The organism is Salmonella sp. SAL04202 (assembly GCF_046550775.1).
In the GTDB taxonomy this organism is placed as follows: Bacteria; Pseudomonadota; Gammaproteobacteria; order Enterobacterales; family Enterobacteriaceae; genus Salmonella; species Salmonella enterica.
The window spans coordinates 111312-168982 of sequence record NZ_JBGDXK010000007.1 but is presented as its reverse complement, the minus strand read 5'-3'; the positions used below and the strand labels follow the sequence as shown (position 1 = coordinate 168982).

The window sequence follows — 57671 nt, the reverse complement described above, 5'->3', positions numbered from 1 at the left end:
TTACGGAGGTCGATTGCCAGCGTTCAATATCCTGACGCGTCACGATGGTAACGGGCGCCAGAACCGCGCTGCGCGGCTGCTGAAAACGGTTGGCGGTGACAACCAGGGTATCCGGGCTAGTGTCCTGCGCCCAAGCGGAAAAGGCCGTGACGGAGAACGCCGTCAGCAGCGTAGCTTTTTTAATCATTGTAAAGCATCCACAATATAAGAAGGATGCCGCAGGCTTCATCGATAGTACGCGATGATGAAAAACCAGATGCGACGTTAGCCGGCAGGTCTTCGGGCTTGGAGGGTTATCCGTTGACTGGATAGCAGAAATGATGACTTCCCGCCGGAGGCAGTGTCTGCTTACGCTCTCATCTCACCTTTCCTTACCGCTGCGCGTCAGCTCCAGATTTTCACTGGATTCCCTATTAACTCACAGGACCGGCCCACGGATGCTACCGTCTGTCACAACACCCTGTCCAGACCGCGCATCACAAATCAGAAATCATCAATAGCTGGACATCCACTGAGCAATCCCTACAATCCCCGCGTACTTTTATTATTCAGGATGCGATATGACCCCCGAACATCTTCCGACAGAACAGTATGAGGCGCAGCTAGCCGAAAAAGTGGCGCGCTTGCAGAGTATGATGGCGCCGTTTTCTGACCTGGTTCCGGAAGTATTTCGCTCGCCGGTCAGTCACTATCGTATGCGTGCGGAATTTCGCCTGTGGCATGACGGCGATGACCTGTACCACATTATGTTTGATCAGCAGACCAAAAGCCGGATTCGCGTTGACACCTTCCCGGCGGCCAGCCAACTGATTAATACCTTAATGAAGGCGATGATTGCCGGCGTGCGCGATAATCATGCACTGCGGCATAAGCTGTTCCAGATCGATTATCTCACGACCTTGAGCAACCAGGCGGTAGTGTCGTTGCTGTACCATAAGAAGCTGGACGAAGAGTGGCGTGAAGCCGCCACTGCGTTACGCGATGCTTTACGCGCGCAAGGTCTGAACGTACACCTGATTGGCCGGGCCACTAAAACTAAAATCGAATTGGATCAGGATTATATTGATGAGCGTCTGCCTGTGGCAGGTAAAGAGATGATCTACCGCCAGGTCGAAAACAGCTTTACGCAGCCAAACGCCGCCATGAATATTCAGATGTTAGAGTGGGCGCTGGAGGTGACGAAAGACTCAAAAGGCGATCTGCTTGAGTTGTATTGCGGCAACGGCAATTTTTCTTTAGCGCTGGCGCGCAATTTTAACCGCGTGCTGGCAACCGAAATCGCCAAACCGTCCGTCGCTGCCGCACAGTACAATATTGCCGCTAATCATATTGATAATGTGCAAATTATTCGCATGGCGGCGGAAGAGTTTACCCAGGCGATGAATGGCGTTCGTGAGTTTAACCGCCTGCAGGGGATCGACCTGAAGGGCTATCAGTGCGAAACCATTTTTGTCGATCCGCCGCGCAGCGGTCTGGACAGCGAAACGGAAAAAATGGTGCAGGCTTATCCACGTATTCTGTACATTTCCTGCAATCCGGAAACGTTGTGCAAAAACCTGGAAACGTTAAGCCAGACGCACACGGTGTCTCGCCTGGCGCTATTCGATCAGTTCCCGTATACGCATCATATGGAATGCGGAGTATTACTCACCGCAAGGTAAAATGTACGTCGGATGGCCGGTTATACCGCCATCCGGCATTCGCACACTATTCCGCGGTGTCCTGCTTGCGGTTACGCAGTTTAAAGCCAATCCAGAATACCAGAATCACCGACAGCACCGCCGGGAAGAAATTAGAGCCAATATCCGGATATTCTGCACGCACGACGGTGCTATACAGTAAAACGCCAAGAATGAAACAGGCGGCGGCCAACCCCGGCAAACCTACCGGCATAGTACGATTTTGGTAGCGCTGATGCAGGCAATATACCGTCAGCACCAGCGAGATAACCGGGAATACGGAGAACGGCACAATAGCGCTAAACAGCGCCGCGAATGTGCCGTTAATCGATAAGCCAGCGATGAGCGCCAGCAACAGCGTACCTTTATCTTGACCTGACTGTTTCATTACTCGTCCTTCACGTTATTCGGAATGATGTGCTATTTTCTCTTGCTCACGGCGATACCAGTAATACGCCCCTTTCGCAATCATGCGCAGTTGCAATACCAGCCGCTCTTCTAATTGCCGACGCTGTTCAGCGCCGATGTCCAACGCCTCTGCGCCCGCGCTAAAGACAATAGTCACCATCGCTTCGGCCTGGGCTTCAGTAAACGCGCGCGGCATATGGTTTTCGAGTTCCAGATAGTCGGCAAGTTCCGCAATAAAATGCTGAATCTCCCGCGCGACGGCGGCACGAAACGCCGCTGAAGTGCCGGAACGTTCGCGCAACAACAGACGGAAGGCGTTGGGATTGTTGCCGATAAACTCCATAAATGTGGAGACCGACGTGCGAATGACGCTGCCGCCTTTCGCGATACGCTGTCGCGCCTGACGCATCAACTGACGCAGCATCAGACCGCTTTCATCCACCATCGTCAGACCGAGTTCATCGACATCGCGAAAATGACGGTAAAACGACGTTGGCGCAATGCCCGCTTCACGCGCCACCTCACGCAAACTCAGGCTGGCAAAACTCCGCTCAGCGCTCAGTTGGCTGAATGCGGCTTCCACCAGCGAACGCCGGGTTTTTTCTTTTTGTTGCGCTCTAACACCCATCACAATGTCTGAATCCTTCCATATGCCTTATTCGGCACTATACCAGAGAATAAAAGTAACGGGTTCACACTGGATTGTGAATGATTGTTTACAGACAGTTTGTGCTCCGGCCTCGCAAAAAAGCACAACGATAATTGGGTTAAAGCTGGGCAAATGTTATCATCGTGTTTATTTTATGTATAAAAACAGGTGAGTAATACCATGCCACATTCCTGGGATTATGATGCAGTCGTCATAGGGTCAGGCCCCGGCGGTGAAGGCGCTGCAATGGGTCTGGTTAAGCAAGGAGCGCGCGTCGCGGTGATTGAGCGTTATCATAACGTTGGCGGCGGATGTACCCACTGGGGCACCATCCCATCCAAAGCCCTTCGCCACGCCGTCAGCCGCATTATTGAATTTAATCAAAACCCGCTCTATAGCGACCACTCCCGTCTCCTTCGTTCTTCTTTCGCCGATATCCTTAATCATGCCGATAACGTGATTAATCAACAAACGCGTATGCGTCAGGGGTTTTATGAGCGTAACCACTGTGAAATCTTGCAGGGCAACGCCCATTTTATTGACGAACATACCCTGGCGCTGGAATGCCATGACGGCACGGTTGAAACCCTGACGGCAGAAAAATTTGTTATTGCCTGTGGTTCGCGTCCTTACCATCCCAGTGATGTGGATTTCTCGCATCCGCGCATTTATGACAGCGACTCAATCCTGAGTCTCCACCATGAACCGCGCCACGTTATTATTTACGGCGCTGGCGTTATCGGCTGCGAATATGCGTCCATCTTCCGCGGTATGGATGTGAAAGTGGATCTGATCAACACCCGCGATCGCCTGCTGGCCTTTCTCGATCAGGAGATGTCCGACTCTCTCTCTTACCATTTCTGGAATAGCGGCGTGGTTATTCGCCACAATGAAGAGTATGAGAAAATCGAAGGCTGCGATGATGGCGTCATCATGCACCTGAAATCCGGCAAAAAACTGAAGGCTGACTGCCTGCTCTATGCTAATGGCCGTACCGGTAACACCGATTCGCTGGCGCTGGAGAATATTGGTCTGGAAACAGATAGCCGTGGACAGCTCAAAGTCAACAGTATGTACCAGACCGCCCTGCCGCACGTCTATGCGGTGGGCGACGTGATTGGCTATCCCAGTCTGGCCTCCGCCGCCTACGATCAGGGGCGTATTGCAGCGCAGGCGCTGGTGAAAGGCGAAGCGACCGCGCATCTTATCGAAGATATCCCCACCGGGATTTATACCATTCCGGAAATCAGTTCTGTCGGCAAAACCGAGCAACAGTTAACGGCAATGAAAGTGCCTTACGAAGTGGGCCGCGCGCAGTTTAAGCATCTGGCGCGAGCGCAAATCGTCGGCATGAACGTCGGCACGCTAAAAATTCTCTTCCACCGCGAAACCAAAGAAATTCTGGGGATTCACTGCTTTGGCGAACGCGCCGCCGAAATTATTCATATCGGCCAGGCGATCATGGAGCAGAAAGGTGGCGGTAACACTATCGAATACTTCGTTAACACCACCTTTAACTACCCAACCATGGCGGAAGCTTATCGGGTTGCGGCGTTGAACGGCTTAAACCGCCTGTTTTAACGCCTTATCGAAATGGCCATCCATTGCGCCACGGATGGCCTCAGCCAGTTGCTCATAACGGCTACGCAGCGGCGATCCCGGGCGATAAACCAGCCCCACGGTACGACGCGGCTCCGGCTTAATGCATGGCAGATAAACCACGCCGTCGCGCTTACGCTCCTGCGGTACGGCCAGCGCGGGAAGTAGTGTAATACCACTGCCCGCCGCCACCATGTTGCGCAGCGTTTCCAGACTGGTCGCCCGGAAATGGGTATCTTCATCCGCTCCCGCTTCAAAACAGAACCCCATCGCCTGATCGCGCAGACAGTGGCCATCTTCCAGCATTAGCAATTTCTCGCCCGCCAGATCGGACATTGGCACGCGATCGCGATTCGCCCACGGATGATCCTCATAAATAGCCAGCATCATGGGCTCATCAAACAGCGGCACTTCGATAAACGCCTCGCTCTCTTTCACCAGCGCCAGAATAGCGCAGTCAAGCTTGCCGCTATCGAGTTGCGCTAACAGCTGGTGCGTTTGCGCCTCATGCAGATACATTTCCAGCTTCGGGAAAGTCTGGTGCAACATTGGAATGATAAGCGGCAGCAAATAGGGACCAATTGTTGGGATTAAACCAATATGCAGCGGGCCGGACATCGTCTCGCCTTGTTGGCTTGCCATCTCCTTGAGCACCTTGACCTCACGCAGTACGGTACGCGCCTGATCCACCAGCAGTAAGCCCGCCTGGGTAAACAGCACCTTACGGCTCGTACGCTCCAGCAGCATAACGCCCAGCTCATCTTCCAGCTTACGTATTTGCCCGCTAAGGGTTGGCTGGCTGACGTGACAGGAGTCCGCCGCTCGCCGGAAATGGCGATGTTCGGCTAACGCCACCAGATATTCAAGATCACGAATATTCATTATTCATCCTCCGTCGCCACGATAGTTCATGGCGATAGGTAGCATAGCAACGAACGATTATCCCTATCAACCTTTCTGATTAATAATACATCACAGAACGGAGCGGTTTCTCGTTTAACCCTTGAAGACACCGCCCGTTTAGAGGGTATCTCTCGAACCCGAAATAACTAAAGCCAACGTGAACTTTTGCGGACCTCTGGTCCGCTTTTTTTTTGCGTAAAAAAGCCCGGCGTCGCTGATGCTCGGCCGGGCAGTATTACCTGATGGCGCTACGCTTATAAGGCCTACAACGCGAGGCGCGCCTTCGCATCGTCGATGGCCTGCGCCACCTGCTGTGGAGAAACGCCGCCTTTTGCCGCCCGTTTATCCAGACACGACTGCAAAGACAATATCGGATACACATCGTCGCCAATCACGCGGCTGAATTTCTGTAAATCGGCCAGCGGCAACGCTTCCAGCGGCTTACCCTGGCGAATAGCTTCTACCACCGCTTCGCCGACAATATGGTGCGCTTCGCGGAACGGCACGCCTTTCGCGACCAGGTAATCCGCCAGCTCCGTGGCGTTGGCATACCCCTGTTGCGCCGCGTCCTGACAACGTGGGCGTTTCACCTGAATACCGTCCAGCACCAACGCCGCCATATGCAGGCAGTCAAGCCAGGTATCGAGCGCATCGAACAGCCCTTCTTTGTCTTCCTGCATATCTTTGTTGTACGCCAGCGGCAGACCTTTTAAAGTCATCATCATGCCGGTTAGCGCCCCTTGTACGCGACCGCACTTACCGCGAATCAGCTCCAGCGCGTCCGGGTTTTTCTTCTGCGGCATTAACGATGAACCGGAAGTCACGCGGTCAGAAAGCTCTACAAAACCCGCTTCACCAGAATTAAAGAAAATCAGATCTTCCGCGAAGCGTGACAGATGCACCATGCCGATAGCCGCATCAGAAAGCAGTTCCAGTACGTGGTCACGATCGGACACGCTGTCCAGGCTGTTGCGGGTCGCAGACGCAAAGCCCAGCCAGCCTGCCAATTGTTCACGGTCAATTTCATAGGCCGTTCCCGCCAACGCGCCGCAACCTAGCGGACTCACGTCCAGACGTTTAAGCGTGTCCTGCAGGCGGCTTTCATCGCGCGCCAGCATTTCGACATACGCGAGACACCAGTGGGCGAAAGTCACTGGCTGCGCGCGTTGCAGATGGGTATATCCCGGCATTACCGCGTCCTGGTTCGCCTGCGCGGTTTCCACCAGCGCGCTCTGTAGCTGGCGGTTAGCGGTAAGCAGTTCCCTCACCGTCTCTTTGCACCACAGTTTCAGGTCCGTCGCCACCTGATCGTTACGGCTGCGTCCGGTGTGCAGCTTTTTACCCAACTGACCCACTTTGTCGATGAGCTTACCTTCCACCCAGCTATGGATATCTTCCGCATCGCTTTGCAGGATTTGCTGCGGATTCGCGCGAACCTCTTCCAGCAGCACGTTCAGCGCTTCTTCCAACTGTCGTTGCTCATCGGCAGTCAGTACGCCTACCGTGACCAATGCTTTGGACCAGGCCACAGAACCGACAATATCCTGCTCCGCCAGACGGTAATCGAAGCGCAACGAATCATTGAATTGTTTAAACCGCTGGTCTGCCGCCTGTGTAAAACGCCCACCCCAAAGTGCCATAATAGACTTCCTTAAATTCTTCGAATTTCACTGCCGGATGGCGCTACGCTTATCCGGCCTATAATTTCTGTTCACGTAGGCCCGATAAGGCGCAGCCGCCATCGGGCGAACAAATAGTTAAGCCAGAATACGCGTGCCAATCGGCGTGCCGTTAAACAGCGCCGGCAGTTGCTCCGCATGACGCCAGGAAGCGATATCCACCGGGCGACCCAGCGCCCGCGCAGCATCGAGAGCCGCATTCACTTTCACAATCATCCCGTCGGTAATAATGCCCTGGTCGATAAGCTGCTCGGCTTTGGACGCCGTCATTTCGGCGATACGCTGGCCTTTGCCGTCCAGAATACCGCTCACGTCAGAAAGCAGGATCAGATCGGCCCCCAGCGTCGCCGCCAGCGCGGTTGCCGCCTGATCGGCGTTGACGTTCATCAGCTGGCCGTCCTCTGTTACGCCAATGGAGCTGACCACCGGCAGAAAGCCGTTTTCCAGCAGCATGTTAATCAGCTTCGGCGACCCCGGCTGCGCCAGCCCGACGTGGCCTAACGCTTCATCGAGTTGGGTCACGTTTACGCTGTCGCCATCGCCCAGAAACAGACCAACAGAGGCGATATGGTGTTTCTTCGCCCAGGCCAGCAGAGTCTTGTTAGCGGTTCCCGCCAGCGCGCCGGTAATGATGCCAATCTGATCGGCAGGCGTCACGCGCAGGCCGTCTTTCTTTTTCACTGGCAAATTCAGCCCTTTCATCAGCTCATCCACCACGCAACCGCCGCCGTGAACAATCACCAGCGGACGCTGATGGGACTCACGATAGTTGACCAGCGCGGTAAAAAGACGTTCCAGAGCCTCTTCGCTATCCAGTAATACGCCACCCAGCTTGATAATTAATGGATTCATCATTTCACCCTTAAATAAGAGACTGCGTTTCAGCGAAGCCAAAACGAATATTAGCGCACTGCACCGCCTGCGCCGCTGCGCCTTTCAACAAGTTGTCTTCGGTTGCCACCACAATCAGATGTTCGCCCTGGACGGCAAAACCAATATCGCAGAACGGCAGCCCGACGACGTTCTTTAACGCCGGAACGCCTTTGTCATACAGGCGCACCAGCGGTTTGTCGCCATAGGCTTTTTGCAACACGTCGGCGACCTGCGCATGGGTTACTCCCGCTTTCAGGCGGCAGGTAATGGTTTCCAGAATCCCGCGCGGGAAATTCCCCAGATGCGGGGTGAAGATGACCTCCGCGCCCAGATGGGCAGCGATTTCCGGCTGATGACGATGCGTAAACACGCCATACGGTTGCAAACTCACTTCACAGAAACTGTTCGATATTGCCGCTTTGCGCCCCGCGCCGCTCACCCCGCTGGTGGCATTAATTACCGGCCACTGCGTCAGATCCAGAAGCCCGCCGTCAATCAGCGGTTTTAGCGACAACTGCGCTGCGGTTGGATAGCAACCAGGAACCGCAATCAGATTCGCCGTGTTCAGTTTATCGGCATTCCACTCCGCCAGACCGTACACCGCCTGCTCCAGCAGCTCAGGATACTGATGAGTAAATCCGTAGTACTTTTCATAGAAGGCGCGATCGTTTACCCGAAACGCGCCGGAAAGATCGAATACGACGCATCCGGCCTGTAAAAACTGCGGCGCCAGATCGTGGCTCACTTCATGCGCTGTCGCCAGGAACACCACATCAACATCTGCGCTAAAGTCACGTACATCCGACATCGGTTGCAATGGCAGGTCGACAATCCCTTTTAACTGCGGATGTAAATCAGAAATTAACTTTCCTGCATCATTGCTTTGCGCTGAGACGGTCAAAGCGGTTATGGTCATATGTGGGTGGCGATTTACGTAGCTTACAAGCTCTGCGCCCGCATAACCGCTAGCGCCTACAATCAGCGTATTCAACATCGGGTTCCTTTATGCTCAACGTTAATGTATTTTTATTCATAATTAATGCATGAATATTGATACTATCATGACCTGAGGTGTGTCAACAATGAAAAACGTTTTACCGCCATTTATCGAGATTTACCGCGCTCTGATTGCCACACCGTCGATAAGCGCAACCGAAGAATCCCTGGATCAAAGTAATGCGTCTTTAATCACTTTGCTTGCAGGCTGGTTCAGCGATCTTGGTTTCAACGTAGAGGTTCAACCGGTTCCAGGAACGCGAAACAAATTTAATATGCTCGCCAGCACCGGACATGGCGCGGGCGGTTTGCTGCTGACCGGCCATACCGACACGGTTCCCTTTGATGACGGACGCTGGACGCGCGACCCGTTCACGCTGACCGAGCACGACAATAAGCTCTATGGTCTGGGCACTGCGGATATGAAAGGCTTCTTCGCTTTTATTCTGGACGCGCTACGTGACGTTGACGTCACAAAGTTGAAAAAGCCGCTCTACATTCTGGCGACCGCCGATGAAGAGACCAGCATGGCGGGGGCGCGTTATTTTTCCGAAACCACGGCATTACGTCCGGACTGCGCGATCATTGGCGAACCGACGTCGTTGCAACCGATACGCGCGCACAAAGGGCATATCTCTAATGTCGTTCGCGTCCTGGGGCAGTCCGGTCATTCCAGCGACCCGGCGCGTGGGGTTAACGCCATTGAACTGATGCACGATGCGATTGGCCATATCATGCAACTGCGTGACTCGCTGAAAGCGCGGTATCACTACGAGGCGTTTACCGTTCCGTATCCAACGCTGAATCTGGGCCATATCCACGGCGGCGATGCCTCAAACCGTATCTGCGCCTGCTGCGAATTGCATATGGATATTCGTCCACTGCCGGGCATGACGTTAAACGACCTTAATGGACTGCTTAACGACGCGCTGGCCCCGGTAAGCGAACGCTGGCCGGGCCGCCTGACGGTGGCGGAATTACATCCGCCGATTCCAGGTTACGAGTGTCCACCGGACCACCAACTGGTTGAAGTAGTAGAAAAACTGTTGGGAACAAAAACCGACGTGGTGAACTACTGTACTGAAGCGCCGTTTATGCAGACATTATGCCCAACGCTGGTGCTTGGTCCGGGCTCAATTAATCAGGCGCATCAGCCGGATGAATATCTCGAAACGCGTTTTATTAAGCCAACCCGGGAATTGATTACCCAGGTAGTACACCATTTTTGCTGGCATTAATGCATATTGCCCGGTGACGTGATGTTTACCGGGCCTACCCCGTCTTGTAGGCCGGATAAGCGCAGCGCCATCCGGCGTCTCTACGCCACATGTTCATAAGCATTTCTTATTTGGCACGATGCGAATTAACTTTAATAAATTACCGCCATTTTTTCGTTTGCTGAACCGATTTCGCAGTAATTGACGCCACGGGTTTTACGTGGCTTTATAAAAGACGGCTAAAAAGCAAAGTCCGAAAAATTTTACGTCACAGCAAGGCGGCAAACGAGCCCATTCCGCAGAACTGGCATACGGGCGAACGCAGCCACTGCCGCTGTGGCATGAAAGAGACAGGGCAATTACATTAAAGATGGGGTGTCTGGGGTCATATGAACGAACAATATTCCGCGTTGCGTAGTAATGTCAGTATGCTCGGCAAGGTGCTGGGAGAAACCATCAAGGATGCGCTGGGAGAACACATTCTTGATCGCGTAGAAACAATCCGTAAGCTATCCAAATCTTCACGCGCCGGCAATGAAGCTAATCGCCAGGAGCTGCTCACCACGCTACAAAATTTGTCTAATGACGAGCTGCTGCCAGTTGCGCGCGCGTTTAGTCAGTTCCTGAACCTGGCCAATACTGCCGAGCAATACCACAGCATTTCGCCAAAAGGCGAAGCCGCCAGCAACCCGGAAGTGATTGCCCGTACTCTGCGTAAACTGAAAAACCAACCGGACCTCAACGACGCAACCATCAAAAAAGCGGTAGAGTCGCTGTCTCTGGAGTTGGTGTTAACCGCCCATCCGACAGAAATTACCCGCCGTACGCTTATTCACAAGATGGGTGAAATCAACAACTGTCTGAAACAGCTTGATAATACCGATATCGCCGACTACGAACGCCACCAGGTAATGCGTCGCCTGCGCCAGTTGATTGCCCAATCCTGGCATACGGATGAGATCCGCAAGCAGCGTCCAAGCCCGGTGGATGAAGCCAAATGGGGCTTCGCCGTGGTTGAGAACAGCCTGTGGCAGGGCGTACCTAACTATCTGCGTGAACTGAACGAACAGCTGGAAGAAAATCTCGGCTACAAATTGCCGGTGGATTTTGTGCCGGTACGTTTTACCTCCTGGATGGGCGGCGACCGTGACGGCAACCCGAACGTGACGGCGGATATCACCCGCCACGTACTCTTGTTAAGCCGCTGGAAAGCCACCGATCTGTTCCTGAAAGACATTCATGTTCTGGTATCAGAACTGTCGATGGTCGACGCCACGCCGGAGCTGCTGGCGTTAGTGGGCGAAGAAGGCGCGTCTGAGCCGTATCGCTATCTGATGAAAAAATTGCGCGCCCGTCTGATGGCGACCCAGTCCTGGCTGGAAGCGCGTCTGAAAGGCGAGAAGCTGCCCAAACCGGCTGGCCTGCTGACGCAAAACGAGCAGCTCTGGGAACCTCTGTACGCCTGCTACCAGTCGTTACAGGCCTGCGGCATGGGCATTATCGCCAACGGCGAGTTACTCGACACGCTCCGCCGCGTGAAGTGTTTCGGCGTACCGCTGGTGCGCATTGATATCCGTCAGGAGAGCACCCGCCATACCGAAGCGCTGGGCGAAATTACCCGCTACCTTGGTATTGGCGACTACGAAAGCTGGTCGGAAGCCGACAAGCAGGCCTTCCTGATCCGCGAGCTGAACTCCAAACGTCCGCTGCTGCCGCGTAACTGGGAGCCGAGCAACGATACCCGCGAAGTGCTTGAAACCTGCAAGGTTATTGCCGAAGCGCCAAAAGGGTCGATCGCCGCCTACGTAATTTCAATGGCGAAAACGCCGTCTGATGTGCTGGCTGTGCATCTGCTGCTGAAAGAGGCAGGTATCGGCTTTGCCATGCCGGTCGCGCCGCTGTTCGAAACCCTCGACGACCTGAACAATGCCGACGACGTGATGACCCAGTTGTTGAATATCGACTGGTATCGCGGGCTGATTCAGGGTAAGCAGATGGTCATGATCGGCTACTCCGACTCGGCAAAAGACGCCGGCGTTATGGCCGCGTCATGGGCGCAGTATCAGGCGCAGGACGCCCTGATCAAAACTTGTGAAAAAGCTGGCATTGAGCTCACCCTCTTCCACGGCCGCGGCGGCTCTATTGGCCGTGGCGGCGCGCCAGCCCACGCGGCGCTGCTTTCGCAACCGCCAGGCAGTCTGAAAGGCGGTCTGCGCGTGACCGAGCAGGGCGAGATGATCCGCTTCAAATACGGCCTGCCGGAAGTCACCGTCAGCAGCCTGTCGCTCTACACCAGCGCAATTCTGGAAGCAAACCTGCTGCCGCCGCCGGAACCGAAAGACAGCTGGCGTCATATTATGGATGAGCTTTCCGTCATCTCCTGTGAAACCTACCGCGGTTACGTGCGCGAAAATAAAGACTTTGTACCGTACTTCCGCTCCGCGACGCCGGAACAAGAGCTGGGCAAATTGCCGCTCGGCTCACGTCCGGCGAAACGTCGTCCAACTGGCGGCGTCGAATCGCTGCGCGCGATTCCGTGGATCTTCGCCTGGACGCAAAACCGCCTGATGCTGCCAGCCTGGCTGGGCGCGGGTACTGCGTTGCAAAAAGTGGTGGAAGACGGTAAACAAAGCGAACTGGAAGCCATGTGCCGCGACTGGCCGTTCTTCTCCACGCGTCTTGGGATGCTGGAAATGGTATTCTCGAAAGCCGACCTGTGGCTGGCCGACTATTACGATCAGCGTCTGGTGGCGAAAACGCTATGGCCGCTGGGCAAAGAGCTACGAGACCTGCTGGAAGAAGACATTAAAGTGGTGCTGGCGATTGCCAACGATTCGCACCTGATGGCCGACTTACCGTGGATTGCGGAGTCCATTCAGTTAAGAAACGTTTATACCGATCCATTAAACGTGTTGCAGGCCGAGTTGCTGTATCGTTCCCGTCTGACTGAAGAGCAGGGCAAATCGCCCGATCCTCGCGTCGAACAGGCGTTGATGGTCACGATTGCGGGCGTCGCCGCCGGTATGCGCAACACCGGCTAACGCCAAAAGAGAGCCGCCCTCACGCAGTTATGTGGGGGCGGCATGAAATACTGCTGTCATCCTCGTCATTTTTTCAATATATTCCTGTCTGCATTTTATGCATTTGTAAATCTTTCTTAGCAAAACGTGCGGCATAAAGCAGGTTTGCTTCAGATTCTTTTAAGGTTCAGGCGTTACGTTTGGCGCTACGATTAAAGACAGGCTCTCATTATGCAATCCACATTACTCCAGACTAAACCCGCGTTTAGCTGGAAAGCCCTGGGCTGGGCACTGCTCTACTTTTGGTTCTTTTCCACCCTCCTGCAGGCCATTATTTATCTCACCGGATACAGCGGGACAAACGGTCTGCGGGATTCGCTACTGTACAGCTCACTGTGGCTGATCCCGGTCTTTCTGTTTCCAGGCCGCATCCGGGTTATTGCTGCCGTTATTGGCGTCGTACTCTGGGCCGCCTCGCTGGCGGCGCTGAGCTATTACGTAATCTACGGGCAGGAGTTCTCGCAAAGCGTGCTGTTTGTGATGTTTGAAACCAACGCCAATGAAGCCAGCGAATATTTAAGCCAATATTTCAGTCTGAAAATTGTTCTTGTCGCGCTGGCTTATACGGTGGCGGCGATTTTGCTGTGGACACGTCTGCGCCCGGTTTATATTCCATCCCCCTGGCGTTATCTGGTGTCGTTTGCCCTGCTGTACGGGCTGATCCTCCATCCCATCGCGATGAATACCTTTATCAAGCATAAGTCGATGGAGAAAACGCTGGATAGCCTGGCGTCACGAATGGAACCCGCCGCGCCGTGGCAATTTATTACTGGCTACTATCAGTACCGTTTACAGCTCGCCTCGCTGAATAAACTGCTGAATGAAAACGATGCCCTGCCGCCGCTGGCTAACTTCCAGGACCACTCCGGCGATGCGCCGCGCACACTGGTACTGGTGATTGGCGAATCGACCCAGCGTGGCCGTATGAGTCTGTACGGTTATCCGCGCGAAACCACGCCGGAACTGGACGCGCTGCATAAAACCGACCCCGGGCTGACCGTGTTTAATAATGTGGTAACTTCGCGACCGTACACCATTGAGATCCTGCAACAGGCGCTAACGTTCGCGGACGAAAAGAACCCGGACTGGTATCTGACGAAGCCATCGCTGATGAATATGATGAAACAGGCCGGGTATAAAACCTTCTGGATCACTAACCAGCAGACGATGACGGCGCGTAATACCATGCTGACCGTGTTCTCCAAGCAGACTGATAAGCAGTTCTATATGAACCAGCAGCGCACTCAAAGCGCGCGCGAATATGACAGCAACGTGCTGGCGCCGTTTAAAGCGGTGTTAGCCGACCCGGCGCCGAAAAAATTCATTATTGTGCATCTGCTGGGAACGCATATTAAATACAAGTTCCGCTATCCAGAAAACCAGGGCAAGTTTGATGGTAAAACCGACCATGTTCCGCCGGGATTAAGCAGCGACGAACTGGAGTCGTATAACGATTACGACAACGCGAACCTGTATAACGACTATGTTGTCGCCAGCCTGATTAAGGACTATAAAGCGACCGATCCGAACGGTTTCCTGCTCTACTTCTCCGATCACGGTGAAGAAGTGTATGACACGCCGCCGCATAAGACGCAGGGACGAAACGAAGATTCGCCAACCCGTCATATGTATACGGTGCCGTTCCTGCTGTGGACCTCAGAGAAATGGCAGGCGGCGCATCCGCGCGACTTCTCACAGGATGTCGATCGTAAGTACAGCAGTTCCGAGCTTATCCATACCTGGTCGGACTTAGCGGGCCTGACCTATGATGGCTACGACCCGACGCGTTCCATCACCAACCCGCAGTTCAAAGAGACCACGCGCTGGATTGGCAACCCGTATAAGAAAAACGCGCTGATTGATTATGATACGTTGCCGTATGGCGATCAGGTCGGTAATCAATAGCCTGTATGTTGCCCGATAACGCTAACGCTTATCGGGCCTGGCGTTCTTCTCTCCCGTAGTCCGGATAAGGCGCAAAGCGCCGCCATCCGGCAATAATCGCTTGAGGACATCGGTTTTCGACGTTACTGTTTCCTCTGTTTGCGATCGGCAGGGGATTATCATGTATCACGACGTCAGCCACCTTCTCTCCCGTCTCATCAACGGCCCGCTGCCGCTGCGCCAGATTTATTTTGCCAGCGCCAGCGGCCCAGCGCCGGAGCTGGCGTACCAGGTGGATTTTCCGCGGCTGGAGATTGTGCTGGAGGGCGAGCTTACTGACATGAGCATTACCGCCCCGCTCATTCCTTGCGATGTTCTCTACGTTCCGGCTGGCGGCTGGAACATCCCGCAGTGGCAAACGCCCGTCACCACCCTGAGCATTCTGTTTGGCAAACAGCAGTTAGGTTTCAGCGTAGTCCACTGGGATGGTCAGCAGCATCAAAACCTCACGAAACAGCACGTTGCGCGCCGTGGCCCGCGTATCGGCTCTTTCCTGTTACAAACGCTTAATGAGATGCAGATGCAGATGCAGCCGCAAGAGCAGCAAACGGCCAGATTGATTGTCGCCAGCCTACTAAGCCATTGCCGCGATCTGCTCGGCAGCCAAATCCAGACCGCCTCCCGCAGCCGCGCGCTTTTTGAAGCCATTCGGGAGTATATTGATGAACGCTACGCCGCGCCGTTGACGCGTGAATCGGTAGCACAGGCGTTTTATATCTCGCCAAATTACCTCTCGCACCTGTTCCAGAAAACGGGGGCCATCGGCTTTAACGAATACCTGAACCATACGCGACTGGAACACGCCAAAACGTTGCTGAAGGGCTATGACCTGAAAGTGAAAGAGGTGGCGCACCGCTGCGGTTTTGTCGACAGTAACTATTTCTGCCGCCTGTTTCGCAAAAATACGGAACGCTCGCCGTCGGAGTATCGCCGCCAGTATCACAGCCAGCTAACGGAGAAATAATCCACACGCCAATAAAGAGAATACAGTAGATAAAACGCGCATTTACTGGATTATTGTAATATCAATGCAAAAACCTCACTCCCCCACATGGCATACAACAGCACGTTATACGTTAACCATCACCAACTTGTGAAGTAAATCACACTTTACCAAGAGCATCACATTTGTCCAGTTTTTGGCAGATTTGTCACATAGCGCATCCGGGGCACGCTCCTTTATCCTGTCCATAACGAAAACTCACGAAGAGAAAGACTATGGAACTCTATCTGGATACCGCTAACGTGGCGGAAGTTGAACGTCTGGCGCGCATTTTCCCGATTGCCGGCGTCACCACCAATCCAAGCATTGTGGCAGCCAGCAAAGAATCTATCTGGGATGTGCTACCCAGGCTGCAAAACGCCATCGGCGAAGAAGGCACTTTATTTGCGCAGACCATGAGCCGCGACGCGAAAGGGATGGTGGAAGAAGCCAAACGACTGAATAACGCCATCCCCGGCATTGTGGTGAAAATTCCGGTGACCGCCGAAGGTCTTGCAGCGATTAAATTGCTGAAAAAAGAAGGCATCGTGACGCTGGGCACCGCCGTCTACAGCGCGTCGCAGGGCCTGCTGGCGGCGCTGGCGGGCGCAAAATATGTCGCTCCCTACGTCAACCGCGTTGATGCGCAGGGCGGCGATGGCATTCGTATGGTTCAGGAGCTGCAAACGTTACTGGAGCATCACGCGCCCGACAGCATGGTGCTGGCGGCCAGCTTTAAAACGCCGCGGCAGGCGCTGGATTGCTTACTGGCAGGTTGCCAGGCGATTACCCTTCCTTTAGATGTAGCGCAACAAATGCTCAATACGCCTGCGGTAGAGTCAGCAATAGAGAAGTTTGAGCAAGACTGGAAAAACGCTTTTGGTAATCTGAACCTGTAGGAGAGAAATGTATGGATCGCATTATTCAGTCACCAGGTAAGTATATTCAGGGTGCAAACGTCATCGCGCGTCTTGGCGATTATTTAAAACCAATGGCGAACAACTGGCTGGTTGTGGGCGATAAATTCGTGCTGGGATTTGCCGAAGAGACTCTGCGCAAAAGCCTGACGGATGCCGGTTTGTCAGTAGAAATCGCCCCGTTTGGCGGCGAATGTTCGCAAAATGAGATCGACAGGCTGCGCGCCGTCGCCGAAAAAAGTCAGTGTGGCGCCGTACTGGGTATCGGCGGCGGTAAAACGCTGGATACTGCCAAAGCGCTGGCGCACTTTATGAACGTCCCGGTCGCTATCGCGCCGACCATCGCCTCTACCGACGCACCGTGCAGCGCGCTCTCGGTTATTTATACCGATGCCGGTGAGTTTGACCGTTATCTGCTGCTGCCGCATAACCCGAATATGGTCATTGTCGATACGCAAATAGTGGCGGGCGCGCCGGCGCGTCTGCTGGCAGCCGGTATCGGCGATGCGCTGGCGACCTGGTTTGAAGCGCGCGCCTGCTCACGCAGCGGCGCCACCACAATGGCAGGCGGCAAGTGTACACAGGCCGCGCTGGCGCTGGCGGAGCTATGCTATAACACGCTGATCGAAGAAGGCGAAAAAGCCATGTTGGCCGCCGAACAGCACGTCGTCACGCCAGCGCTGGAACGCGTCATCGAAGCCAACACCTACCTGAGCGGGGTCGGTTTTGAAAGCGGCGGTCTGGCCGCAGCGCACGCGATTCATAACGGTTTAACGGCGATTCCGGATGCGCACCACTATTATCACGGTGAGAAGGTCGCTTTCGGTACGCTGACGCAACTGGTGCTGGAAAACGCGCCGGTCGAAGAAATCGAAACCGTTGCGGCGCTGTGCCATTCCGTTGGCCTGCCGATTACGCTGGCGCAACTGGATATTAAACAGGATATCCCGGCCAAGATGCGCACCGTCGCGGAAGCCTCCTGCGCAGAAGGTGAAACTATTCATAACATGCCTGGCGGCGCAACGCCGGATGAAGTGTACGCCGCGCTGCTGGTCGCCGACCAGTACGGTCAACGCTTCTTGCAGGAATGGGAATAAGGTCTGAGCAATACTCCTGACGATAGTCAGGAGTATTTCAGCTTGCTGACCCAACAGAATTCATTTGCTGAATATCGACACAGGCGCCTTATCTGGCTTTGTTATCCAATCATCCAGGCCGGGTAAGCGAAGCGCCATCATCAGGTATTCCATAGCCTGGAATCAGTCCATTTTGTCCTGAAATAGACTTTTTTATCACGCACCATTCTCTCCGCGGAAAGTCAAATGACGTACTGACACACTTCACGGACGAAGAAGATGAAATTCGCACAGGCGCTTATCGGTATTCTTGCTGCTTTTTTTATTAGCCATATCTCTCATCATTCGCCACGCTCTGATACCAGACCAATAACCGTTCAGGCGCAAACTAATGCTGCAATCGCCCAAAGTGCCGGGACGCAAATAGGTAAGACGCTATTTTATGATGCTGCCTATGTTCGTCTGGATTATCCGAATGGCGATCTTCCGCTGGAGCGTGGCGTATGTGCAGATGTCGTCATCCGCGCGCTGCGCAGTCAGCAGGTTGATTTACAGAAACGGGTACATGAAGACATGCAGGCGCATTTCTCTGCCTACCCGAATAACTGGAAGCTGAAACGCCCGGACAGCAATATCGACCATCGCCGCGTTCCGAATCTGGAAACCTGGTTCCAGCGTCACAACAAAGCGTTACCGGTGACAGATAAATATAGCGATTATCAACCGGGAGATATTGTCTCCTGGCGACTGGATAACGGCCTTGCGCATATTGGCGTGGTATCCCTGAACGTCACGCCTGAAGGGGTGCCGCTGGTTGTGCATAACATAGGCGCGGGAGCACAGGAGGAAGATGTATTATTTAACTGGAAAGTAACGGGGCATTTTCGTTATTTTTCGCATTAAACGCGGAAAACGTCAGCGACTACCGAATAGCAGCCGCTGACGAATTAACCTATCAGATTATTGCAGATCGAAACGGTCCAGGTTCATCACTTTCACCCATGCCGCGACGAAGTCCTTCACAAACTTCTCGTGCGCATCGCTACACGCGTAAACTTCCGCCAGCGCGCGCAGTACGGAGTTGGAACCAAACACCAGATCGGCGCGGGTCGCCGTGTATTTCACCTCGCCAGTCAGACGATCCCGGCCTTCGAACAGCTCATTAGATTCGTCGGTCGGTTTCCACTCGTAACGCATATCCAGCAGATTAGCGAAGAAGTCTGTGCTGAGCACGCCCGGTCTGTCGGTAAAGACACCGTTCTGGCTGCCGTCAAAGTTGGTTCCCAGCACACGCATCCCGCCAACCAGTACCGTCATTTCCGGCGCGGTCAACGTTAACTGCTGCGCTTTATCAATCAACAGCGATTCGGTCGTCGACACATCCAGACGCGCACGATAGTTACGGAATCCATCGGCAATCGGTTCAAGCAGCGAGAACATCTCGATGTCGGTCTGATCCTGACGCGCATCCACCCGGCCCGGCGCAAAAGGTACGCTGATGCTGACACCCGCAGCAGCGGCCGCCTGCTCGATACCGACCACGCCCGCCAGCACAATAATATCGGCCAGCGAAGCTTTATTCGTCGTTTTCTGGAGCGCTTCTAATACCGGCAGAACGCGAGCCGCAACGGCGTTGACATCCCAGTCGCGCTGAGGCGCTAATGCCAGACGTGCGCCGTTAGCGCCGCCACGCTTATCACCGCCGCGGAAAGTAGACGCGGATGCCCAGGCAACCGAAACCATCTCGCTAATAGAAAGCCCGGATGCAGCGATCGCCGCTTTCAGGTTGATGATGTCTTCCTGCGTTGGCTGATAGAGCGGTTGCGGCAACGGGTCCTGCCAGATCAGATCTTCTTTCGGGACTTCCGGTCCGATGTAACGCGCTTTTGGTCCCATATCTCTGTGCGTCAGTTTGAACCAGGCACGAGCAAAGGCTTCATTAAAGGCCTGCGGATCGTTAAGGAAACGGCGGGAAATCTTCTCGAACTCCGGATCAAAACGCAGCGTCAGGTCGGTGACCAGCATGGTTGGCTTACGTTTTTTCGACGGATCGAACGGGTCCGGGATGATATCCGGCGCGTCTACCGCTTCAAACTGGATAGCGCCAGCCGGACTACGGGTTTGTACCCACTCATATTTGAACAGGTTCTCGAAGAAATAGTTGCTCCACTGGGTCGGCGTCTGCGTCCAGACCACTTCCAGCCCGGAGGTGATAGCATCCGCGCCAACGCCGCTACCATAGCTGCTGGCCCAACCTAAGCCCTGCGCTTCAATCGGCGCGGCTTCCGGATCGGCCCCTACATGGGATGCCGCTGCCGCGCCGTGGGTTTTACCGAGGGTATGCCCGCCAGCGATCAACGCCACGGTTTCTTCGTCGTTCATCCCCATATTGCCAAAGGTAGCGCGAATAGCGGCGGCGGCAGAAAGTGGTTCGCCGCTGTGATCCGGCCCTTCCGGGTTAACGTAGATAAGGCCCATCTCGGTCGCGCCCAGCGGCGCTTTTGCCAGCGCTTCAGGGTGTCGGTGAGTCAACCAGGCTTTTTCATCGCCCCAGTTCACATCCAGATCCGGTTCCCAGACATCTTCACGCCCGGCGCCAAAACCGAAGGTACGGAAGCCGGAGTTTTCCAGCGCCACGTTACCCGCCAGAATAAACAGGTCAGCCCAGGAAATTTTCTGGCCATATTTCTGCTTAATCGGCCACAACAAACGACGCGCCTTATCCAGGCTGACGTTATCCGGCCAGGAGTTAAGCGGCGCAAAACGCTGTTGACCACGACCCGCGCCGCCACGACCATCAATAGAACGGTAGGTGCCAGCGCCATGCCAGGCCATACGAATAAACAAACCGACATAGCTGCCCCAGTCGGCGGGCCACCACGGTTGTGAATCGGTCAGCAGCGCCTTGAGATCCCCTTTCAGGGCGGAGTAGTCTAACTTGCTAAACTCTTTGCGGTAGTCAAAGTCTTCGCCCAGCGGGTTAGAACGGTTGGAATGTTGATTCAAAAGATCCACGCGAAGCTGGTTCGGCCACCAGTCGCGGCTGGCTGTCCCTGCGCCTGCGCTTCGGTCATGCCCCCCCTGATGGAAAGGACATTTTCCAGTGGATAACGTGTTATGGGTATCGTCGGTCGTGCTCATATCTCAGCTCCCTTTTAAAGTGTTACCGTTACGATATACACCAGGAGCAAATAGATATAGTTGAATTAATCCACAGATTCGATAGCTAATACCTTTTATATTTTTAGTTACAGAGATGTAGATCAATATGAGTTGTAATAAAGCTCCCGGCAGGGAGCTGGAGGTTATAAACCCGGTCTTACGCCCAGCGTGTGGCAAATGGCATAACTCATTTCCGCACGATTCAACGTGTAGAAGTGGAAATCCTTCACTCCTTCGCGGCTTAAAATTTTCACCATGTCCATCGCAATGTTAGCGCCCACCAGCTTGCGGGTTTCCGCGTCATCATCCAGCCCCTCAAACATCAGTGACATCCAGGACGGAATGCGGACATTGGTCATATCGGCAAATTTTTTCGCCTGTTTAAAGTTAGACACCGGTAAAATGCCGGGAATAATTTCTACGTCGATACCGGCAGAAACACAGCGGTCGCGAAAACGCAGGTAGCTTTCCACATCGAAGAAAAATTGGGTTATCGCGCGGTTAGCGCCAGCATCCACTTTACGCTTCAGATTAAGCAGATCGGCCTGCGCGCTTTTCGCTTCCGGATGTACCTCCGGATAGGCCGCTACTGAAATATCGAAATCGGCCACCTCTTTGAGCAAACCAACCAGATCGGCGGCGTACATCTCCGGCTTACCGCTGCCCGGCGGCAAATCACCGCGCAAAGCGACAATGTGGCGGATACCGTTATTCCAGTAGTCGCGGGCGATGGTGCGCAGTTCATCGCGCGTGGCGTCAATACAGGTAAGGTGCGGCGCGGCCTCAAGCCCAGTACGCTCTTTAATGCCTTTAATAACGCTATGAGTGCGGTCGCGTTCCCCGGAGTTGGCGCCATACGTTACCGAAACAAACTTCGGTTTCAGACTGCTCAGGCGATCGATGGAGTTCCACAGGGTTTGCTCCATTTCACTGGTGCGCGGCGGGAAAAATTCAAACGAAACGTTAATCTGACCCTGTACTTCCGCCAGGCTCTGATTCAGGGCTTCCCGCTGGTTGGCGTGAAAAAAGCTCATACCTTACCTCATCAATCGCATGTTATTATTTGTTGTGTTGTAAACATCTATCCGTTTAGACGTCCAGATGTAAAAATGACGGAAAAGCAGAAGGACGTCAACTGAAAAATCACGCTAAAGAATGAGGAATATTCAGCAAAGATGAATTTTCTTCATGTCACGCCGCGGCACTGAACGCGCCGCGGCAGGGGAAATTACTTCTTCACATCCGCAACGCGCATTCCTTTGAGCTGCTCATCCGTGATGGTGTTGCCCGCCTTAAAGTAATCAACTATCGCATTCGACACATAGTAGCCGCCGGAGGTATTCCGCGCCTGGCCTTCCGTGAATGCCGCAAAACCATCGCCGCCGTCGGCAAGGAAGCTGTTGGTGGCAATGTGATAAACCGTAGCATCGTCAATCGGCTTGCCATTGAGCGTCAGCACGGTAACCCGCTGGCCGACAGGTTTGCTGCTGTCATACTTCATCTCCAGCCCTTTAGACACCTGCAATACGCCGTTGCTTAATCCAGCGCCATGCTCCATCAGGCTGCGCAATTGTTTACCGGTTAAATCCATCGTGACCAGTTCATTAGGGAACGGGAAGGTACTGATTACCGCACCCATCGTCACCGCGCCAGCCGGGATTTCGTTGCGGATACCGCCAGAGTTAGTAAGCGCTAACTGGGTGTCTTTCCCCGCCGTAAAAAGCAGCGCATCCGCCGCCAGATTCCCCAGCGACGACGATTCGCCATACGCGCGGGTCAGCTCAACCGGCGACTGCGCCACCGTCTGCTGCACGACTTTATCGAGCTTTTTATTCCAGCCGTCGATCACCTGTTTCGTTTGCGGATCGGGCTTCCACTCATCAGCAAAAATGGTCTTCAGCTCGAAGTTCTTCACCGTAAAGTGGTGTGGTTTCTCTTTGTAATCCAGCACCAGTTTGCCGACATCAATACCGCCGCTGTCCGTTGAGAGGATCAGCGTATTGCCGACTTTAATCGGTTCTGGCGTACCGACATGCGCGTGGCCGGTAATCAAAATATCCAGCCCTTTTACCTGACTTGCGGTCTGAATATCTTTATCCAGCGCGCGTCGCACATCGGTATTCCCCATGCTGGACTGGCGGGCCGGGGTGCCTTCGTGGATCAGCGCGACGGTCAGATCGACTTTACCTTTAAGTTCATCAATGTAACGTTGCAGCCACTTAATTTCATCGCGTGCCTCAATGCCCACGCGCGTCGCGGCGGATACCGTATCATTAAAAGCAAAGACACCGTGTAAGCCGATTACGCCAATCTTGACGCCATCTTTTTCAACAATGGTGTACGGCTTATCCCAGAAGGATTTACTGCTGTCCTCATAAAAAATATTGCCCTGCACGATAGGGAATTTTGCCCGGCTCAGTTGCAACAATGTATTGTCCCAGCCATGATCGAACTCATGATTACCGATAGTGGCAGCGTCATACTGCATGGTATTCAAAATATCGATAATCGCTTTACCCTTCGTCAGGCTGCTGATATACGGTCCGGTAAAGTAATCTCCGGCATCAAAAAACCACGTCGCCTTATTTTTGGCTTTTTCCTGCTTCACCAGCGTAGTGATATTGGCCCAACCGCCAATATCGCGTTTACCGTCAGCAATCCACGGCACTTTATAAGGCTCCACATGAGCGTGTAGATCGTTGGTGTAAATAATGGTGACATCTTTGGCGCAGGCCCAGAACGGCAGCGTGAAAAAAATACCGGCAGCAAGCAGTTTTACTTTCATAAATAAGTCCCTTTCAGTCATATAAAGATTCGCTACGTTACGTTCTGAAAGGTTTTTTTATGTGAGAGTCCTCACACCCGCGTACCGTTTTATGAAGGCAGAATCAACGACCTGCCAAAATCGTTGGTAAAATGTATGCCGCCTCTGTTCACCATTAATGCCTGCAAAAGCGCTGGTTGTCGCAATCTTGGGCTGCCTGACTCGCCGGATTATGTGTGGCCGGACTATCGCCTGGGTTATCCGGCATTGCATTGTCGAGCCTGCGGCAGTTATCCGCCGCTCTTCAACGAGGTGGAATTTCGCCGCTGGGCGTCTGCTTATATCGCGCAGTATGCCAAAGAGCATGGTCACTTTTGCCCCGACTGCTATCAAAAAACATGGATTCGTTATGGACGTAATCCCGGCGGAACGCAGCGACTTCAGTGCCAGTACTGTAAGAAGGTCTGGACGCCAAAACAGCACGCGCTGAATGTCGCCGAAACGCCGGAACAGATTTGCAGTATTCCGCTGCTCGTACCGTTTCAGGGAGCGAATGCCTTCCAGCAATTGTATTTTTTATTCAGTTTTGACGCTGTTCGCGGCAAGGTTCTTCACCTTTCCAGCAATTTCACGTTACTTTCTGCCGGAAAGAGTTTGCATTACCACTGGAAAGGAATTGCGCCGCCCGAGGATGAGGATGGCGATATTATCCACCGTATCGCCATTAAAGAACGGCAATTTTTACAGCGCAGCCAGTTCGATGAGATTCAGTATGGCTCGGCGGCGCTTAAACGGAACGCGCAAGGGACAATACTTCGCCCGGTCATTACGGCGCATGGTCATTTTCGGGTGCTGAAAAACCGCTTTCCTGATGTCACGACACACATCATTGCCCATGAGTGTTTTTTGCGCGGCGCGGTCATTACGGCATGGGCGGAGCGGTTTCGCCAGCGTCTCTCCTCGCTGTGGTTCGTTGAGGAAGAGATAAACGATGACGATTGCCGCGCAGAGTGGCAACTGTTAGGCAAAACATGGCAGGGATGGTGGCAAAATCAGTGGCAACTCTGGGGGCAAGGTCACAACCGCAAAATGGTCTGTTCGTTAACTGGTTCCCACTTAGAACAAGGTGTCGCCGTTAATCTGGCGGCCAGTCGCCGCTTTGTTACCTGGCTATGGCAACAACCTGAACTCCAGCAAAGCGCCCACTATTCCGCCAAACGCGTCACGCAAATTCTGTATTTGCTGACGGAAAAATATAACTCACAATGGAATCACATTTAACCCAATGATGTAATGCCACGCATAAAAAATCACAGATTATCATTCAGAAGGCGCTATAGATTTAATCACCTCACATCCTACTTTTATACGCTGAAAAAGAATAGAACTATTTGATAAAATGGCCCTTCGTTTTAAGTTAAAATTGGCTATAAACGTTATTCACATAATCAATATTTATTATCAATTTAAATAGTTCTATACATTCTTATTTTCTATGGAAAACAAGGGATAAATATGGAAATTACTTTACCGTCAATGTCAGATAAAAAATGGACCTGCGCCGATCTCCTGAGTAGCTATCGATTCTGGGGGATCACTTTTTTCTTTTTGGTGCTCTCTTTTATCAGTTCGCTGGGATCGTCGTATGGTGTTTATTTTTGGAGTAAATCACTGTCTATTCCAGCCGATCGTATTGGTGTTATTCTCGTTGGCGGCCAACTGGGATACCTCCTGGGTATGGTTGCCAGCTGGTTTGTCTGCCGTATAAAAAATTGTTACCCCTTCTACTTTGTTGCGCTCCTGTTAATCATTGGCGTGGTCTGTTCCTTCTGCATAAATGGCCCGTCTGACGTAGTCAGGCTTATCATAGCGCAGTTTTTAATTAATCTGGGTATGGGGATCGTAACGCTGTTAGTCCCCATGCTGCTTTTCAGCGCTATCGGCAGTGCTCAGACATTTGTTATTTTATTTAGCCTCTGCTTACTGTTCAAATTTATCATCGCTGGCTATCTGTCTATATTTATATACTCAATTCCTTATATAGGAATAATCGTAATTACTTTAGCGGTTATCGCGCTTTTGCTACTATTACCGCTCAAAAAAGAACTTTTCTATATTGCACCGCCCAAAAGGTTCTCATCAACCCAGCGACCTGAGTGCGCAGAACCCGTTGTCGTCGCATTATTGGCCTTTTTCATTCCATTTTATATTATTTATTGGTTCTTCAGAATTCACCGGGAAATGCAATTTGTGGCGCCTTCGCCCCGACTCATGACCGCATGTGGCGCGGGATGGCTGTCAGCCATTATGCCGTTTGGCACAGCCATATTGTGTCTGACGCTTAGCGACGAAATCCGCGATCTGCTGGCGAATAAAAACGAAGATGGCGGAATACGAACCGGCTGGACACTATTCTGGGCGTTACTGCTACCACCCGTCGGCGCGGCGATTATCCAGGCAAAAATGAACCGTTTTATTACCGCTAATACCGCGGATACTGCTGACAGAGGATAAACATGGAAGGTTTTGAGTTATTTCCAAAAATTAAAGGCGCGATCAAATGGATGGCCGAGCACAGTGACTCGGTAATTCATTTTGGCTGGAATGTTGTTGCCGCCATCATTCTACTTTTCATCGGTAAGTTAATAGCTCGCTTACTATCGAGGGGGCTGGAAAAATTACTTCTCAGGCGGCAAGTGGATGCCACTATTGTCCACTTTTTCTCCGCGCTGGTTCGCTACATCACGATAGCTTTCACGGCAGTAGCCGCTCTTGGCCGTATCGGTATAGAAACCTCCTCAATTATTGCCGTTATCGGCGCGGCGGGTTTAGCCATTGGTCTGGCGTTGCAAGGGTCACTTTCCAACTTTGCCGCAGGCGTACTGCTTGTCTCCCTGCGTCCTTTCCGCGCCGGGGAAATTGTACAAATTGGCCTGGTTATCGGCACAGTAGAAAAGGTCCATATTTTCTCCACCACTCTGCTCACTGCGGATAGCAAAGAAGTTGTCATCCCGAATGGTAAAATTATTGCTGATAATATTATCAACTATTCACGACACCCCTATCGACGTATTGATCTGATTATTGGCGTGGATTACCAAAGCCGTATTGCTGACGTAAAAAGCGTGATACATCGTATTATTGAACAAGATCATCGCATTGATAAAACCCGCGATATTACGGTCCGCCTGGGCGAACTTGCGCCCTCTAGCCTGAATTTCTATGTTCGCGTATGGGTGCCCAACGCTCAGTACTGGAGTACTTACTACGATCTTCTGGAAAATATCAAGGAAGCAATGGATGAAAATGGCATCAATATTCCTTACCCCCGGATGGATGTCCGGGTTGAGAATGTAAAAAGCATCACGCCATAATGTTTCGTCAGCAATCGGATGGCGCTTCGTATATCAGTATCTACAGAATGACTGCATAACGTATTGATGAGGGAGCGAAGCGCAATCCGGCGCTTCGCTCACGAACTTGCCTTTATTACAGCAACTGCGCCAGACGGTTGATATCCGACTGAATCGCCCCGGCGGTCACATCGCGACCCGCGCCCGGCCCACGGATCACCAGCGGGTTATCGCGATACCAGCGGCTTTCAATAGCAAAGACATTATCGCACGGCAGCAGCGCCGCCAGCGGATGTTCCGGACGCACCGCTTCAACGCCGACGCGCGCTTTGCCATTGGCGTCGAAACGCGCCACGTAACGCAACACCAGCCCCAGTTCGCGGGCTGCCTCCAGACGCTGCACCATCTGTTCATTCAGCGCGTCGCCGTTTTCGAAAAAGTGATCGATAGACCCTTCTTCACAGTGCGCCGGCACCAACGATTCTACACGCACCTGATCCGGCTCGATGTCGTATCCCGCCTCGCGCGCCAGAATCACCAGCTTACGCATGACATCTTTTCCGGAAAGATCGACGCGCGGATCGGGTTCGGTCAGCCCCTGCTGCCAGGCCTGATCCACCAGATCGGTAAACGGCACCGTGCCGTCAAATTGCAGGAACAGCCAGGATAGCGTCCCGGAGAAGATCCCGCTGATCGAGAGAATCGTATCGCCGCTGTCAATCAGATCCCGCACAGTGTGGTTGATCGGCAACCCCGCGCCCACGGTGGCGTTATACAGCCAGTAACGCCCGGTTTTTTCAAACGCGTCATGAATCTGGCGATACTTATCGCTGGCGCTTGCGCCCGCCAGTTTATTGGCGCTAATCACATGAAAACCGTGGCTGGCGAAATCCAGATACTGATCGGCCAGTTGCTCGCTTGCTGTCACATCCAGCACCACTAAATCATCATACGGATGCGCACGCATCCACAGGAATAGCGACTCTTCGTCCTGCTCAACGGCTTCATCATCAAAGAATGCCAGCGCGCGGCTGGCGTCCAGCCCTTCATAATTCAGCAGGCTACGGCGGCTATCCACCACGCCCGCCAGCACAAATTCAAAACCAGTACGCGCGGAAAGCGTGCTTTGTTCACGGGCAAACAGTTCCAGCCAACGGGAGCCGATGTTCCCCTTACCGAACAGCATCAGGCCAATGCGTTTTTCGGCGCGGAAAACAGACTGATGCAGCCCCTGAATCAGGCTCTCAGTCGGGCCGGTACGCAGCACCGCCACCAGACTGATGCCCTCCTCCGACTGCCAGGTAAATTCCACTGGCTGACCTTTAAGCTGCTGCCAGAAGCGATGGCAGTGTAGCGGATTGCGAGTAACGCCCGCACCGACCATCGCCACCAGCGCCAGCCCCTGTCGCAGGCGCAATTCGCCCGGCAGCCCGACATCGTCGAGGAGTTTCAGTACACTATCCGCTACCTCGGCGGTATAGCAGAACTGCAATAGCTGGCGATCGCGATGCACGCCCACCGCCAGCGGACGCACCTGCGCCCGTTTTAAAATGTGGTCGAGCTCTTTATGCGCCAGCCTGAAATCCTGGCTGGCGGGCACCTGAAACTCAATCAGACAGATATCATCGTGACTGGTCACGATACGCGCGCCCGTCCCGGAAGCCAGCACTCGTTCAATTCGGGTTGACCCTTGATCCGGCGTGTAGCTACAGCGCAACTGCAAATCGATATCGCTGCCGGACACTGGCTGTAGCGTGCGGGCGTGCAGAACAGGCGCCGCCAGACGCGCCAGCTCGCTGGCTTCGTCCAGACGCAGCAACGGCAGCAGGCAGGCATCTTTCACTTTGCGCGGGTCGGCGCTATAAACGCCCGCGACATCGCTCCAGATGGTCACGCGGGAAACGCCCGCCAGCGCGCCGATTTGCGTGGCGGAATAGTCGGAACCGTTCCGGCCTAACAGGACTGTTTCGCCGTCGTGATTGCGGCTGATAAAGCCGGTCACGACCAGACGTTTGCCAGGATGCTGCGCCAGTAGCTGTTGCAATAAAGGATAAGATAGCCCTTCATCAACCTGCGGCTGTGCGGCGCGTTCGGCGCGTAAAAATGCGCGCGCGTCCAGCCAGGCGGCATCCAGCCCCTGCTGATTCAGGACGGCGGACATCAATCTCGCCGACCAAATTTCGCCGTGTCCGACAATCTCGGCATAGACGGCATCCGTTACGCCGCCGTCGAGCAAGGCGGCAAGACGTTCCAGATCGCTGATAAAAGCGCTGGTTAAGTCATCTGCCGCGTCGGCGGGAAGCAGCCCGCTAATCAGATCGCACTGGTAGCGGCGTAACGTCTGTAATACCTGATGCGCAGAAAGGCGATCGGTCTGGCTTAACTTGAGCCAGCTAATCAACTGGTTGGTGGTACTGCCTGCGGCGGACACTACCATCATATCGTCAGGCTGCGAATACTCCGCCATAATGCCTGCGACACGCAGGTAACACTTCACATCCGCCAGACTACTGCCGCCAAATTTATGCAGTTGACGACCTTTCGCCCCTGCCTGCGCAATCACACTCATGTTTACCCCTTGTTTGCAGCCCGGAAGCCATTTTCCAGGTCGGCAATTAAATCTTCGCCATCTTCAATACCGGTGGAGATACGCAGTAGCGTTTCGGAGATCCCGGCGGCGGCACGCGCCTGCGGCGACATACCGGCATGCGTCATGGTGGCGGCGTGAGAGATCAAACTTTCCACTCCCCCTAAAGATTCCGCCAGCGTAAACAGCGACAGCCCGCCCAGAAAACGACGTAGCGTCTCCTCATCCCCATCCAGTTCAAAACTCAACATTGCGCCAAAGCCTTTTTGCTGGCGCGCGGCAATTTCATGCCCCTGATTTTCCGGCAGCGACGGGTGATACAGTTTTTTCACCAACGGCTGGGTTTGCAGATATTTCACAATCGCCTGCGCGTTGCGCTGCGCCAGCTCCATACGCGGCACCAGCGTTCGCAAACCGCGCAGCAGCAGATAGCTATCAAACGCCCCGCCAGTGACGCCAATATTATTCGCCCACCACGCCAGTTCAGTGACCATTTCCGGATCTTTAGCAATCACCACGCCGGCCACGACATCCGAATGACCGTTGAGATATTTCGTGCATGAATGCAACACCAGATCGGCACCCAACGCCAGCGGATTTTGCAGCGCCGGGCTTAAAAACGTGTTATCAACGACGCTCACTGCGCCCGCCTCGCGCGCCAGCCGACAGATTTTCGCAATATCCACCACGCGTAACAATGGATTACTTGGACTTTCTACCAGTACCAGCTTCGGTTTTTCTTCCAGCGCCGCCTGTAAGGCGCGTTCATCGCCCTGATCGACAAACCGCACACGATAACAGCCGCGTGTCGCCAGACTGTCAAACAGACGATAACTGCCGCCGTAGCAATCATGCGGCGCGACCAGCAGATCGCCCGGCTTGAGGAAAACGGTGGTGACCAGATGAATCGCCGACATGCCGGTATTCGTCAATACCGCGCCCGCGCCGCCTTCCAGTTCCGCTAATGCGCGCTGAACCACATCACGCGTGGGATTACCGCGGCGGGAATAATCATGCGCGCGCGGCTCATTGAAACCGGTAAAGTTATAGGTACTGGAGAGGTGGATTGGCGGCACAACGCAGCCGTATTGCTCGTCGTCGTTTAATCCGCTACGCACTGCGATAGTGGCCTGTTTACGCGTCATATGAAGATATTCCTGGCTGAGTCGGTGAAAGTCAGACCACAGATTAACCACTACCACAATAGACGTCAATACATCTGGACATCTAAACTTCTTTGCGTATAGATTGAGCAAACCGCAAATAGCCGTTAAAATTATATGCATTAGCGCACATCTGCGACCGCTAACTTCGTGTCAGGGCCGCGCCACTACGGTAAACTACGCGCGATTATGGTCCGGGCTCAGGTTCAGACCTCAATATTAATGACGAAGAGGATTAAGTATCTCATGGCTGAATGGAGCGGCGAATATATCAGCCCATACGCTGAGCACGGTAAGAAGAGTGAGCAAGTCAAAAAAATTACGGTTTCCATTCCTCTGAAGGTGTTAAAAATCCTCACCGATGAACGTACGCGTCGTCAGGTGAACAACCTGCGCCACGCCACCAACAGCGAGCTGTTGTGTGAAGCATTTCTGCACGCCTTTACCGGGCAACCCTTGCCGGATGATGCCGATCTGCGAAAAGAGCGCAGCGATGAAATCCCGGAAGCGGCAAAAGAGATCATGCGTGAGATGGGGATTGACCCGGAAACGTGGGAATACTGATAGCAAAGCATGCGGTCAGAACGCCTCTGGCCGCGCTTTTTTAACGATTCCCCTGTACACGGCTATCTCCGACATTTTTCTAACCGTTCATCTTCCCGAATAGCCCTCGGTGGATAAATTTGTCAGACATGATAAGTTTCTCTTCGTTATTTTCCTGAAAAAAATTCCCGACATGCCATAACCGATATAATTTTATTATATTTAAACTTCCAATATTTATTTAATGTTTCACGTAGCAAAGCGTACATGAATAATAATACAGCGCCATATATTTACTGAACAAATAGTATAACGATGAGTATTGTTAAAAAGACCATGGACACCTCATATTTGTGACAAACATCATTATTCCCCTCCGCGGATTGTTTTACTTTTTTAAATGTTTTTTCATCTCCGATAAATAAGAAGGTTAATATACATTCATTTTATCGATAATATCGAATGGGGAAATAAATATGTTATTTACAAGGAAAGTCTTACCTGTATTATGCTGCCTGTGTTTGAGCGGCAGCGTTTTGGCCTCAGGCGTTTTAGACCCAAACAGGCCAATGGTCGCATCAGCAGATGTCATTCCAGTCCATGAAGGGCCATTAGGTATGGTCGATGTCGCTCCCTACGGCGGCGTTTTCCCATTAACAGCAATCATTAATAAAGCCAATCATAATGTACAGGACGTGAAGGTTACCGTTTTAGGGAAAGGGGAAAAAGGTATCCCGATCAGTTATGATGTCGGCCCGCAGGCTATAAATACCCATGACGGCATACCTGTATTTGGCTTGTATCCAGATTATGTCAATAAGGTTAAAGTTGACTGGACTGAAGAAGGTAAAAAACAAACTTATACGTGGTCCATTTACGCCGCACCGGTATCATTACCCTCTACTACCGGGCAAACTGCCGTTCTTCCTACAGTAGAACCGGTTAAAGTCGATAGCTCGCTTAAAAATCGCTTATATCTTTTTAACCATATAACAGGGATGCCAAGAGCCGGCCACATTATGCATGTCGCAGGCGGCGCGGCGAACTGGGATTATACCGGTATCAACTGGATTAGCGATACGAATGGCGATGTTCGCGGCTATATGAATATTGATAAATTCCGTAACCAGGATGATATAACGCGCTTTGGTTCCATGATGAGCTTCCATCAGGTTAACGATGGCAATCTTATTTTTGGCCAGGGTCAACGTTACTTTAAATATGATTTCTTAGGCCGCGTTATTTCCGATAAACGACTGCCAAAAGGATTTATTGATTTTTCGCACGCCATTACCGAAACGCCGAAAGGCACCTACCTGCTGCGTGTCGCAAAAGAAAATTATCCATTAAATGGTAAATACACCATCAATACGGTGCGTGATCATATTCTTGAAGTTGACCAGAACGGCGATACCGTCGATTACTGGGATCTGCCAAAAATCCTCGATCCCTATCGTGACGACGTTATTCTGGCGATGGATCAGGGAGCGGTATGTTTGAGCGTCGATGCCGAACATTCCGGTCAGGTCATGACCAAAGAGCAGCTTGCAAAACAACCCTTCGGCGATATCGCGGGTTCCGGCCCGGGCCGCAACTGGGCGCATGTTAACTCCGTCAGCTACGATCCTCGCGACGACAGCATTATCATTAGCTCGCGCCACCAGTCTGCCATCATCAAAATTGGTCGCGATAAAAAAGTGAAATGGATACTTTCCGATCCATCCGGCTGGAAAGGCGAACTGGCGAAAAAAGTGCTGAAACCCGTAGACAGCAACGGTAAACCACTAACCTGCGAAGCGCACCACTGCGACGGTGGATTTGACTGGACATGGACACAACATACCGGTTGGTTAGTGCCATCCAAAAGCACCGGAGGTAAAACCGTCGTGACCGCCTTTGATAACGGCGATGCGCGCGGCATGGAACAACCGGCCATGCCATCAATGAAATATTCCCGCGGCGTGGAATATCAAATTGACGAAAAAAATATGACGGTTTCCCAAATGTGGGAATATGGTAAAGAGCGCGGTTTTGACTGGTACAGCGCCATTACTTCCGTCACGGAATATCGCCCGGAAACCAAAACGATGTTCATGTACTCGGCTACAGCGGGAATGAGCGGTACAAAACCGATCGTTTCCGTTCTGGATGAAGTCAAAGACGGCACTCAGGATGTGATGCTGGAGCTAAAAGTACACAGTAACCGTGCCGGTATGCTGGGTTATCGGGCGCTGATTATCGATCCAGAGCAGATGTTTAAAAAATAAAGCGAGATAGTAAAAGTAAAACAGGCGGAAGCTAACTTCCGCCTGAATGGTTAAAACGTATTGTAGTTATGACATTCGCCTTATCCAGACTCAGATCGACCACCCGTTTCTTCAGCTGGAAGGTCAGAATTTGACATTGTCGCAGTTAGCCATTTATGTTGAAGGACGACTGAAGAATGTGATGCCGCTGTAGCATTTTTAACGTGACACATAATTCTGAACGCTCTCAAGATAATTTCTTCTCCAGATTTTATTTTAAAATTGTGTAATTAATAACTCACTTTAAAATAAATTATTTCTTTTTCTTTCGTCCTGTATCCCATCCATTTATTCTATAAACAACGCATAGCAACCATGCGCCAGTGGCATAAAAGAAAACAGGAGCAAAAATATCATTAATATTAAAATCAATTTTTGGCCATGTCGAAAATCTGAAATAATAGATACCTCTTAGAATCCATTCTCCCACAAAACACATAAGGAAAAATGAAAAGTACACATAAAAATACAATAGTATGAATTTAATTATTCCTTTCATTTTTTCGTCTCCTCTGTATCAAAAATCTCCTCTGATTTATCTCCTATATATTCAGAGAGGACTACACCGAACAGGCCACGTCCGTCGGCGCGCCAATCAGCACACCCGCTGCCCCCTGGACTATCGGACCGCCCACCGGGGTCATGTCACCCTGACGCGCCGCCGGTTTTCCACTTATTGTTATATCCTTATGAGTTATAGTTGCGCAAAACCCTACAAGGAACAGGTGGTATACAAAAGATCAAAAATGGTTGTACGGTGAATTTTAGGAATATATCAAGATCGGCGGGCGAGAAAGGTTGTTCGAATAATAAGCAGCGTTATTACCACTGGCTAGTCCTGGAATAGATTGACATATCTTCCTTTGTATATAAATAAAATGTGTCAACGTTATTATTCAGGACGGGTCATCCATAACAAAAAAAGCGCCCTGCGGCGCTTTTTTTCTGGCGGTAACTTATTTGCTGCCAGGGATGCTGAAGCGCTTGTTGAAGCGCTCAACACGACCACCGGTATCAACAACACGCTGCTTACCAGTGAAGAACGGGTGGCATTTGCCGCACACGTCCAGGTTCAGGTCGTGACCCACGGTAGAGTGGGTTTTGATAACATTACCGCAAGAACAGGTTGCAGTAATTTCTACGTAATTCGGGTGAATACCTTTTTTCATGGGGAACCTCAGTGTAAGGCCGCGTCGCTCTTCCAGCCCTAACGCCAGACACCACGCGAAGTTAATAGTAAAGGGTTTGATGCTCACAACACGCACCAAAGGCGGCGAATCATACAGAATTTGACCACCGTATGCAAACTGATCCGCGCTCCCTTATCGTAATGTGTATACTACCCGACGAAATTTCAAGTCAGGAAGATGCTATGTCCGTCGCGCACGTTGCCTTGCCCGTTCCGCTTCCCCGAACCTTTGATTACCTGCTGCCGGAAGGCGGGGTCGCCAAAGCCGGGTGCCGCGTGCGCGTGCCGTTCGGCAAGCAGCAAGAGCGCGTGGGCATTGTCGTCTCGGTTAGCGACCACAGCGAATTGCCGCTCGATGAATTAAAATCGGTCATTGAAATCCTGGATAACGAGCCAATCTTTTCTCCCTCCATCTGGCGCTTACTCCTCTGGGCGGCGGATTACTACCACCATCCCCTCGGCGACGTTCTGTTTCACGCTCTGCCGGTTTTACTGCGTCAGGGAAAACCAGCCAGCAACGCGCCCCTATGGTATTGGTTCGCCACCGAAGAGGGGCAAGCCGTCGACATCAACAGCCTGAAACGCTCCGCCAAACAACAACAGGCGCTGGCGGCGCTGCGGCAAGGAAAGATCTGGCGCTATCAGGTAGCCGAGCTTGATTTTACTGACGCCACGCTGCAAACGCTGCGGCGTAAGGGGCTTTGTGAGCTTGCCAGTGAAACGCCCGCGTTTACCGACTGGCGGGAGCGTTATGCCGTCGCAGGAGAGCGCCTGCGGCTGAATACCGAACAGGCGACAGCAGTCGGCGCGATTCACAGCGCGTCGGACGGTTTCTCCGCCTGGTTGCTGGCAGGCGTAACCGGTTCCGGCAAGACCGAAGTGTATCTGAGCGTGCTGGAAAACGTCCTCGCCCAGGGCAAACAGGCGCTGGTGATGGTGCCGGAAATCGGCCTGACGCCGCAAACGATCGCCCGTTTTCGCGAACGTTTTAACGCGCCGGTGGAAGTGCTGCATTCCGGGCTAAACGACAGCGAGCGTCTTTCGGCATGGCTGAAAGCGAAAAACGGCGAAGCGGCGATTGTCATCGGCACGCGCTCCTCGCTGTTTACGCCGTTTAAAAATCTTGGCGTGATTGTCATCGACGAAGAGCACGACAGCTCTTATAAACAGCAGGAAGGGTGGCGCTACCATGCCCGCGATTTGGCAGTGTATCGCGCCCATAGCGAGCAGATCCCGATTATTCTCGGCTCCGCCACCCCAGCCCTGGAAACGCTATGCAACGTGCGGCAGAAAAAATACCGGATGCTGCGTCTGACGCGGCGCGCAGGCAATGCCCGCCCAGCCCTGCAGCATGTGCTGGATTTAAAAGGCCAGCGTCTTCAGGCGGGACTGGCGCCCGCCCTTATCGCCCGTATGCGCCAACATCTCCAGGCCGACAATCAGGTAATTTTATTTCTTAACCGCCGGGGATTCGCGCCCGCGCTGCTTTGCCACGACTGCGGCTGGATTGCGGAGTGCCCGCGTTGCGATCACTACTACACGCTGCACCAGGCGCAGCATCATTTACGCTGTCATCACTGCGACAGCCAACGTCCGGTACCGCGTCAGTGCCCCTCCTGCGGCTCCACACATATGCTACCGGTTGGGTTAGGGACGGAACAGTTGGAGCAGGTGCTGGCGCCCTTCTTCCCCGGCGTGCCGATCTCACGAATCGACCGTGATACCACCAGTCGTAAAGGCGCGCTGGAGCAGCATCTGGCGGAAGTTCACCGCGGCGGAGCGCGCATTCTGATAGGCACACAAATGCTGGCGAAAGGCCATCACTTTCCGGACGTCACGCTGGTGGCGTTGCTGGATGTCGATGGCGCGCTTTTTTCCGCAGATTTTCGTTCGGCGGAACGCTTCGCCCAGCTCTACACTCAGGTTTCCGGCCGCGCCGGGCGTGCGGGCAAACAGGGCGAAGTGGTGCTCCAAACGCACCATCCTGAGCATCCCCTGCTGCAAACGTTACTGTATAAAGGCTATGATGCGTTTGCGGAACAGGCGCTGGCGGAACGGCAAACGCTCCAGCTTCCGCCGTGGACCAGCCACGTCATTATTCGCGCAGAGGATCACAACAATCAGCAGGCGCCCGTCTTTCTCCAGCAGTTGCGTAATCTGATTCAGGCCAGCCCGCTATCAGACGATAAGCTGTGGATCTTAGGTCCGGTTCCGGCCCTCGCGCCAAAACGCGGCGGCCGCTATCGCTGGCAAATTTTACTTCAGCATCCTTCACGGATTCGCCTGCAACACATCATCAGCGGCACGCTGGCGTTGATCAATACGCTCCCGGAAGCGCGGAAAGTTAAATGGGTTCTGGACGTCGATCCGATTGAAGGATAGTCCTCACGATGCGAGGCGGATCGTAAAATTAAAGATCCATCACACTTTTTATGAAAATTCTGTAACCGCTTCCACGCACTATCTGATAAAAATGTTTTCGATGAGTGTTACCAGGGATAGATCTGCGCCAGCAGTTCCCAGGCGAGGAGAAAGAGTGAAATCGAACAAGCAGGTTACTGCCGCTACGATGAAGGATGTTGCGTTGAAGGCGAAAGTCTCTACGGCAACCGTATCCCGCGCGTTAATGAACCCCGATAAAGTCTCCCAGTCGACCCGTAGCCGGGTTGAACAGGCCGCGCTTGAAGTGGGTTATTTCCCGCAGTCGATGGGGCGAAATGTAAAACGCAATGAATCCCGTACGATTTTGGTGATTGTCCCGGATATTTGCGATCCCTTCTTCAGTGAAATTATCCGCGGTATCGAAGTGACCGCGGCAGAACAGGGGTATCTGGTGCTGATTGGCGATTGCGCCCATCAAAACCAGAAAGAAAAAACCTTTCTTAATCTCATCATCACCAAACAGATCGACGGCATGGTACTTCTCAGTTCCCGACTGCCCTTTGACGCCAGCGTTGAGGAGCAGCGCAATTTGCCTCCGATGGTGATGTCGAATGAGTTTGCGCCGGAGCTTGAACTGCCGACGGTACATATCGATAACCTGACCGCCGCGTTCAATGCCATGAACTACCTGTTGGATTTGGGCCACAAGCGGATTGGTTGTATTGCGGGGCCGGAAGATATGCCGCTCTGTCACTATCGCTTACAAGGTTACGTACAGGCATTAAGACGCAGTGGCATTGTGGTCGATCCGCATTACATCGCCCGTGGCGACTTTACCTTTGAAGCCGGGGCAAACGCATTAAAGCAGTTGCTTGAGCAACCGTTGCCGCCTACCGCCGTCTTTTGTCATAGCGACGTAATGGCGCTGGGCGCCCTCTCCTGGGCCAAGCGCCAGGGTCTGAAAGTGCCTGACGATCTGTCGATTATCGGCTTTGACAATATCGCGCTGGCCGAGTTTTGCGACCCTCCGTTGACAACCGTGGCGCAGCCGCGTTTTGACATTGGTCGCGAGGCGATGCTGCTGTTGCTCGATCAGATGCAGGGGCAAAATGTGAGCAGCGGCTCGCGTTTAATGGATTGCGAGCTGATTATTCGCGGTTCTACGCGCGCTTTACCCTAAAGTAAATAGCTTTAAGACTCACCTGTCTGGTCAAAGGCCCGCCGCTTCAGTAACATGACGGGCTGACGAACGAATAAATACAGCGAAACGATAGTGGCACAACGAGATTATGTACGTCGCGGCCAACCGGCTCCTTCGCGGCGCAAAAAGAGCACCTCACGGAACTCACGGAAGAAGCAAAGCAACATGCCTGCCGTCTCGCCGGCAATGGTCGCGATTGCGGCAGCCGTCCTTGTGACCTTTATCGGCGGTCTGTACTTCATTACTCACCATAAGAAAGAAGAGTCCGAAACGCTACAAAATCAGAAAGTCACCGGCAATGGGCTTCCGCCAAAACCGGAAGAGCGCTGGCGTTACATCAAAGAGCTGGAAAGTCGCCAGCCGGGCGTGCGTACGCCAACGGAACCTTCCGCCGGCGGTGAAGTCATGAATCCGAATCAGCTCACCAGCGAGCAGCGTCAACTCCTGGAGCAAATGCAGGCGGATATGCGTCAGCAGCCAACGCAACTTAACGAAGTGCCGTGGAACGAGCAGACGCCAGAACAACGCCAGCAAACGCTACAGCGCCAGCGTCAGGCGCAGCAGCAGCAGCAGTGGGCTCAAACGCAGCCTGTTCAGCAACCACGTACGCAGCCGCGGGTAAACGAACAGCCGCAAACGCGCACGGTACAGTCCGCCCCGGCGCAACCTGCGCGCCAAAGTCAGCCGCCGAAGCAGACGGCCTCGCAGCAACCTTATCAGGATTTGCTGCAAACGCCGGCGCATACCAGCGCGGCAGCGCCGAAAGCCGCGCCAATTACGCGCGCGCCTGAAGCGCCGAAGGCGACAGCAGAGAAAAAAGATGAACGTCGCTGGATGGTGCAATGCGGTTCATTCAAAGGCGCCGAGCAGGCAGAAAGCGTCCGCGCTCAGCTGGCGTTTGAAGGCTTTGACTCCAAAATTACCACCAATAACGGCTGGAATCGCGTGGTTATCGGGCCGGTGAAAGGTAAAGAAAATGCCGACAGCACCATTAACCGTCTGAAGATGGCGGGCCATACAAACTGCATTCGACTCGCCACCGGGGGTTGAAACCCTCAAAATCTCCCCCATCTATACTTGCATTATGCCCCGTACGCCGTACGGGGCCGCAATTCAGCATTAGTAACCAAGGGGTCTGCTCGTGACAACAATAGTAAGCGTACGCCGTAACGGCCACGTGGTAATCGCCGGTGATGGTCAGGCCACACTGGGTAACACAGTAATGAAAGGCAACGTGAAGAAAGTCCGCCGCCTCTACAACGACAAGGTCATTGCGGGCTTTGCGGGCGGTACTGCGGATGCATTCACGCTGTTCGAGCTGTTTGAACGTAAACTGGAAATGCATCAGGGGCACCTGGTCAAAGCCGCCGTTGAACTGGCGAAAGACTGGCGTACCGACCGTATGCTACGCAAACTGGAAGCGTTGCTGGCCGTCGCGGATGAAACCGCCTCGCTCATCATCACGGGTAACGGCGATGTCGTGCAACCTGAAAACGATTTAATTGCTATCGGCTCCGGCGGTCCTTATGCCCAGGCTGCCGCTCGCGCTCTGTTGGAAAATACCGAGCTCGGCGCGCGCGAAATTGCTGAAAAGGCGTTGGATATTGCAGGCGATATCTGCATTTACACCAACCATTTCCACACCATTGAAGAATTGACCGCCAAAGCGTAAGGACCTCTCATGTCTGAAATGACCCCACGCGAAATTGTCAGCGAACTGAACAAACACATTATCGGCCAGGATAACGCAAAGCGTTCCGTGGCAATTGCATTGCGTAACCGCTGGCGTCGTATGCAGCTTGATGAAGAGCTGCGCCACGAAGTAACGCCGAAAAATATTCTGATGATTGGCCCGACCGGCGTCGGTAAAACCGAAATCGCCCGTCGTCTGGCAAAACTCGCCAACGCGCCGTTCATTAAAGTCGAAGCCACCAAATTCACCGAAGTGGGCTATGTCGGGAAAGAAGTGGACTCTATCATCCGCGATCTGACCGATGCCGCGGTGAAAATGGTTCGCGTACAGGCTATCGAGAAAAATCGCTATCGTGCGGAAGAGTTGGCGGAAGAACGTATTCTCGACGTGCTGATCCCACCCGCAAAAAATAACTGGGGCCAGGCCGAACAGCAGCAGGAGCCTTCTGCCGCCCGTCAAACGTTCCGCAAAAAACTGCGCGAAGGCCAGCTCGACGATAAAGAGATCGAGATTAACCTCGCCGCCGCGCCGATGGGCGTAGAGATTATGGCGCCTCCGGGCATGGAAGAGATGACCAGCCAGTTGCAGTCTATGTTCCAGAACCTGGGCGGTCAGAAACAGAAACCGCGTAAGCTGAAAATTAAAGACGCGATGAAACTGTTGGTTGAAGAAGAAGCTGCTAAGCTGGTCAACCCGGAAGAGCTGAAACAGGACGCTATCGACGCGGTTGAACAGCACGGCATCGTGTTTATCGATGAAATTGACAAAATTTGTAAGCGTGGCGAAACCTCCGGCCCGGATGTTTCACGCGAAGGCGTACAGCGCGACTTACTGCCGCTGGTAGAAGGCTGCACGGTTTCGACCAAACACGGGATGGTCAAAACGGATCATATTCTGTTTATCGCCTCTGGCGCGTTCCAGGTGGCGAAGCCGTCTGATCTGATCCCGGAACTGCAGGGCCGCCTGCCGATTCGCGTTGAGCTTCAGGCGCTGACCACCAGCGATTTCGAACGCATTTTGACCGAGCCAAACGCCTCCGTCACCGTGCAGTATAAAGCGCTGATGGCAACTGAAGGCGTCAATATCGAGTTCACCGATTCCGGTATTAAACGTATTGCCGAAGCCGCCTGGCAGGTTAACGAAACCACCGAAAACATCGGCGCGCGCCGTCTGCATACCGTACTGGAGCGTCTGATGGAAGAGATTTCCTATAACGCCAGCGATCTGCACGGCCAAAACATCACAATTGATGCGGAATATGTGAGCAAACATCTGGATGCGCTGGTCGCAGATGAAGATCTAAGCCGTTTTATCTTATAATCGCGTCCAATGCATTTTCATCACTGTTGATGGGGCTGAAAAGCCCCATTTTTATTGGCGCTAAATATGACTGAACAACAACAAATTAGCCGCATCCAGGCCTGGCTGGAAAGCTTACGACCCAAAACCTTACCCCTCGCCTTCGCGGCGATTATCGTCGGTACGGCCCTGGCATGGTGGCAAGGCTATTTCGATCCTCTGGTCGCACTGCTGGCCCTTATCACCGCCGGGCTGTTGCAAATTTTATCCAACCTCGCCAACGATTATGGCGACGCTGTCAAAGGCAGCGATAAACCGGATCGCATCGGGCCGCTGCGGGGGATGCAAAAAGGCGTCATCACCCGACAGGAGATGAAGCGGGCGTTACTCATTACCGTCGTGCTGATCTGTATCTCCGGACTGGCGCTGGTGGCGGTCGCGTGCCATACGTTAACCGATTTTGTCGGCTTCCTGATTTTGGGCGGGCTGTCGATTATCGCCGCCATCACCTACACCGTGGGTAATCGGCCCTACGGCTATATCGGGCTGGGTGATATCTCTGTCCTGGTATTCTTTGGCTGGCTAAGTGTCATGGGGAGCTGGTATCTCCAGGCGCATACGCTGATTCCGGCGCTGATTCTCCCGGCCACCGCCTGCGGTTTACTGGCGACGGCGGTGCTGAATATTAATAACCTGCGCGATATTAATAGCGACAGAGAGAACGGCAAAAACACCCTTGTAGTACGACTGGGCGATGTCAACGCGCGTCGTTATCACGCCTGCCTGTTGCTAGGCGCGCTGCTCTGTCTGGCGCTGTTTAATCTGCTCTCGCTACACAGTCCGTGGGGATGGTTGTTTATTCTGGCCGCGCCCTTGCTCATTAAACAAGCGCGCTACGTAATGCGCGAAAGGGAGCCTGCGGCAATGCGCCCGATGCTTGAACGTACCGTTAAAGGCGCGTTGTTAACCAACCTGTTATTTGTGATTGGGATACTCTTAAGTCAGTGGGCCGTTTAACTGACAAATATCAATTAACAATTGATGATTTTGCCAACAGTATACTTAGCGCGATATACTAAAAATTCTCGCAGCAACTGAACGTTAAGCCTATGAAATACGATACTTCCGAGCTTTGTGACATCTATCAGGAAGATGTCAACGTCGTGGAACCGCTGTTCTCTAATTTTGGAGGGCGGTCGTCGTTTGGCGGACAAATCATCACGGTAAAATGTTTCGAGGACAACGGGTTGCTGTACGATCTGCTCGAACAAAATGGCCGTGGTCGGGTTCTGCTGGTCGATGGCGGCGGTTCTGTCCGTCGTGCATTAGTCGATGCGGAGCTGGCGCGTCTGGCCACGCAAAATGAATGGGAAGGGCTGGTTATCTATGGCGCGGTGCGTCAGGTGGACGATCTGGAAGAGCTGGATATCGGCATTCAGGCGATCGCCGCCATTCCGGTTGGCGCCGCAGGTGAAGGCATTGGGGAAAGCGATGTGCGCGTCAATTTCGGCGGCGTGACGTTCTTCTCCGGCGATCATCTCTATGCCGACAACACCGGGATTATCCTTTCCGAAGACCCGCTTGATATCGAGTGATCAAAAAAGGCGCCGTAAGGCGCCTTTTTTATGCGTTGTCGCTGATTGCCGGATGTCGGCTTACGCCTTATCCGGCCCACCGGTATCCGCATTCTAAATCCTCTATAGATTTCGCGTCAGGGCAAGGCGGCAAGTAAGTGAATCCCCAGGAGCATAGGCCACTATGTGACTGGGGTGAACGCACGCAGCCAACGCCGCCATAACGTGAAATATGACGAGGATTAGACTTCTTCCATACGACCAAGCAGCGCCTGCAAACGTTCCTGCCAGCCGCTCTGCTGTTCCTTCAGAGAATTATTTTCACGCTCGAGTTCTTCACGCTGATGCTGTGCAGACTGCACTTCCTGCGTCAGGCTGTTGTTCTTTTCTTTCAGCTCTTCAATTTCCATCTGTAACAGGGTGATGGTGTCAATCGCCTGCTGTACTTTTGCTTCCAGTTTCTCAAACACTTCTAAAGACATGATCTTACCTCTCCTGAATTGCAAGGCGACGCTTCACGTAAACGCGCACAATATATAGTGTCGATTGTATGAAGCCCCGCTCTCGCTGTCCAGCGACATACCGCGTAGATCGCGGTTTGCAGCAATTTTCATCCATCTCCTGGTAACATTCATTCAATAACTTAAAAGTGTTAACATATTGGTTAATGAAATGATTCAATTCACTCTCTTCTGCTGTCTCAAAATGCGCCTCATGGCGCGATAACGCTCATTTTATTGACGCAGTACACACATTTTGATTTCGATATTTCTCGTTTTTGCTCGTTAACGATAAATTAACAGTGTGCCTACAGGGCATCGTGGATGTCCATGACCTCCTCGCATACCAATAATCATTACATACTCTTCAGGATCCGATTATGAGTCAAACATCAACCTTAAAAGGCCAGTGCATTGCTGAATTCCTCGGTACCGGGTTGTTGATTTTTTTCGGTGTGGGTTGTGTCGCTGCGCTTAAAGTTGCCGGAGCTACTTTTGGACAGTGGGAAATCAGCGTCATCTGGGGTCTGGGAGTAGCGATGGCTATCTACCTGACGGCAGGTGTTTCTGGCGCACACCTGAACCCGGCAGTGACCATCGCACTCTGGCTATTTGCCTGTTTCGACAAACGTAAAGTTGTTCCTTTTATTATTTCTCAAGTTGCCGGCGCCTTTTGCGCAGCGGCGTTAGTTTACGGGCTTTATTACAATCTTTTTGTAGACTTCGAACAAACCCACCATATCGTCCGTGGCAGCGTTGAAAGTCTCGATCTCGCAGGCATTTTCTCAACTTACCCGAATCCTCATATCAATTTTGTGCAGGCCTTCGCGGTTGAAATGGTGATTACCGCTATTCTGATGGGGCTGATTCTGGCGCTGACCGACGACGGTAACGGCGTACCTCGCGGTCCGCTTGCGCCACTGCTCATTGGTTTACTGATCGCCGTTATCGGTGCCTCTATGGGGCCGTTGACCGGGTTTGCGATGAATCCGGCGCGTGACTTTGGCCCCAAAATGTTCGCCGGGCTTGCCGGTTGGGGGGAAATTGCGTTTACCGGCGGTAGAGACATTCCTTACTTCCTGGTGCCGCTGTTTGGCCCCATCGTCGGCGCCATTCTGGGCGCGTTTGCTTATCGCAAATTTATTGGCCGTCATTTGCCGTGCGATACCTGCGTCGTGGAAGAGAAGGACTCCACCGCGACCACACAACAAAATGCTTCGCTGTAATCTGATTACGGGACAAAATTATGACTGAAAAAAAATATATCGTTGCGCTCGACCAGGGTACCACCAGCTCCCGCGCGGTCGTTATGGATCATGACGCGAATATCGTCAGCGTATCACAGCGTGAATTTGAGCAAATTTATCCTAAGCCAGGCTGGGTAGAACACGACCCGATGGAAATTTGGGCGTCCCAAAGCTCAACGCTGGTAGAAGTACTGGCTAAGGCCGATATCAGTTCCGATCAGATTGCCGCTATCGGTATCACCAACCAACGTGAAACCGCGATCGTCTGGGAACGTGAAACCGGCAAACCGATATACAACGCTATTGTCTGGCAGTGCCGTCGTACCGCCGATATTTGCGAACAGCTTAAACGCGACGGCCTGGAAGATTACATCCGCGACAATACCGGTCTGGTCGTCGACCCGTACTTCTCTGGCACTAAAGTGAAATGGATCCTTGACCATGTGGAAGGTTCGCGCGAACGCGCGAAGCGTGGCGAGCTGCTGTTCGGTACGGTGGATACCTGGCTTATCTGGAAGATGACGCAGGGCCGCGTCCACGTTACGGATTACACCAACGCCTCACGAACCATGCTGTTCAACATCCATGATTTGGACTGGGACGATAAGATGCTGGACGTGCTGGATATCCCACGCGCGATGCTGCCCCAGGTACGTAAGTCCTCCGAAGTCTACGGCCAGACCAATATTGGCGGTAAAGGCGGTACACGTATTCCTATCGCCGGGATTGCCGGGGATCAGCAGGCCGCGCTATTCGGCCAACTGTGCGTAAAGGAAGGAATGGCAAAGAACACCTACGGCACCGGCTGCTTTATGCTGATGAACACCGGCGAGAAAGCGGTAAAATCGGAAAACGGCCTGCTGACCACCATCGCCTGCGGCCCAAGCGGCGAAGTCAACTATGCGCTGGAAGGTGCGGTGTTTATGGCGGGAGCGTCCATTCAATGGCTGCGTGATGAAATGAAGCTCATCAGCGACGCATTCGACTCCGAATATTTCGCCACGAAAGTGAAAGATACCAACGGTGTCTACGTGGTTCCGGCCTTCACCGGTCTGGGCGCGCCGTACTGGGACCCGTATGCCCGCGGCGCCATTTTTGGCCTGACCCGCGGCGTGAACTCTAATCACATTATCCGCGCGACGCTCGAATCCATCGCTTACCAGACCCGCGACGTACTGGAAGCGATGCAGGCCGACTCCGGTATCCGCCTGCACGCTCTGCGTGTGGACGGCGGCGCAGTGGCCAACAACTTCCTGATGCAGTTCCAGTCAGATATTCTCGGCACGCGGGTGGAACGCCCGGAAGTGCGCGAAGTGACCGCGCTGGGCGCCGCCTATCTGGCTGGTCTGGCCGTCGGTTACTGGCAGAACCTGGACGAGCTGCAGGAAAAAGCCGTCATTGAGCGAGAATTCCGCCCCGGCATTGAAACCACCGAGCGTAACTACCGTTACAGCGGCTGGAAGAAAGCGGTTAAACGCGCAATGGCGTGGGAAGATCACGACAAGTAAGGTCGCCATCCGGCAAAATCTTTGTGCGGGGGCAACTCCGCACACACATCAATTATTCCCTCCTTCCCCTGTGCTACACTGCGCGCCACTCCTTTTTGCTACGAGTTTGTTATGAGACGAGAACTTGCCATCGAATTTTCCCGTGTGACCGAAGCGGCGGCGCTGGCTGGCTACAAATGGCTGGGACGCGGCGATAAAAATACCGCGGACGGCGCGGCGGTCAACGCCATGCGTATCATGCTCAACCAGGTCAACATTGACGGCACCATCGTGATTGGCGAAGGCGAAATCGACGAGGCCCCGATGCTCTATATCGGCGAGAAAGTCGGTACCGGCCACGGCGATGCGGTAGATATCGCCGTCGATCCGATTGAGGGCACGCGCATGACGGCGATGGGTCAGGCGAACGCGCTGGCGGTGCTGGCGGTCGGCGATAAAGGCTGTTTCCTGAATGCGCCCGATATGTATATGGAAAAACTGATTGTCGGTCCGGGCGCCAAAGGGGCGATCGATCTCAATCTGCCGCTGGCGGATAACCTGCGCAACATCGCGGATGCGCTGGGTAAACCGCTTGGCGATCTGACCGTGACCATTCTGGCAAAACCGCGTCATGACGAGGTCATCGAAGAGATGGCCAAACTGGGCGTACGCGTGTTTGCCATTCCTGACGGCGACGTCGCGGCCTCAATTCTGACCTGTATGCCGGATAGCGAAGTCGACGTGCTGTACGGGATTGGCGGCGCACCAGAAGGCGTAGTATCCGCAGCGGTGATCCGCGCGCTGGACGGCGATATGCAGGGGCGTCTGCTGGCGCGCCATGATGTGAAAGGCGACAGCGAAGAAAACCGCCGCATTGGCGAACAGGAACTGGCGCGCTGCAAAGCAATGGGCATTGAAGCGGGCAAGGCGTTATGCCTGGGCGATATGGCGCGTAGCGATAACGTTATTTTCTCCGCGACCGGCATCACGAAAGGCGATCTGCTGGAAGGAATTAGCCGAAAAGGCCATATCGCCACGACGGAAACGCTGCTGATCCGCGGCAAATCACGCACCATCCGCCGTATTCAGTCGATCCACTATCTTGATCGTAAAGATCCGGATGTACAGGCGCATATCCTCTAGCGCATTTGTTAGTTAGAGCCTTCCAGCCTCGCGGGGCTGGAAATCTTTCTCCTGACGAACGAAGATAAGGTTAGCGATTCAGAACAGGAGAAAACCATGGCCGATTGGGTAACAGGTAAAGTCACTAAGGTGCAAAACTGGACTGACGCACTGTTCAGCCTGACCGTTCACGCCCCCATTAATCCTTTTACTGCAGGCCAATTTACCAAACTCGGACTGGAGATCGATGGCGAGCGCGTTCAGCGCGCGTATTCCTATGTCAATGCGCCTGACAATCCGAATTTAGAGTTTTATCTGGTGACGGTGCCGCAAGGAAAGCTCAGCCCGCGGCTGGCGGCGCTAAAACCTGGCGATGAGGTGCAAGTGGTCAGCGACGCGTCGGGTTTCTTTGTACTGGATGAAGTGCCTGACTGCGAGACGCTATGGATGCTGGCGACCGGAACCGCTATTGGCCCGTATTTGTCTATTCTGCAATATGGCCAGGATGTCGCACGCTTTAAAAATCTGGTCTTAGTCCACGCCGCACGCTTCGCCGCCGATTTAAGCTATTTGCCGCTAATGCTGGAACTGCAACAGCGTTATGAAGGCAAGCTGCGCATCCAAACGGTGGTCAGCCGGGAGAGCGTGCCAGGCTCGCTTACCGGGCGCGTGCCTGCGCTCATTGAAAACGGCGAGCTGGAAAAAGCCGTTGGATTGCCGATGGATAAAGAGACCAGCCACGTTATGCTGTGCGGGAACCCGCAGATGGTGCGCGATACGCAGCAACTGCTGAAAGAGACCCGACAGATGACTAAACATCTGCGCCGCCGACCGGGGCAGATGACGGCTGAACATTACTGGTGATGTTTTACCGAATGGCGGCTGGGGCTTATCCGGCCTGCAAATCATCACCAATCTGTGGGCCCGGTAAGCGTCAGCGCCACCGGGCAAATTACGGTTTACCGCCCGTTACAGCTCTGCCTTAAACTTCACGTCCTGTGTCGCTTTCCCAAACTTATTTTCCCCCTGAACACCGACAAACGCGCCCAGATCGATAAGCATCATCACCAGGATCAGCGTCGGAATAAATCGCCCGACGACCCACTGCCACATCCCCGGCAGCATCACCCAGTTTCCGGCCAGCAGCATCCACGCCAGAATCATTAGCAACGCCCACGCGCCGGAACGTCCCCGGTCATGCAGACGTTTGACCATGACGGCGGCGGTCGGCCACAGCAGGCACACCAGGCAAAATGCCGCCGTTTGGATATCAAGCAGGTTTTTCCCCGCCAGCGAAAATAGCGCCAGCATCCCGGCAAACCAGAGGCCGATCCAAATCCAGAAATCACGGCGTCCGATACGCCCTTTAAATGAGAATAACCATTGCTGTATGGTCATGTAAGTTCCTTATATTTTGCCTTCCGCTACAGTTTACCCTTTTGACAAGCCCGACAGTTATCGTTTTAATCGTGAGCAGTCCTAACGAAAGGTAAGATTGATGAAGCCAGGATGTACTCTGTTTTTACTGTTGTTTTCTGCTCTCACCGCCAGCATAACGGCGCACGCGCAGCTCTCTTCATCGACCACGACAGCGCCCTATCTGCTGGCGGGCTCGCCAACCTTTGATCTTTCTATTAGCCAGTTTCGTGAGAACTTTAACCGCCAGAATCCCGATCTGCCGCTCAATGAATTTCGCGCCATTGAGAATAGCCGCGATAAGGCGAATCTGACCCGCGCCGCCAGTAAGATTAACGAAAATCTGTATGCCTCCACGGCGCTGGAGCGCGGTACGCTCAAAGTGAAAAGTATGCAGATTACCTGGCTGCCCATTCAGGGGCCGGAACAGAAAGCGGCGAAAGCGAAAGCGCTGGAATATATGGCCGCCATTATTCGCACTGTCGCCCCGTTGCTGACAAAAGAGCAAAGCCAGAAAAAACTGCAAAAGATGCTTATCGCCGGTAAAGGTAAACACTATTACGCCGAGACCGAAGGCGCGGTACGTTATGTTGTCGCAGATAACGGCGAAAAGGGGCTGACCTTCGCGGTTGAACCGATTAAGCTGGCGTTATCTGAAAATCTGGAAGGGGCGAATTGATGACAAAAAGCAAAGCCTTTCCGGGGATGAATCTCTATACTGTTTCACAGACCATGCTGCTCTGACGAGCGGCCATCTTCCTTAATTCGCTGACTAAGCGTGGAGAAATGAAATGCGACATCCTTTAGTGATGGGTAACTGGAAACTGAACGGCAGCCGCCACATGGTAAACGAACTGGTGGCTAACCTGCGTAAAGAACTGACGGGCGTAGCAGGCTGCGACGTGGCAATCGCTCCGCCGGAAATGTATATCGATCTGGCGAAACGCGCTGCTGCCGGCAGCCACATCATGCTGGGCGCGCAGAACGTTGATCTGAATCTGTCTGGCGCATTCACCGGTGAAACTTCGGCTGAAATGCTGAAGGATATCGGCGCGCAGTACATTATTATCGGCCACTCCGAGCGTCGTACTTATCATAAAGAATCTGACGAGCTGATCGCCAAAAAATTCGCCGTACTGAAAGAACAAGGTCTGACGCCGGTACTGTGCATCGGTGAAACCGAAGCGGAAAACGAAGCGGGCAAAACAGAAGAAGTGTGCGCACGCCAGATCGACGCGGTACTGAAAACGCAGGGCGCGGCAGCCTTTGAAGGCGCGGTTATCGCTTACGAACCCGTATGGGCGATCGGTACCGGTAAATCTGCAACTCCTGCGCAGGCGCAGGCAGTGCACAAATTCATCCGTGACCACATTGCCAAAGCTGACGCGAAAATCGCTGAACAGGTTATTATCCAGTACGGCGGTTCTGTTAATGCCTCCAACGCAGCCGAACTGTTCGCGCAGCCGGACATCGACGGCGCGCTGGTAGGCGGCGCTTCTCTGAAAGCTGACGCCTTCGCCGTGATCGTGAAAGCAGCAGAAGCTGCTAAACAGGCTTAATTGCCAATCTATGTCTGATGGCGCTGCGCTTATCAGGCCTACCAGCCGAGTGCTTATGTAGGCCTGATAAGGTAAAGCCGCCATCCGGCATTTATGCTGTGGAGGGTAAGAAAGTAGTATCCCCGGCAACCTTAAACATCGCCCTCCAGCTCCGCGTATTCTCAACCAGCCGATCATCACGAAATAACGCACTACCAGAAACAACACGATCGATGCCCTGTGCAATCAGCGAAGGCAACTGATCCTGCGTTAACGACCCATCAATAACGATAATTTTACCTTCGCGTTTATCACCAAGTAGACAGAAAAGCTGTGCCACGCGCTCATGCAAATCACTGGAGCGCATTTTACTGCCGTATCCAGGGTTCACTGCCAGTAGTTGAATAACCTCAACGTCGCTCAGAATGGGGATAATGACATCCAGAGGCGTTGCCGGGCATAAACTAATCCCCCGGATCACCGGCATTTCACCGCCAATAACGGGCACGGTCTGCTGACCAAGCCAGCTTAGCGTATGATGCAGATGAATATCGCCTTCTGCCTGAAGCGTGATGCAGTGTGCGCCCGCCTTCACGCAGGCTTGCGCCACCGTCCATTGGTCCGCTACCATCAAATGAACATCTTTGATAAAAGTTTGCGGCAGTTGCCCAACTGCCCATGGCCCAACGGTAAACTGCGGGCAAAATTGACCATCCATCAAATCCAAATGCAACAGCGGCTGGTTTAACGCTTCCAACTGTTGCAGATAGCGATGCAACGCAATCCACTGCCCTGCCAGAATACCCACACTAAGCGGATATGACGCTAACAATGCCACACATGCTTCGCGCGTTAATCCGGCAAACTGGCTGTTCATGAGCACTCCTTAAGGCATCAAACCCATAAAAACTTTTTTTGTCCGCGGGCCGGTCATCAACGGTTCAAGCTGCTCCACGCAAGTTTTGTAGTGTGGCGTTGTCTTGTGAAAAGCGACGGCCTGTTCATCAACGTAGGCTTCATAAATATAAAATCGCGTAGGCACCTGCGGATCCTGCAGAACATCAAAACGCAAGTTACCCGGCTCTTTAATTGAGCCCAGATGATTCTGCCGAAAAACATCGATAAATTGTTCAACCTTGTCATCATGAACGTTAATTTCAACCAGCGTAACGTGCATCATTAACCCCCTGATTATTCCAAATAAAATAACAGTCATCCCCATCTCCCCGCATCGGTAAAAGATGGGGAAGCGATCTCATTTAACCTTTCTCACTCAAAAACAGCTCATAAGCACGCTCTGCTGTTTCGTTATGATGAACGACAGCATGTACCGCTTTAATCATGGCTACCGGATCTTCTGACTGGAATATATTACGCCCCATATCTACGCCAGAAGCCCCCTGGTCAATCGCCTGATAGCACATTTCCAATGCTTCACGTTCAGGCAGTTTTTTACCGCCGGCGATGACAATCGGCACCGGACAACCTGCCGCAATACGCTCAAAACCTTTATCGACATAATACGTTTTGATAATTTGCGCCCCCATTTCCGCAGCGATACGCGTTGCCAGTGAAAAATAACGCTGGTCACGAGCCATATCTTTACCCACCCCGGTCACTGCCATTATTGGCATCCCGACGCGTAACCCGGCATCAATCAGTTGAATAATATTTTTAATCGACTGATGTTCATGCTCACTACCAATATAAACCTGTGCGGCAGCAGCACAGCTATTCAACCGCACAGCGTCATCCATCGCCACCGCAACCGCCTCATTGCTTAATTCAGTGAGAATAGAATTCGCCCCGGACGCACGTAAAACGACTGGTTTATTGATTGCCGGAGGTACCACACTGCGTAATATGCCGCGAGTACACATTAAGACATCAGCATATTCAAAGAGCGGCGCAATATTGATATCAATACGCTCAAGTCCGGTTGTCGGCCCCTGGAAATATCCATGGTCAAAGGCCAGCATGACCGTTTTTCTGGTCTTGGGATTAAAAATCCTCGCCAGTCTGGACTGCATTCCCCAATCCAGCGCGCCACAGCCTTTTAATGCGAACAAAGTGTTAGTTTGTGGTTTATCGGTGTGAAAATCTTTGCCATCTTTAATATCATCTAAATCAGCCATTCTTTACTCCGTCGATACATAACAGTTATCAGAAATCATATTTGTCGATATTGTCTTTGTTGAAAATGACACGCTCCGGCAATAACACAATGCCGTTACCTTTTGCCTCATAGTGATATCCCTGCTCACTATTAGGTGAAACGGTGACTTTGCCGATGCCGGGAATATCCAGTGAATCACCGACATTCATTGGCATATTTTTCAGCAACGCATTGGCGACATATACGGAAATTTTTCCCTGTTGGACGACATCCCACAGGCCAAACTCTTTAACAGTGCCGCGCTGAACATAAGGGCGCATTACATTCGGCGTACTAAAACCAACAATCGCGAGATTATTGCGTTTAAGGTTCTCCGCCGCCTGTGCCGCAGCAGGTAAAGCGTTAGCGTCAGGCGCGATGATGGCATCCAGATCGGGATACGCTTTGATGATACCTTCCGCCGTCTGGAGCGATTTCGTGGCATCGTTATAGCCAAACTGGGTAGTGACTATCTCCCACCCCGGATGTTCCTGGCTAATTTTGGCTTTAGCTTCTTTTACCCACTGGTTCTGGTCGGTCACCGTTGGGCTGGAATAGAAGAAAGCGACTTTCGCTTTCTCTTTGTCCACCTGATGAGCGGCCATCTCTACCAGCATGCTGCCGAGCTGTTTTGGCGTCCCTTGATTAATATAGTAAGAACGGCACTCCGGCTTGGTATCGGAATCCCAGGTTAATATTTTCACGCCTCTTTGCATTGCCCGCTTCAACGCCGGGCACAGGCCATCAGGCGAAACGGCAGAAACGATAATGGCGTCATACCCCTGATTGACAAAGTTATTCACCAGTTGAACCTGGCCTGAGACGCTGGGCTCTGTAGGGCCATCGTAAGTTACGTCAATGCCCAGCGCTTTTCCCGCTTCCTGCGCGCCATTGCCGCCGCTGGTAAAAAAGCCCACGCCAACCAGTTTGGGAATAAAAGCAATCCGCTCTGCCGCCTGCACGGTCATTGCCGCAGATGCCAGACCAAACGCAGTGAGTAAGGCGATCATTTTAATGCTGTGTCTTGCCATTTTTTTCTCCATAAATTTCAAAAGGAAATCATGCCTGATGCGCATTGCGACGGCGTGAGTACCATTCAAGGATTTGGTGACGATGCAAACTGACGGAACGACCAACGACAACAACAATGAGAAGCGCACCGGACAATGCGCTGGAAATTTGATTCGGCACTCCGGCCATCTGTAGCCCCTGCTGTAAAAATCCCACCAGCAGCGCCGCCAACGCGGACCCCATAATCGACCCGGAGCCGCCATAAATATTGGCGCCTCCCAGCACAACCGCCGTAATGGCCGGCATCAGGAAAGAGGCGCCCAGATCCGAACGTGCGGAGCCAAAGTAAGAAACCAGTAATACGGCGGCGATCGCGGAGGCGCATCCGGTCATGGCATACACGGTATACAACGTGCGATTCACCGGGATCGCGCTGTACTGCGCGACACGGGCGCTCTGGCCAATCAGGAAAACGTTGCGTCCCATATGCGTGCGATGCATGAGCAGCCAGAAAAACAGACAGCACACAAGAAAAAAAATAAGCGGCATGGGAATACCAAGAAATGAAATATTGGCAAAGTCAGTGAACGCTGTGGGAAATCCACCAATACCTTCATAACCCGTGGCGCCAGCCATACCAGATAACAATAATGCGCTACCACCAAATAAATACATGGTTCCCAGGGTAATCACCAACGGGTTTACGCCGGTATAAATAATAAGTCCGGCATTTATCAGCCCACATATTGCGCCGAGTAGTAGGGTAATAATAATCGCTAAAGGTAGCGGCATACCGAGCTGAAACAGCACACCCAGGGTAATCGCGCATAGCCCGATTGTAGAACCAAATGAAATATCCATGCCACCGCTGACAATAACCATTGTTAGCGGCAAAGCGACAATACCGATACAAATAAAATCGCTAGTGCTAAAAAGTAAGACATTAATATCTAATAAACGTGGATTAATCACACCGAAAGCCAGAATTTCAAAGATCAATAAGGCTGCCAGCGCAATTTCCCAGCTATAGCGTCGCCATGGATTCATCATGCCACCTCTTTGTTTTTATTCTGTTGTGCGTGCGTTTTTGCTTCCGTCTGTAGTGGAGTGGGTGGTGATATAAAACGGGCATATTTCTGGCGGCGCAGATTGCGTTGTAATGCGCAACGCAGCCGCCCATCGAATACCAGTACGCCCAACAATACCAGGCCAGCAATAAAATCGTTCCACCAGGCGGGGATACGCAGCAGCACTAACACACTATCGATTTGCGTAAGAAAATAAGCGCCGAGAATAGCGCCGATGACCGTGCCTGACCCGCCTAACAGGCTAATTCCCCCCAATACGCAGGCCGCGATGGCTTTCATTTCCAGCCCCGTGCCGGTTTGATTGGGAATGAAGCCAATCTGCGAGGCAAACACGATTCCAGCCAATGCCGCCATACCGCCATTAAGTGAAAATGCCATGATGCGTACCATCTCGGTACGGACACCCAATTGCCGGGCGCCCTGCAGGTTATCGCCGGTGGCGTAAAAATTGCGGCCAAAGGCGGTTTTCGCCAGGAGCCAGGCCATAAGCAGCGCTAACACCAGGGTAAACCAGCCGATTGCGGAAATTCCCAGAAACACCGGAGCAGAGAGTTGCTTTAAGCCTGCGGGTAATCCTTCAATCCATTTCCCCCCTGTCCATAGCAGCATGATCCCACGATACAAGCCCAGCGTTCCCAGCGTGGCGACAATGGCGGGTATCTTCAACCAGGCAACCAGTACGCCATTAAAAAATCCGGCGACAATTCCTAAGATTAGTGTGGCCAGGCAGGCGACCGGCAGGCTATAGCCGGCGTTTAACATCACTCCCAGCAATACCGCGCACATGCCTGTCGTCGAGCCCACCGATACATCAATATTGCGGGTGAGCATTACCATCGTCGCGCCAATCGCCAACAGCATCAAAATTTGCGCGCTACTGAAAACCATTGTCAGCGTTTGCACGCTCAAATACTGGCTATCCAGCGCGCCAGGAAACACGAATAAACAGACTATTGCCAGCAGTGCCGTCGCTTCCCGGTTATTTTGGATGAATTTCAACATGTTGCCTCCGACGCACCATGTTCGCCAAACGCAACGTGCATGATGGTATCAACGTTAATTTCCTCGCCGCATAACGCAGGCCCCCCCAGTTCCCCCTGGTGCATGACATATACGCGATCGGCCATCTGCTCTATCTCTTCCAGATCGGAGGAAATAAACAGCACCGCGACATTTTGTTGCGCGATACTGCGCAACAGCTGATAAATATCGCTGCGGGCGGAGACATCGACACCGCGGGTCGGTTCATCGACAATCAGTAATTGCGGAGAGGCTTCCAGGCATTTGGCAATCAATACTTTTTGCTGGTTACCGCCGGATAAAGTACGCGCCGCCTGTTCGGCATTATTGAGTTTGATATTTAACGCGCGGTGGTAACGTTCAAGGGTGGCGTTATCCCGCTGGGGCTTTATCCAAAATCCTTTTTGGTTGTGGGTCAGCGAACAGACATTCCATGCCAGGGAAGCGTCAAGATACAGCCCGGATGACTGCCGATCTTCCGGCAAATAGACCAGGCCGAGCTGCAACCGCTGTTGGGTTGTCAGGGCGTTAATTTCTTGACCATTGAACAGCATCCGCCCCGCATTGACCGGTCTAATACCGTACAGCGTTTCAGCCAGTTCTGTGCGTCCCGCGCCGACCAACCCGGCCAGACCAAGGATTTCGCCTGCCCGCACCTCAAGGTTGATATTCATAAAACCTTCGCCCGTCAGTGACTCCAGCGCTAATACCGTCGCGCCGCGTTCGTTCTGCGGGCGGCTGCCAGGCAATTCCAGCCACAACTTTTGATTCGCGGAAAGACTGACGCCCTGCGTTGCCGGGGTGATAGCTTGAATAATCTCGTCGGTAGAAAGGTCATGCGTTTTTCCGAATAATGCGATTTTACCGTCACGCATCACGCTAACGCAGTGAGCTAACTGTCTAATTTCTGGTAGCTTATGAGAAATAAATACAATTCCGACACCCTTTTTCAGCAACTCTTGCAGACGCGTAAATAACCGGTCAGTTTCGGCTGGCGTTAACGACGCCGTGGGCTCATCAAGAATTAAGATTCGCGAGTCGCGCATCAAGCCGCGCATAATTTCAACGATCTGGCGGTCTGCAACATCAAGCGTACCCGCAGCGCTCGCCGGATCGAGTTGGCATCCCATCGCCTTTAATAGCTGCTGCATTTTTTCCGTGGAGGCCTGACGTCCCTGCAAGCCAAACAAGATATTTTCCCGCACAGATAAACTCGGAAATAACAGAGGCTCCTGGGGAACCAGGTAAATGCCATACTGGTGCGCCTTCAGAGGCGTTAAATGACTGCAACGCACACCAGCAATATCGATAGTCCCTCCATCTGGCGGGACTATACCGGCAATAATCTTCATTAATGTTGATTTACCCGCACCATTGCCGCCAAGCAATGCGTGCACCTCTCCCGCATGCAGAGTAAAGTCAATTCCCTTTAGTACTTCGACGCCGGAATAACTTTTATAAATGTTCTGCACACAAATCAGAGGGGATGCAGTATTGTGACTGATTTGCATGTTGCCTCCGCTCCCTCAATGTTGACTGACGGGACTGAACAAATGTTTTTTGAAAAAGAAATTGTTCAAAACGGTAGTAGTTATTTGGTCAAAAAACTCTCATCCAGATCACGTTTTCTGAATAAATGAATTTTTAGATGATAAATGTTCAGATTTGACGCGTTTTTGTGGCGTTAATCACGGTTATTTCGGAGTGATAACTGAACAATTGTGTTAATGATTTAGAAATGTTCAAAGTAAAGCCAGGTTATGACAATGAGCGATAATACGTTGGTATCTGATTATGGAATGTGCGAAGAAGAGCAGGTGGCGCGTATTGCCTGGTTCTACTATCACGATGGATTGACGCAGAGTGAAA

At 52.8% G+C, this 57671-nt stretch carries 50 protein-coding genes, 1 pseudogene and 1 riboswitch (2 of these 52 cut by a window edge); of the genes and pseudogenes, 28 read left to right on the top strand and 23 right to left on the bottom strand.

Translation table 11 applies throughout. The features are described from left to right. A protein-coding gene (gene btuB / locus ACLJQJ_RS21695; RefSeq protein WP_000591403.1) for a TonB-dependent vitamin B12 receptor BtuB crosses the window boundary here: on the bottom strand, window positions 1–187 show its beginning. 1658 nt of this gene lie to the left of the window's left edge; 187 of the gene's 1845 nt are visible here — the first part of the coding sequence; its start codon is at window positions 185–187; its stop codon lies off the left edge, out of view. 65 nt (window positions 188–252) lie between these two features. Next, a riboswitch (cobalamin riboswitch) is annotated at window positions 253–446 on the bottom strand. A gap of 114 nt (window positions 447–560) precedes the next feature. Here btuB and trmA point away from each other — a divergent pair. Continuing rightward, a complete protein-coding gene (trmA, locus tag ACLJQJ_RS21690) occupies window positions 561–1661 on the top strand; it encodes a tRNA (uridine(54)-C5)-methyltransferase TrmA (protein WP_000186967.1) in 1101 nt (366 codons plus the stop codon). A 46-nt stretch (window positions 1662–1707) separates the two neighbouring features. Here the strand turns inward: trmA and ACLJQJ_RS21685 are convergent, their stop codons facing one another. After that, on the bottom strand, window positions 1708–2067 hold the full coding sequence (locus tag ACLJQJ_RS21685) for a YijD family membrane protein (RefSeq protein ID WP_000813838.1): 360 nt from the start codon (window positions 2065–2067) through the stop codon (window positions 1708–1710). Window positions 2068–2082: 15 nt separating this feature from the next. Beyond that, window positions 2083–2718 (bottom strand): HTH-type transcriptional repressor FabR, encoded by a 636-nt coding sequence (fabR, locus tag ACLJQJ_RS21680; RefSeq protein WP_000971958.1) that lies wholly within the window; start codon window positions 2716–2718, stop codon window positions 2083–2085. Window positions 2719–2916: 198 nt separating this feature from the next. On the opposite strand from fabR, the gene sthA reads away from it, so the two are divergent. After that, on the top strand, window positions 2917–4317 hold the full coding sequence (sthA, locus tag ACLJQJ_RS21675) for a Si-specific NAD(P)(+) transhydrogenase (RefSeq protein ID WP_001120791.1): 1401 nt from the start codon (window positions 2917–2919) through the stop codon (window positions 4315–4317). Here the strand turns inward: sthA and oxyR are convergent. From oxyR to argC, 4 genes are all read right to left on the bottom strand, one after another. Then, on the bottom strand, window positions 4300–5217 hold the full coding sequence (gene oxyR, locus ACLJQJ_RS21670; protein WP_001025919.1) for a DNA-binding transcriptional regulator OxyR: 918 nt from the start codon (window positions 5215–5217) through the stop codon (window positions 4300–4302). The genes sthA and oxyR overlap by 18 nt on opposite strands. A gap of 284 nt (window positions 5218–5501) precedes the next feature. Continuing rightward, entirely contained in the window at window positions 5502–6878 is a 1377-nt protein-coding gene (argH, locus tag ACLJQJ_RS21665; protein ID WP_010835126.1) for an argininosuccinate lyase, read from the bottom strand. A gap of 117 nt (window positions 6879–6995) precedes the next feature. Continuing rightward, window positions 6996–7772 carry an acetylglutamate kinase gene (gene argB, locus ACLJQJ_RS21660; protein ID WP_089082247.1) on the bottom strand — a complete coding sequence of 259 codons (777 nt, stop codon included), beginning with the start codon at window positions 7770–7772 and terminating at the stop codon, window positions 6996–6998. A gap of 7 nt (window positions 7773–7779) precedes the next feature. Continuing rightward, on the bottom strand, window positions 7780–8784 hold the full coding sequence (gene argC, locus ACLJQJ_RS21655; protein ID WP_000935332.1) for an N-acetyl-gamma-glutamyl-phosphate reductase: 1005 nt from the start codon (window positions 8782–8784) through the stop codon (window positions 7780–7782). Between the two features lie 88 nt (window positions 8785–8872). On the opposite strand from argC, the gene argE reads away from it, so the two are divergent. From argE to ACLJQJ_RS21620, 7 genes are all read left to right on the top strand, one after another. Then, a complete protein-coding gene (argE, locus tag ACLJQJ_RS21650) occupies window positions 8873–10024 on the top strand; it encodes an acetylornithine deacetylase (protein ID WP_000800208.1) in 1152 nt (383 codons plus the stop codon). 368 nt (window positions 10025–10392) lie between these two features. Continuing rightward, window positions 10393–13044, top strand: a complete 2652-nt coding sequence (ppc, locus tag ACLJQJ_RS21645) for a phosphoenolpyruvate carboxylase (protein ID WP_001005548.1) — start codon at window positions 10393–10395, stop codon at window positions 13042–13044. 210 nt (window positions 13045–13254) lie between these two features. After that, window positions 13255–14988 (top strand): phosphoethanolamine transferase CptA, encoded by a 1734-nt coding sequence (locus ACLJQJ_RS21640; RefSeq protein WP_001192092.1) that lies wholly within the window; start codon window positions 13255–13257, stop codon window positions 14986–14988. A gap of 160 nt (window positions 14989–15148) precedes the next feature. Further along, the gene (locus ACLJQJ_RS21635) at window positions 15149–15991 is read left to right on the top strand and encodes a helix-turn-helix transcriptional regulator (RefSeq protein ID WP_063809145.1); all 843 of its coding nucleotides are present in this window, start codon (window positions 15149–15151) and stop codon (window positions 15989–15991) included. A 254-nt stretch (window positions 15992–16245) separates the two neighbouring features. Beyond that, window positions 16246–16908, top strand: a complete 663-nt coding sequence (gene fsa, locus ACLJQJ_RS21630; protein WP_000424866.1) for a fructose-6-phosphate aldolase — start codon at window positions 16246–16248, stop codon at window positions 16906–16908. Window positions 16909–16919: 11 nt separating this feature from the next. Continuing rightward, window positions 16920–18023: a glycerol dehydrogenase gene (locus ACLJQJ_RS21625; protein WP_000374031.1), complete on the top strand. Its 1104-nt coding sequence runs from the start codon at window positions 16920–16922 to the stop codon at window positions 18021–18023. Window positions 18024–18281: 258 nt separating this feature from the next. Then, the gene (locus ACLJQJ_RS21620) at window positions 18282–18905 is read left to right on the top strand and encodes a DUF1287 domain-containing protein (protein WP_000666688.1); all 624 of its coding nucleotides are present in this window, start codon (window positions 18282–18284) and stop codon (window positions 18903–18905) included. A gap of 57 nt (window positions 18906–18962) precedes the next feature. On the opposite strand, the gene katG is transcribed toward ACLJQJ_RS21620, so the two are convergent. The 3 genes from katG to ACLJQJ_RS21605 form a co-directional block, all read right to left on the bottom strand. Beyond that, window positions 18963–21143 carry a catalase/peroxidase HPI gene (gene katG, locus ACLJQJ_RS21615; RefSeq protein ID WP_000108101.1) on the bottom strand — a complete coding sequence of 727 codons (2181 nt, stop codon included), beginning with the start codon at window positions 21141–21143 and terminating at the stop codon, window positions 18963–18965. 164 nt (window positions 21144–21307) lie between these two features. Then, window positions 21308–22198: a methylenetetrahydrofolate reductase gene (metF, locus tag ACLJQJ_RS21610; RefSeq protein WP_000007507.1), complete on the bottom strand. Its 891-nt coding sequence runs from the start codon at window positions 22196–22198 to the stop codon at window positions 21308–21310. Between the two features lie 194 nt (window positions 22199–22392). Further along, window positions 22393–23949, bottom strand: a complete 1557-nt coding sequence (locus ACLJQJ_RS21605) for a bifunctional metallophosphatase/5'-nucleotidase (protein ID WP_063809147.1) — start codon at window positions 23947–23949, stop codon at window positions 22393–22395. A 135-nt stretch (window positions 23950–24084) separates the two neighbouring features. Between ACLJQJ_RS21605 and ACLJQJ_RS21600 the strand changes: the two genes are divergently transcribed. The 3 genes from ACLJQJ_RS21600 (at window position 24085) to mscS (ending at window position 27302) form a co-directional block, all read left to right on the top strand. Next, the gene (locus ACLJQJ_RS21600; RefSeq protein ID WP_063809148.1) at window positions 24085–25209 is read left to right on the top strand and encodes a hypothetical protein; all 1125 of its coding nucleotides are present in this window, start codon (window positions 24085–24087) and stop codon (window positions 25207–25209) included. 234 nt (window positions 25210–25443) lie between these two features. After that, window positions 25444–26442: a hypothetical protein gene (locus ACLJQJ_RS21595; protein ID WP_022544686.1), complete on the top strand. Its 999-nt coding sequence runs from the start codon at window positions 25444–25446 to the stop codon at window positions 26440–26442. A 2-nt stretch (window positions 26443–26444) separates the two neighbouring features. Continuing rightward, a complete protein-coding gene (mscS, locus tag ACLJQJ_RS21590) occupies window positions 26445–27302 on the top strand; it encodes a small-conductance mechanosensitive channel MscS (RefSeq protein ID WP_000398244.1) in 858 nt (285 codons plus the stop codon). A 115-nt stretch (window positions 27303–27417) separates the two neighbouring features. On the opposite strand, the gene metL is transcribed toward mscS, so the two are convergent. Together metL and metB are read right to left on the bottom strand one after the other, a co-directional pair. Next, on the bottom strand, window positions 27418–29850 hold the full coding sequence (gene metL / locus ACLJQJ_RS21585) for a bifunctional aspartate kinase/homoserine dehydrogenase II (RefSeq protein WP_000110807.1): 2433 nt from the start codon (window positions 29848–29850) through the stop codon (window positions 27418–27420). Between the two features lie 2 nt (window positions 29851–29852). Then, the gene (metB, locus tag ACLJQJ_RS21580; protein WP_000197213.1) at window positions 29853–31013 is read right to left on the bottom strand and encodes a cystathionine gamma-synthase; all 1161 of its coding nucleotides are present in this window, start codon (window positions 31011–31013) and stop codon (window positions 29853–29855) included. Between the two features lie 264 nt (window positions 31014–31277). Between metB and metJ the strand changes: the two genes are divergently transcribed. Then, entirely contained in the window at window positions 31278–31595 is a 318-nt protein-coding gene (gene metJ / locus ACLJQJ_RS21575) for a met regulon transcriptional regulator MetJ (protein ID WP_000852811.1), read from the top strand. A 455-nt stretch (window positions 31596–32050) separates the two neighbouring features. After that, window positions 32051–33841, top strand: a complete 1791-nt coding sequence (locus tag ACLJQJ_RS21570; RefSeq protein WP_000899639.1) for an aryl-sulfate sulfotransferase — start codon at window positions 32051–32053, stop codon at window positions 33839–33841. Between the two features lie 602 nt (window positions 33842–34443). On the opposite strand, the pseudogene ACLJQJ_RS21565 reads toward ACLJQJ_RS21570, so the two are convergent. Together ACLJQJ_RS21565 and rpmE are read right to left on the bottom strand one after the other, a co-directional pair. Next, window positions 34444–34557, bottom strand: a pseudogene (locus tag ACLJQJ_RS21565) (hypothetical protein); the annotation flags it as partial. Window positions 34558–34836: 279 nt separating this feature from the next. Continuing rightward, window positions 34837–35049, bottom strand: a complete 213-nt coding sequence (gene rpmE / locus ACLJQJ_RS21560; RefSeq protein WP_000715284.1) for a 50S ribosomal protein L31 — start codon at window positions 35047–35049, stop codon at window positions 34837–34839. Between the two features lie 203 nt (window positions 35050–35252). Between rpmE and priA the strand changes: the two genes are divergently transcribed. From priA to rraA, 7 genes are all read left to right on the top strand, one after another. After that, window positions 35253–37451, top strand: coding sequence for a primosomal protein N' (priA, locus tag ACLJQJ_RS21555; RefSeq protein WP_000109397.1), 2199 nt, complete (start codon window positions 35253–35255; stop codon window positions 37449–37451). Between the two features lie 154 nt (window positions 37452–37605). Continuing rightward, the gene (cytR, locus tag ACLJQJ_RS21550; RefSeq protein ID WP_000841337.1) at window positions 37606–38631 is read left to right on the top strand and encodes a DNA-binding transcriptional regulator CytR; all 1026 of its coding nucleotides are present in this window, start codon (window positions 37606–37608) and stop codon (window positions 38629–38631) included. Between the two features lie 93 nt (window positions 38632–38724). Beyond that, entirely contained in the window at window positions 38725–39702 is a 978-nt protein-coding gene (ftsN, locus tag ACLJQJ_RS21545; protein WP_000068809.1) for a cell division protein FtsN, read from the top strand. 91 nt (window positions 39703–39793) lie between these two features. Beyond that, window positions 39794–40324, top strand: a complete 531-nt coding sequence (hslV, locus tag ACLJQJ_RS21540) for an ATP-dependent protease subunit HslV (protein ID WP_000208240.1) — start codon at window positions 39794–39796, stop codon at window positions 40322–40324. A 9-nt stretch (window positions 40325–40333) separates the two neighbouring features. Then, complete coding sequence (gene hslU, locus ACLJQJ_RS21535) at window positions 40334–41665, top strand: HslU--HslV peptidase ATPase subunit (protein WP_001293360.1); 1332 nt, start codon at window positions 40334–40336, stop codon at window positions 41663–41665. Between the two features lie 66 nt (window positions 41666–41731). Then, a complete protein-coding gene (gene menA / locus ACLJQJ_RS21530) occupies window positions 41732–42661 on the top strand; it encodes a 1,4-dihydroxy-2-naphthoate polyprenyltransferase (protein ID WP_063809149.1) in 930 nt (309 codons plus the stop codon). 92 nt (window positions 42662–42753) lie between these two features. Then, window positions 42754–43239 carry a ribonuclease E activity regulator RraA gene (gene rraA, locus ACLJQJ_RS21525; RefSeq protein WP_000872918.1) on the top strand — a complete coding sequence of 162 codons (486 nt, stop codon included), beginning with the start codon at window positions 42754–42756 and terminating at the stop codon, window positions 43237–43239. A 221-nt stretch (window positions 43240–43460) separates the two neighbouring features. Here rraA and zapB read toward each other — a convergent pair whose 3' ends face one another. Continuing rightward, the gene (gene zapB, locus ACLJQJ_RS21520; protein WP_000051370.1) at window positions 43461–43700 is read right to left on the bottom strand and encodes a septal ring assembly protein ZapB; all 240 of its coding nucleotides are present in this window, start codon (window positions 43698–43700) and stop codon (window positions 43461–43463) included. A 398-nt stretch (window positions 43701–44098) separates the two neighbouring features. Here zapB and ACLJQJ_RS21515 point away from each other — a divergent pair, with 398 nt between their 5' ends. The 4 genes from ACLJQJ_RS21515 to fpr all read left to right on the top strand — a co-directional run bounded on the left by ACLJQJ_RS21515 (window position 44099) and on the right by fpr (window position 48438). Continuing rightward, window positions 44099–44944: an MIP/aquaporin family protein gene (locus ACLJQJ_RS21515; RefSeq protein ID WP_000084285.1), complete on the top strand. Its 846-nt coding sequence runs from the start codon at window positions 44099–44101 to the stop codon at window positions 44942–44944. A gap of 20 nt (window positions 44945–44964) precedes the next feature. Continuing rightward, window positions 44965–46473 carry a glycerol kinase GlpK gene (gene glpK, locus ACLJQJ_RS21510; RefSeq protein ID WP_000136808.1) on the top strand — a complete coding sequence of 503 codons (1509 nt, stop codon included), beginning with the start codon at window positions 44965–44967 and terminating at the stop codon, window positions 46471–46473. A 111-nt stretch (window positions 46474–46584) separates the two neighbouring features. Then, entirely contained in the window at window positions 46585–47595 is a 1011-nt protein-coding gene (gene glpX, locus ACLJQJ_RS21505; RefSeq protein WP_023232486.1) for a class II fructose-bisphosphatase, read from the top strand. 96 nt (window positions 47596–47691) lie between these two features. Beyond that, window positions 47692–48438 (top strand): ferredoxin--NADP(+) reductase, encoded by a 747-nt coding sequence (gene fpr, locus ACLJQJ_RS21500; RefSeq protein ID WP_000796304.1) that lies wholly within the window; start codon window positions 47692–47694, stop codon window positions 48436–48438. Between the two features lie 105 nt (window positions 48439–48543). Here fpr and ACLJQJ_RS21495 read toward each other — a convergent pair whose 3' ends face one another. Then, on the bottom strand, window positions 48544–48972 hold the full coding sequence (locus tag ACLJQJ_RS21495; protein ID WP_000155236.1) for a DUF805 domain-containing protein: 429 nt from the start codon (window positions 48970–48972) through the stop codon (window positions 48544–48546). A gap of 100 nt (window positions 48973–49072) precedes the next feature. Here ACLJQJ_RS21495 and ACLJQJ_RS21490 point away from each other — a divergent pair, with 100 nt between their 5' ends. Both ACLJQJ_RS21490 and tpiA read left to right on the top strand, forming a co-directional pair. Then, window positions 49073–49669, top strand: a complete 597-nt coding sequence (locus tag ACLJQJ_RS21490; RefSeq protein ID WP_000802241.1) for a YiiQ family protein — start codon at window positions 49073–49075, stop codon at window positions 49667–49669. Window positions 49670–49781: 112 nt separating this feature from the next. Beyond that, on the top strand, window positions 49782–50549 hold the full coding sequence (gene tpiA / locus ACLJQJ_RS21485) for a triose-phosphate isomerase (RefSeq protein WP_001216339.1): 768 nt from the start codon (window positions 49782–49784) through the stop codon (window positions 50547–50549). A gap of 91 nt (window positions 50550–50640) precedes the next feature. Here tpiA and ACLJQJ_RS21480 read toward each other — a convergent pair whose 3' ends face one another. The 7 genes from ACLJQJ_RS21480 to lsrA all read right to left on the bottom strand — a co-directional run bounded on the left by ACLJQJ_RS21480 (window position 50641) and on the right by lsrA (window position 57313). Further along, window positions 50641–51405 (bottom strand): epimerase, encoded by a 765-nt coding sequence (locus ACLJQJ_RS21480; protein WP_063809150.1) that lies wholly within the window; start codon window positions 51403–51405, stop codon window positions 50641–50643. Window positions 51406–51414: 9 nt separating this feature from the next. Then, window positions 51415–51705, bottom strand: coding sequence for a (4S)-4-hydroxy-5-phosphonooxypentane-2,3-dione isomerase (gene lsrG / locus ACLJQJ_RS21475; protein ID WP_001543603.1), 291 nt, complete (start codon window positions 51703–51705; stop codon window positions 51415–51417). An 82-nt stretch (window positions 51706–51787) separates the two neighbouring features. Beyond that, complete coding sequence (gene lsrF / locus ACLJQJ_RS21470; RefSeq protein ID WP_000774146.1) at window positions 51788–52663, bottom strand: 3-hydroxy-5-phosphonooxypentane-2,4-dione thiolase; 876 nt, start codon at window positions 52661–52663, stop codon at window positions 51788–51790. A gap of 28 nt (window positions 52664–52691) precedes the next feature. Then, window positions 52692–53714 (bottom strand): autoinducer 2 ABC transporter substrate-binding protein LsrB, encoded by a 1023-nt coding sequence (gene lsrB, locus ACLJQJ_RS21465; protein ID WP_000090737.1) that lies wholly within the window; start codon window positions 53712–53714, stop codon window positions 52692–52694. 28 nt (window positions 53715–53742) lie between these two features. After that, on the bottom strand, window positions 53743–54744 hold the full coding sequence (lsrD, locus tag ACLJQJ_RS21460) for an autoinducer 2 ABC transporter permease LsrD (protein ID WP_000981831.1): 1002 nt from the start codon (window positions 54742–54744) through the stop codon (window positions 53743–53745). Beyond that, the gene (gene lsrC / locus ACLJQJ_RS21455) at window positions 54741–55784 is read right to left on the bottom strand and encodes an autoinducer 2 ABC transporter permease LsrC (protein ID WP_000911134.1); all 1044 of its coding nucleotides are present in this window, start codon (window positions 55782–55784) and stop codon (window positions 54741–54743) included. The genes lsrD and lsrC overlap by 4 nt, the downstream gene beginning before the upstream one ends. After that, complete coding sequence (lsrA, locus tag ACLJQJ_RS21450; RefSeq protein ID WP_001167250.1) at window positions 55778–57313, bottom strand: autoinducer 2 ABC transporter ATP-binding protein LsrA; 1536 nt, start codon at window positions 57311–57313, stop codon at window positions 55778–55780. The genes lsrC and lsrA overlap by 7 nt, the downstream gene beginning before the upstream one ends. Window positions 57314–57568: 255 nt before the next feature. Here lsrA and lsrR point away from each other — a divergent pair, with 255 nt between their 5' ends. Further along, window positions 57569–57671: the 5' portion of a transcriptional regulator LsrR gene (gene lsrR / locus ACLJQJ_RS21445; protein ID WP_001283049.1), read on the top strand. Its footprint extends 857 nt past the window's final position; only the first 103 of its 960 coding nucleotides appear in the window; it begins with the start codon at window positions 57569–57571; the stop codon falls past the right edge of the window.

Coding starts and splice junctions, on each gene's coding strand:
- trmA (WP_000186967.1), top strand. CDS start 561: ATGACCCCCGAACATCTTCCGACAGAACAGTATGAGGCGCAGCTAGCC.
- ACLJQJ_RS21685 (WP_000813838.1), bottom strand. CDS start 2,067: ATGAAACAGTCAGGTCAAGATAAAGGTACGCTGTTGCTGGCGCTCATC.
- sthA (WP_001120791.1), top strand. CDS start 2,917: ATGCCACATTCCTGGGATTATGATGCAGTCGTCATAGGGTCAGGCCCC.
- oxyR (WP_001025919.1), bottom strand. CDS start 5,217: ATGAATATTCGTGATCTTGAATATCTGGTGGCGTTAGCCGAACATCGC.
- argH (WP_010835126.1), bottom strand. CDS start 6,878: ATGGCACTTTGGGGTGGGCGTTTTACACAGGCGGCAGACCAGCGGTTT.
- argB (WP_089082247.1), bottom strand. CDS start 7,772: ATGATGAATCCATTAATTATCAAGCTGGGTGGCGTATTACTGGATAGC.
- argC (WP_000935332.1), bottom strand. CDS start 8,784: ATGTTGAATACGCTGATTGTAGGCGCTAGCGGTTATGCGGGCGCAGAG.
- argE (WP_000800208.1), top strand. CDS start 8,873: ATGAAAAACGTTTTACCGCCATTTATCGAGATTTACCGCGCTCTGATT.
- ppc (WP_001005548.1), top strand. CDS start 10,393: ATGAACGAACAATATTCCGCGTTGCGTAGTAATGTCAGTATGCTCGGC.
- ACLJQJ_RS21640 (WP_001192092.1), top strand. CDS start 13,255: ATGCAATCCACATTACTCCAGACTAAACCCGCGTTTAGCTGGAAAGCC.
- ACLJQJ_RS21635 (WP_063809145.1), top strand. CDS start 15,149: ATGTATCACGACGTCAGCCACCTTCTCTCCCGTCTCATCAACGGCCCG.
- fsa (WP_000424866.1), top strand. CDS start 16,246: ATGGAACTCTATCTGGATACCGCTAACGTGGCGGAAGTTGAACGTCTG.
- ACLJQJ_RS21625 (WP_000374031.1), top strand. CDS start 16,920: ATGGATCGCATTATTCAGTCACCAGGTAAGTATATTCAGGGTGCAAAC.
- ACLJQJ_RS21620 (WP_000666688.1), top strand. CDS start 18,282: ATGAAATTCGCACAGGCGCTTATCGGTATTCTTGCTGCTTTTTTTATT.
- katG (WP_000108101.1), bottom strand. CDS start 21,143: ATGAGCACGACCGACGATACCCATAACACGTTATCCACTGGAAAATGT.
- metF (WP_000007507.1), bottom strand. CDS start 22,198: ATGAGCTTTTTTCACGCCAACCAGCGGGAAGCCCTGAATCAGAGCCTG.
- ACLJQJ_RS21605 (WP_063809147.1), bottom strand. CDS start 23,949: ATGAAAGTAAAACTGCTTGCTGCCGGTATTTTTTTCACGCTGCCGTTC.
- ACLJQJ_RS21600 (WP_063809148.1), top strand. CDS start 24,085: ATGCCGCCTCTGTTCACCATTAATGCCTGCAAAAGCGCTGGTTGTCGC.
- ACLJQJ_RS21595 (WP_022544686.1), top strand. CDS start 25,444: ATGGAAATTACTTTACCGTCAATGTCAGATAAAAAATGGACCTGCGCC.
- mscS (WP_000398244.1), top strand. CDS start 26,445: ATGGAAGGTTTTGAGTTATTTCCAAAAATTAAAGGCGCGATCAAATGG.
- metL (WP_000110807.1), bottom strand. CDS start 29,850: ATGAGTGTGATTGCGCAGGCAGGGGCGAAAGGTCGTCAACTGCATAAA.
- metB (WP_000197213.1), bottom strand. CDS start 31,013: ATGACGCGTAAACAGGCCACTATCGCAGTGCGTAGCGGATTAAACGAC.
- metJ (WP_000852811.1), top strand. CDS start 31,278: ATGGCTGAATGGAGCGGCGAATATATCAGCCCATACGCTGAGCACGGT.
- ACLJQJ_RS21570 (WP_000899639.1), top strand. CDS start 32,051: ATGTTATTTACAAGGAAAGTCTTACCTGTATTATGCTGCCTGTGTTTG.
- rpmE (WP_000715284.1), bottom strand. CDS start 35,049: ATGAAAAAAGGTATTCACCCGAATTACGTAGAAATTACTGCAACCTGT.
- priA (WP_000109397.1), top strand. CDS start 35,253: ATGTCCGTCGCGCACGTTGCCTTGCCCGTTCCGCTTCCCCGAACCTTT.
- hslU (WP_001293360.1), top strand. CDS start 40,334: ATGTCTGAAATGACCCCACGCGAAATTGTCAGCGAACTGAACAAACAC.
- menA (WP_063809149.1), top strand. CDS start 41,732: ATGACTGAACAACAACAAATTAGCCGCATCCAGGCCTGGCTGGAAAGC.
- rraA (WP_000872918.1), top strand. CDS start 42,754: ATGAAATACGATACTTCCGAGCTTTGTGACATCTATCAGGAAGATGTC.
- zapB (WP_000051370.1), bottom strand. CDS start 43,700: ATGTCTTTAGAAGTGTTTGAGAAACTGGAAGCAAAAGTACAGCAGGCG.
- ACLJQJ_RS21515 (WP_000084285.1), top strand. CDS start 44,099: ATGAGTCAAACATCAACCTTAAAAGGCCAGTGCATTGCTGAATTCCTC.
- glpK (WP_000136808.1), top strand. CDS start 44,965: ATGACTGAAAAAAAATATATCGTTGCGCTCGACCAGGGTACCACCAGC.
- glpX (WP_023232486.1), top strand. CDS start 46,585: ATGAGACGAGAACTTGCCATCGAATTTTCCCGTGTGACCGAAGCGGCG.
- fpr (WP_000796304.1), top strand. CDS start 47,692: ATGGCCGATTGGGTAACAGGTAAAGTCACTAAGGTGCAAAACTGGACT.
- ACLJQJ_RS21495 (WP_000155236.1), bottom strand. CDS start 48,972: ATGACCATACAGCAATGGTTATTCTCATTTAAAGGGCGTATCGGACGC.
- ACLJQJ_RS21490 (WP_000802241.1), top strand. CDS start 49,073: ATGAAGCCAGGATGTACTCTGTTTTTACTGTTGTTTTCTGCTCTCACC.
- tpiA (WP_001216339.1), top strand. CDS start 49,782: ATGCGACATCCTTTAGTGATGGGTAACTGGAAACTGAACGGCAGCCGC.
- ACLJQJ_RS21480 (WP_063809150.1), bottom strand. CDS start 51,405: ATGAACAGCCAGTTTGCCGGATTAACGCGCGAAGCATGTGTGGCATTG.
- lsrG (WP_001543603.1), bottom strand. CDS start 51,705: ATGCACGTTACGCTGGTTGAAATTAACGTTCATGATGACAAGGTTGAA.
- lsrF (WP_000774146.1), bottom strand. CDS start 52,663: ATGGCTGATTTAGATGATATTAAAGATGGCAAAGATTTTCACACCGAT.
- lsrB (WP_000090737.1), bottom strand. CDS start 53,714: ATGGCAAGACACAGCATTAAAATGATCGCCTTACTCACTGCGTTTGGT.
- lsrD (WP_000981831.1), bottom strand. CDS start 54,744: ATGATGAATCCATGGCGACGCTATAGCTGGGAAATTGCGCTGGCAGCC.
- lsrC (WP_000911134.1), bottom strand. CDS start 55,784: ATGTTGAAATTCATCCAAAATAACCGGGAAGCGACGGCACTGCTGGCA.
- lsrA (WP_001167250.1), bottom strand. CDS start 57,313: ATGCAAATCAGTCACAATACTGCATCCCCTCTGATTTGTGTGCAGAAC.